49 protein-coding genes and 1 pseudogene (2 of these 50 cut by a window edge) are annotated in these 57,671 nt (G+C 57.1%); 25 read left to right on the top strand and 25 right to left on the bottom strand.

Annotation, left to right across the window (positions count from 1 at the left end; genetic code table 11):
* From GC165_02085 to GC165_02100, 4 genes are all read left to right on the top strand, one after another.
* Positions 1–538, top strand: the end of a protein-coding gene (locus tag GC165_02085; protein MBI1331647.1) for a hypothetical protein. Its footprint begins 590 nt before the window's first position; the window shows 538 of its 1,128 coding nt (coding positions 591–1,128); the start codon falls outside the window, past its left edge; it ends in the stop codon at positions 536–538.
* 196 nt (positions 539–734) lie between these two features.
* Positions 735–1,484 (top strand): DNRLRE domain-containing protein, encoded by a 750-nt coding sequence (locus tag GC165_02090; GenBank protein MBI1331648.1) that lies wholly within the window; start codon positions 735–737, stop codon positions 1,482–1,484.
* A gap of 42 nt (positions 1,485–1,526) precedes the next feature.
* Positions 1,527–2,330 carry a helix-turn-helix domain-containing protein gene (locus GC165_02095; GenBank protein MBI1331649.1) on the top strand — a complete coding sequence of 268 codons (804 nt, stop codon included), beginning with the start codon at positions 1,527–1,529 and terminating at the stop codon, positions 2,328–2,330.
* A 9-nt stretch (positions 2,331–2,339) separates the two neighbouring features.
* Complete coding sequence (locus tag GC165_02100) at positions 2,340–3,128, top strand: PhzF family phenazine biosynthesis isomerase (GenBank protein ID MBI1331650.1); 789 nt, start codon at positions 2,340–2,342, stop codon at positions 3,126–3,128.
* A 1-nt stretch (position 3,129) separates the two neighbouring features.
* On the opposite strand, the gene GC165_02105 is transcribed toward GC165_02100, so the two are convergent.
* Complete coding sequence (locus GC165_02105; protein ID MBI1331651.1) at positions 3,130–4,512, bottom strand: hypothetical protein; 1,383 nt, start codon at positions 4,510–4,512, stop codon at positions 3,130–3,132.
* 336 nt (positions 4,513–4,848) lie between these two features.
* On the opposite strand from GC165_02105, the gene GC165_02110 reads away from it, so the two are divergent.
* From GC165_02110 to GC165_02125, 4 genes are read left to right on the top strand one after another with little or no spacing between them, the layout of a single operon-like run.
* Positions 4,849–5,907 (top strand): hypothetical protein, encoded by a 1,059-nt coding sequence (locus tag GC165_02110; GenBank protein ID MBI1331652.1) that lies wholly within the window; start codon positions 4,849–4,851, stop codon positions 5,905–5,907.
* The gene (locus GC165_02115; protein MBI1331653.1) at positions 5,850–6,398 is read left to right on the top strand and encodes a Rieske 2Fe-2S domain-containing protein; all 549 of its coding nucleotides are present in this window, start codon (positions 5,850–5,852) and stop codon (positions 6,396–6,398) included. The genes GC165_02110 and GC165_02115 overlap by 58 nt, the downstream gene beginning before the upstream one ends.
* The gene (locus tag GC165_02120; protein MBI1331654.1) at positions 6,395–7,474 is read left to right on the top strand and encodes a cytochrome bc complex cytochrome b subunit; all 1,080 of its coding nucleotides are present in this window, start codon (positions 6,395–6,397) and stop codon (positions 7,472–7,474) included. The genes GC165_02115 and GC165_02120 overlap by 4 nt, the downstream gene beginning before the upstream one ends.
* A gap of 12 nt (positions 7,475–7,486) precedes the next feature.
* Positions 7,487–8,884 (top strand): hypothetical protein, encoded by a 1,398-nt coding sequence (locus GC165_02125; GenBank protein MBI1331655.1) that lies wholly within the window; start codon positions 7,487–7,489, stop codon positions 8,882–8,884.
* 39 nt (positions 8,885–8,923) lie between these two features.
* Here the strand turns inward: GC165_02125 and GC165_02130 are convergent, their stop codons facing one another.
* From GC165_02130 to GC165_02140, 3 genes are read right to left on the bottom strand one after another with little or no spacing between them, the layout of a single operon-like run.
* Positions 8,924–9,175: a hypothetical protein gene (locus GC165_02130; protein ID MBI1331656.1), complete on the bottom strand. Its 252-nt coding sequence runs from the start codon at positions 9,173–9,175 to the stop codon at positions 8,924–8,926.
* 8 nt (positions 9,176–9,183) lie between these two features.
* A complete protein-coding gene (locus GC165_02135; GenBank protein ID MBI1331657.1) occupies positions 9,184–10,164 on the bottom strand; it encodes a prepilin-type N-terminal cleavage/methylation domain-containing protein in 981 nt (326 codons plus the stop codon).
* A 15-nt stretch (positions 10,165–10,179) separates the two neighbouring features.
* Positions 10,180–11,352 carry a GntR family transcriptional regulator gene (locus GC165_02140; protein MBI1331658.1) on the bottom strand — a complete coding sequence of 391 codons (1,173 nt, stop codon included), beginning with the start codon at positions 11,350–11,352 and terminating at the stop codon, positions 10,180–10,182.
* A 344-nt stretch (positions 11,353–11,696) separates the two neighbouring features.
* On the opposite strand from GC165_02140, the gene GC165_02145 reads away from it, so the two are divergent.
* Positions 11,697–12,881 carry a hypothetical protein gene (locus GC165_02145; protein MBI1331659.1) on the top strand — a complete coding sequence of 395 codons (1,185 nt, stop codon included), beginning with the start codon at positions 11,697–11,699 and terminating at the stop codon, positions 12,879–12,881.
* A 5-nt stretch (positions 12,882–12,886) separates the two neighbouring features.
* Here the strand turns inward: GC165_02145 and GC165_02150 are convergent, their stop codons facing one another.
* From GC165_02150 to GC165_02165, 4 genes are all read right to left on the bottom strand, one after another.
* Positions 12,887–13,375: a DUF4375 domain-containing protein gene (locus GC165_02150; GenBank protein ID MBI1331660.1), complete on the bottom strand. Its 489-nt coding sequence runs from the start codon at positions 13,373–13,375 to the stop codon at positions 12,887–12,889.
* Positions 13,376–13,428: 53 nt separating this feature from the next.
* Complete coding sequence (locus GC165_02155; GenBank protein ID MBI1331661.1) at positions 13,429–14,685, bottom strand: aminotransferase class V-fold PLP-dependent enzyme; 1,257 nt, start codon at positions 14,683–14,685, stop codon at positions 13,429–13,431.
* A gap of 4 nt (positions 14,686–14,689) precedes the next feature.
* Positions 14,690–16,861: a hypothetical protein gene (locus GC165_02160; protein ID MBI1331662.1), complete on the bottom strand. Its 2,172-nt coding sequence runs from the start codon at positions 16,859–16,861 to the stop codon at positions 14,690–14,692.
* 394 nt (positions 16,862–17,255) lie between these two features.
* Positions 17,256–19,652, bottom strand: coding sequence for a protein kinase (locus GC165_02165; GenBank protein ID MBI1331663.1), 2,397 nt, complete (start codon positions 19,650–19,652; stop codon positions 17,256–17,258).
* A gap of 504 nt (positions 19,653–20,156) precedes the next feature.
* Between GC165_02165 and GC165_02170 the strand changes: the two genes are divergently transcribed.
* Positions 20,157–21,167, top strand: coding sequence for an esterase family protein (locus GC165_02170; GenBank protein MBI1331664.1), 1,011 nt, complete (start codon positions 20,157–20,159; stop codon positions 21,165–21,167).
* A 154-nt stretch (positions 21,168–21,321) separates the two neighbouring features.
* The gene (locus GC165_02175) at positions 21,322–21,783 is read left to right on the top strand and encodes a hypothetical protein (GenBank protein MBI1331665.1); all 462 of its coding nucleotides are present in this window, start codon (positions 21,322–21,324) and stop codon (positions 21,781–21,783) included.
* A 3-nt stretch (positions 21,784–21,786) separates the two neighbouring features.
* Here GC165_02175 and GC165_02180 read toward each other — a convergent pair whose 3' ends face one another.
* The 3 genes from GC165_02180 to GC165_02190 all read right to left on the bottom strand — a co-directional run bounded on the left by GC165_02180 (position 21,787) and on the right by GC165_02190 (position 24,505).
* Positions 21,787–22,290, bottom strand: coding sequence for a hypothetical protein (locus GC165_02180; GenBank protein MBI1331666.1), 504 nt, complete (start codon positions 22,288–22,290; stop codon positions 21,787–21,789).
* A 139-nt stretch (positions 22,291–22,429) separates the two neighbouring features.
* Positions 22,430–23,833 carry a GHKL domain-containing protein gene (locus tag GC165_02185; GenBank protein ID MBI1331667.1) on the bottom strand — a complete coding sequence of 468 codons (1,404 nt, stop codon included), beginning with the start codon at positions 23,831–23,833 and terminating at the stop codon, positions 22,430–22,432.
* 6 nt (positions 23,834–23,839) lie between these two features.
* Complete coding sequence (locus GC165_02190) at positions 23,840–24,505, bottom strand: response regulator (GenBank protein ID MBI1331668.1); 666 nt, start codon at positions 24,503–24,505, stop codon at positions 23,840–23,842.
* A 156-nt stretch (positions 24,506–24,661) separates the two neighbouring features.
* On the opposite strand from GC165_02190, the gene GC165_02195 reads away from it, so the two are divergent.
* The gene (locus GC165_02195) at positions 24,662–25,570 is read left to right on the top strand and encodes a PEP-CTERM sorting domain-containing protein (protein MBI1331669.1); all 909 of its coding nucleotides are present in this window, start codon (positions 24,662–24,664) and stop codon (positions 25,568–25,570) included.
* 69 nt (positions 25,571–25,639) lie between these two features.
* Here GC165_02195 and GC165_02200 read toward each other — a convergent pair whose 3' ends face one another.
* The 3 genes from GC165_02200 to GC165_02210 form a co-directional block, all read right to left on the bottom strand.
* On the bottom strand, positions 25,640–27,481 hold the full coding sequence (locus GC165_02200) for a hypothetical protein (protein MBI1331670.1): 1,842 nt from the start codon (positions 27,479–27,481) through the stop codon (positions 25,640–25,642).
* A 94-nt stretch (positions 27,482–27,575) separates the two neighbouring features.
* On the bottom strand, positions 27,576–29,468 hold the full coding sequence (locus GC165_02205) for an EAL domain-containing protein (GenBank protein ID MBI1331671.1): 1,893 nt from the start codon (positions 29,466–29,468) through the stop codon (positions 27,576–27,578).
* Positions 29,465–30,610, bottom strand: a complete 1,146-nt coding sequence (locus tag GC165_02210) for a hypothetical protein (protein MBI1331672.1) — start codon at positions 30,608–30,610, stop codon at positions 29,465–29,467. Before GC165_02210 ends, GC165_02205 begins: the two co-directional genes overlap by 4 nt.
* A 160-nt stretch (positions 30,611–30,770) precedes the next feature.
* Between GC165_02210 and GC165_02215 the strand changes: the two genes are divergently transcribed.
* The 4 genes from GC165_02215 to GC165_02230 are packed head-to-tail and all read left to right on the top strand — an operon-like array spanning position 30,771 to position 34,715.
* Entirely contained in the window at positions 30,771–31,142 is a 372-nt protein-coding gene (locus tag GC165_02215) for a hypothetical protein (protein MBI1331673.1), read from the top strand.
* Positions 31,139–31,831, top strand: coding sequence for a hypothetical protein (locus tag GC165_02220; GenBank protein ID MBI1331674.1), 693 nt, complete (start codon positions 31,139–31,141; stop codon positions 31,829–31,831). Before GC165_02215 ends, GC165_02220 begins: the two co-directional genes overlap by 4 nt.
* A 9-nt stretch (positions 31,832–31,840) precedes the next feature.
* On the top strand, positions 31,841–33,454 hold the full coding sequence (locus GC165_02225; protein ID MBI1331675.1) for a DUF3500 domain-containing protein: 1,614 nt from the start codon (positions 31,841–31,843) through the stop codon (positions 33,452–33,454).
* Entirely contained in the window at positions 33,435–34,715 is a 1,281-nt protein-coding gene (locus GC165_02230) for a HupE/UreJ family protein (protein MBI1331676.1), read from the top strand. Before GC165_02225 ends, GC165_02230 begins: the two co-directional genes overlap by 20 nt.
* Here GC165_02230 and GC165_02235 read toward each other — a convergent pair.
* Complete coding sequence (locus GC165_02235) at positions 34,712–36,277, bottom strand: HAMP domain-containing protein (GenBank protein ID MBI1331677.1); 1,566 nt, start codon at positions 36,275–36,277, stop codon at positions 34,712–34,714. The two genes, GC165_02230 and GC165_02235, sit on opposite strands and share 4 nt — an antisense overlap.
* The gene (locus GC165_02240; GenBank protein ID MBI1331678.1) at positions 36,264–36,941 is read right to left on the bottom strand and encodes a response regulator; all 678 of its coding nucleotides are present in this window, start codon (positions 36,939–36,941) and stop codon (positions 36,264–36,266) included. The genes GC165_02235 and GC165_02240 overlap by 14 nt, the downstream gene beginning before the upstream one ends.
* Before the next feature lie 139 nt (positions 36,942–37,080).
* Between GC165_02240 and GC165_02245 the strand changes: the two genes are divergently transcribed.
* From GC165_02245 to GC165_02260, 4 genes are all read left to right on the top strand, one after another.
* A complete protein-coding gene (locus tag GC165_02245) occupies positions 37,081–37,458 on the top strand; it encodes a hypothetical protein (protein ID MBI1331679.1) in 378 nt (125 codons plus the stop codon).
* A 226-nt stretch (positions 37,459–37,684) separates the two neighbouring features.
* On the top strand, positions 37,685–37,891 hold the full coding sequence (locus GC165_02250; GenBank protein ID MBI1331680.1) for a YHS domain-containing protein: 207 nt from the start codon (positions 37,685–37,687) through the stop codon (positions 37,889–37,891).
* 22 nt (positions 37,892–37,913) lie between these two features.
* On the top strand, positions 37,914–39,659 hold the full coding sequence (locus GC165_02255) for an HlyD family efflux transporter periplasmic adaptor subunit (GenBank protein ID MBI1331681.1): 1,746 nt from the start codon (positions 37,914–37,916) through the stop codon (positions 39,657–39,659).
* Positions 39,656–42,907 carry an AcrB/AcrD/AcrF family protein gene (locus tag GC165_02260; GenBank protein ID MBI1331682.1) on the top strand — a complete coding sequence of 1,084 codons (3,252 nt, stop codon included), beginning with the start codon at positions 39,656–39,658 and terminating at the stop codon, positions 42,905–42,907. Before GC165_02255 ends, GC165_02260 begins: the two co-directional genes overlap by 4 nt.
* Before the next feature lies 1 nt (position 42,908).
* On the opposite strand, the gene tsaA is transcribed toward GC165_02260, so the two are convergent.
* From tsaA to GC165_02275, 3 genes are all read right to left on the bottom strand, one after another.
* Complete coding sequence (gene tsaA / locus GC165_02265; GenBank protein ID MBI1331683.1) at positions 42,909–43,766, bottom strand: tRNA (N6-threonylcarbamoyladenosine(37)-N6)-methyltransferase TrmO; 858 nt, start codon at positions 43,764–43,766, stop codon at positions 42,909–42,911.
* Entirely contained in the window at positions 43,714–46,662 is a 2,949-nt protein-coding gene (locus tag GC165_02270) for a tetratricopeptide repeat protein (protein MBI1331684.1), read from the bottom strand. The genes tsaA and GC165_02270 overlap by 53 nt, the downstream gene beginning before the upstream one ends.
* 139 nt (positions 46,663–46,801) lie before the next feature.
* Positions 46,802–48,028: a PEP-CTERM sorting domain-containing protein gene (locus tag GC165_02275; protein ID MBI1331685.1), complete on the bottom strand. Its 1,227-nt coding sequence runs from the start codon at positions 48,026–48,028 to the stop codon at positions 46,802–46,804.
* A gap of 161 nt (positions 48,029–48,189) precedes the next feature.
* On the opposite strand from GC165_02275, the gene GC165_02280 reads away from it, so the two are divergent.
* Positions 48,190–49,143 carry a DUF3500 domain-containing protein gene (locus GC165_02280; protein ID MBI1331686.1) on the top strand — a complete coding sequence of 318 codons (954 nt, stop codon included), beginning with the start codon at positions 48,190–48,192 and terminating at the stop codon, positions 49,141–49,143.
* A gap of 172 nt (positions 49,144–49,315) precedes the next feature.
* Positions 49,316–50,029, top strand: a complete 714-nt coding sequence (locus GC165_02285; GenBank protein ID MBI1331687.1) for a lysozyme — start codon at positions 49,316–49,318, stop codon at positions 50,027–50,029.
* Between the two features lie 149 nt (positions 50,030–50,178).
* Here GC165_02285 and GC165_02290 read toward each other — a convergent pair.
* Positions 50,179–50,511, bottom strand: a pseudogene (locus GC165_02290) (hypothetical protein).
* 100 nt (positions 50,512–50,611) lie between these two features.
* Here GC165_02290 and GC165_02295 point away from each other — a divergent pair.
* Positions 50,612–50,929 carry a hypothetical protein gene (locus GC165_02295; protein MBI1331688.1) on the top strand — a complete coding sequence of 106 codons (318 nt, stop codon included), beginning with the start codon at positions 50,612–50,614 and terminating at the stop codon, positions 50,927–50,929.
* Between the two features lie 80 nt (positions 50,930–51,009).
* On the opposite strand, the gene GC165_02300 is transcribed toward GC165_02295, so the two are convergent.
* Positions 51,010–52,638: a hypothetical protein gene (locus tag GC165_02300; protein MBI1331689.1), complete on the bottom strand. Its 1,629-nt coding sequence runs from the start codon at positions 52,636–52,638 to the stop codon at positions 51,010–51,012.
* A gap of 145 nt (positions 52,639–52,783) precedes the next feature.
* Here GC165_02300 and GC165_02305 point away from each other — a divergent pair, with 145 nt between their 5' ends.
* Positions 52,784–53,236, top strand: a complete 453-nt coding sequence (locus tag GC165_02305; protein ID MBI1331690.1) for a hypothetical protein — start codon at positions 52,784–52,786, stop codon at positions 53,234–53,236.
* Here the strand turns inward: GC165_02305 and GC165_02310 are convergent.
* From GC165_02310 to GC165_02320, 3 genes are all read right to left on the bottom strand, one after another.
* The gene (locus GC165_02310; GenBank protein MBI1331691.1) at positions 53,219–54,001 is read right to left on the bottom strand and encodes a hypothetical protein; all 783 of its coding nucleotides are present in this window, start codon (positions 53,999–54,001) and stop codon (positions 53,219–53,221) included. The genes GC165_02305 and GC165_02310 overlap by 18 nt on opposite strands.
* A gap of 152 nt (positions 54,002–54,153) precedes the next feature.
* Positions 54,154–55,203 carry an exo-alpha-sialidase gene (locus GC165_02315; protein ID MBI1331692.1) on the bottom strand — a complete coding sequence of 350 codons (1,050 nt, stop codon included), beginning with the start codon at positions 55,201–55,203 and terminating at the stop codon, positions 54,154–54,156.
* A 32-nt stretch (positions 55,204–55,235) separates the two neighbouring features.
* Positions 55,236–56,057, bottom strand: a complete 822-nt coding sequence (locus GC165_02320; GenBank protein ID MBI1331693.1) for a hypothetical protein — start codon at positions 56,055–56,057, stop codon at positions 55,236–55,238.
* A gap of 117 nt (positions 56,058–56,174) precedes the next feature.
* Between GC165_02320 and GC165_02325 the strand changes: the two genes are divergently transcribed.
* Positions 56,175–57,509: a M20/M25/M40 family metallo-hydrolase gene (locus GC165_02325; protein MBI1331694.1), complete on the top strand. Its 1,335-nt coding sequence runs from the start codon at positions 56,175–56,177 to the stop codon at positions 57,507–57,509.
* On the opposite strand, the gene GC165_02330 is transcribed toward GC165_02325, so the two are convergent.
* On the bottom strand, positions 57,510–57,671 hold the final stretch of the coding sequence (locus GC165_02330) for a glycosidase (protein MBI1331695.1). Its footprint extends 846 nt past the window's final position; 162 of the gene's 1,008 nt are visible here — the last part of the coding sequence; the start codon falls outside the window, past its right edge; the stop codon is at positions 57,510–57,512.

The following is a 57,671-nucleotide window of genomic DNA, read 5'->3' on the forward strand; positions in this document are numbered from 1 at the left end:
GAGTCATCCGCTGGATATGCTTCGCTGGTACCTCGGTCCGATCAAAACTGTGCAGGCGATCGGCACGATCTCGGCGTTGGGCCGCGAGGTCGGATTGAAGACGCCCGACGTCTATTCGGTCCAGGTCCACTCCCAAGATGGCCGTATCGGTCGAGCCTTTGGTCACTATGGGCTCATCGAGCTTCCCAGCGCTCGAAATGCCATCGAACTCATGCTGTACGGATCGAAGGGCACCAGTTTGGCTCAGTACCACGATATGCGGCTCAAGCGCACCGGTGAAGGGGGGCACGAGATCACCGAGGACTGGCTTTACCTGGAACGCGGATACTACTTTAATAACGAGGTGCACGGCATGCACTACGGAGAATTCGCTCGACTGGCGGACACGTTTGCCCGTGCGATCCTGAAAGAGGAGCCGGCCTCGCCCGAACTGCACGAGGGTATCGACGTAGTGCTGCTGATGGAGGCCGCACGGCGATCAGCTCGTGACAATCGCCCCGTCGAGATTGCAGAACTCCGATCCGAAATCGGCCTTTAGCCTTCGGCGTCGCCAACAGTAGACCGAGCGGGCGAGAGCGATAACGCCTCAAGGTAAAGGAGTCTGCCCAGAACGGTCATGACGGTGAGGACCTAGGTACCCATTAAGGATTCGTTTGTTCTGTGGGCGATCTTCACCATATGTCGTACCTGCTCACCATCCCCACGATTTCGCCACCTCCTCTCTATTAGATTGAATGGGTTGCTCGATTTTTACTAATCAGCATCTGTTTTTGGAGATATTCATGAAGCTCAGACTCAAGCTAGCTGTTATTTCGGGGAGTGTTTGGATGGCCGCCGCCGCTCACGCGGTGGTGCTCACGCCGATCGCCGATACTCGTATTCTGTCGTACAACGCGAACAACAATTTCGGAAGCGATGTCATCACGTCCACTTACAACAACGGAACTGACAACAATCAGCGTGCACTGTATCTCTTCGACTACAGTTCGCTGGCTGGCCAAACCGTGATCTCGGCAAAACTGCAACTGTATGGGTTCCCATTCTTTGGCAGCACGGCTTCGACCTCAACTTACGTCTATCGACCTACCGCACCGTGGAGCGAGCTCCAAACGACCTGGAACCAGTCCGTCACAGGCACGCCTTGGGCTCATCCGGGCGGAGACTTTGTCGGTACGACCGGCATGCAGGAACTGGACCCGTACTTTACGCTCACAGGAGCCCAGCACGGAACTGGAGGCAATCCCGATCTCTACGAATTCGATGTGACGTCGCTGGTCGCCGGTCAGGTGGATGGCACGTGGGACAATGACGGCATCCTCCTATCGGGCGCGGTCGGAAACCAACTCTCCTTCTACACGCTGGATTACAACAACACGAACTGGCTTCCGAGAATGGTGCTCGAGACCTCGACGGTTCCCGAGCCATCCGTGATTTTGACCGTCGTTGGGCTTTCGGCTTGCCTGTTGAGGCGACGAAAGAAGTAGGACGATTTGGCCTGTCGGCGGACGGAAGTTTAGAATAGAGTCGTGAAGCAGTTCTTTATGTACCTGGATGAAGAGCCCACTTTCGGGCCGCTAACTGGGTTTGGACTGACGAAACCAGAGATCGAATGGATTCAAGCTCCAGGTTGGTATCTGCTCGCCGTCGTCGCGCACGATGGCATTCTGACCGTCGGCGGAGAAACCGTCCCCTTCAAGGCTGGTTCAGCGCTCATTGCCGAGCCGTCGAGTCGATGTCGAATCGAAAAGACCAGCTATGAAGGCAATTTGACTCACTTTTGGTTGAATTTTCTTCCCCAGAAGTCGGGCGATCACCGTGTGGCCCTCCCACGGGTGGCCGACCTTGGCAACCGCCACGACTTCTGGGACGCTTTGATTCGTCAGGGGATGGACTTGATGCCGTTTACAAAGAAGCGTCTCCATTCGGTTGGCTGGGATCTTCTCTGGTCGATCAGCCGCAATGCGGCCGAGGTGCGCAAAAGCGCGTATGTCGAGGCGGCCGAGCGATTCGTCAACCAGAACATCGCCTTGCACCTGACGGTCGCTCAAGTGGCCGATTCGATCCAGATTTCCCATAACCACCTCATTCGGCTGTTCCGTGACGAGCTTGGCGTGACGCCCAGCGAATTCATTCGCTCGCAGCGACTGCGTGAGGCGTGTCAACTGCTGATGTCTACCAGCTTGCCCATCAAAGAGGTGGGCCAAAAGGTCGGCTACCCCGACCCTAAACACTTCCACCGTGTCATGACGGCGACGCTGGGATCGGGACCCGCGGAAATCCGTCGCAACCGCAAGGTTGCGCTTATCCACACCGAAGCGCTCGTTAGGTAGCCTTTCGATGTGGCTTGTCCGATCTATGTCGTCGATGCGTTCGCGAGCGCCCCGTTCAAGGGGAACCCGGCAGCCGTGTGCTTTCTCAACGAGCCAGTCGACAGCGAATGGATGCAGAACGTCGCCGCCGAAATGAAGCATGCGGAGACGGCTTTTCTTTGGCCGACAGAGGGCGGCTGGAGCCTGCGGTGGTTCACACCGACGGTCGAAGTGGCCCTTTGCGGGCATGCGACGCTTGCGTCGGCCCATGCGCTATGGTCAACGGGTCGCCTGGCACTGGATGCCGACGCCGTCTTCCATACCGTGTACTCGGGCGAACTCACCTGCCGTCGCCAAGGAGATGCGATCACGATGGATTTCCCCGCCAAGCCGGTCGAGCAGGCGTCCGCGCCGCATGGCTTGGAAGAGGCGCTTGGTGTTCCGTTCGAATCGGTCGGACTGAATGGCATGGACTACCTTGTGAAGGTCGGGAGTGAGTCGTTGGTGCGGACATCGACCCCCAACCATGCGATGCTCTCCCAGCTTCCCGTTCGAGGTGTAATCATCACCGCCGAAGGGAAAGATTACGACTTTATTTCTCGCTTCTATGCGCCCGGTAGTGGCGTACCCGAAGACTCGGTGACTGGCTCGGCGCACTGCGCCCTCGGACCATTTTGGGCGGAGCGGCTGGGCAAGACCGTCTTTCGAGCCTATCAGGCATCGCCGCGAGGCGGCGAAATCGGGGTAGAAGTCCACGGCGATCGGGTTCGGCTGTCCGGAACGGCTCTGACCGTGCTGTCCGGCGAACTATTGGTTTAGGTCAGGGCTGGGCGGCCACGCATCCTTGGAAGTCGGTTTTGGTGAACGTCGTTTGGGCGCACGAGAAGTTGGCCCACGATCTTCCGCCGGCCGATGGGCCAGTCGCCTGGACCTTGAAGTACCTCGCATAGTCCTTGAAGATCGTCCCTCTGGTCGGACCTTGAGAACGGATGGTCTGTGCGAGCGTCTGCAAGGTCGCCGCCGTGTAGCCCTTCGTATGGTAAATGGTATTGAAATCGTACTCTGACGTCCAAGTCGGTGCAGTCTGCGTGAGGTCCGCGTAATAGCTCACGATGTCCTGCACGTCGCCAGAAGTCGGGTCGAACTGCATGATGGAATACCCCGGGTTGTTGCCCTGAATCGGGCTGATCGACGGGGTGTTGCGCATGGCCACAGCAGGCGATCCATCGGCGGCAGGCAGGACACGAAAGTCATCCATGTGCGTGTGTCCGTAGAACGAGGTTGCGATTGATCCCGCGTACTGCTGGACGAGCGAAACGAAGTCGTCTTCGAACGATTGATGCCAGTTCAGGTCCTTCCCCCACGGATCCAAACCCGGACCGATGTGCATGACGAAGCTCACTTTGCGGCCCGCAGCCGCTTCGCTCTTCATCACGCCCTTCAGCCAGGTCATTTGATCCTGACCGGGCTTCTTCGTGTAAGGGTCTGACTTGTCGTCCGGGTCTTGGTACTTGTGCGACCAAAGCACGGTGTTGAGGACAGCAAAATCCTGATTGGCAACCACGGGATTCTTGATGAGGTAGTAACCGCCTTCGGCGAAGGTTTTGGTTGCGGTTGGGTCGGACGACACCGTATCGGTCACGCTGCCAAGCTCGGAGAAGAAGGGACTGTTGGGCACCATCTGGTAGTCCCAAATTGGCGAATCGTTGTTGCCAAGCGCCAAGATAACCGGCACGCCGAACGCCTTCTGCATCTCCATCACCACGAATTGAGCGGATTTGGCTGCGAAGTCGGGGAATTGGGCATCGGTTCCGCCCGCCCCCTGAAACTGCGGCTTGAAGGTGTGGCAAAGGATGTCACCGGTGAAGATCACGAGGCTAAACGGCTTGTTCTGCGCCGCCGACTGGAAGGAAGCCGTCATCAGTGCGTAGTTGGAATCTGAGCCGTACGATGACCACGGCTGGCTCGCCGTCGGCTGGAGAATGGTTTCCCATTGGTCCACCTTTGCTTTGATCAACTGCTGAAGGAGGCTTGGGTCAGCGACCGGATTGAAGTGAACATCGGAGATGAGGAGGGCACGCTGCGCCGCCGGTTTGGTTGGCGCTGACGGCATCGAAACGAGGCCCCTCGGCTCCTGCTTTGCGCAACCCAACGCCACGCATAAAATGATAAAGGGTGATAGAAGTCTGATCAAACGTGGCATCGAAGCATTATAACACGCTTGCGGATGAGGCGATTTTGAGCGAAGCTAGGCTTAACAAATGGAAGTGAAAGCCGCCTTTTGATAGGGCGCAAAACGCCCTGTATCCATAGAGAGACGTCGTCGATACGAGGTGATTCAAGCCTGTCCTAGGTTTCCACGACGAGCCATTTGATGAGGGCTAAAAGACCGTCATTCGAACCTATTACAAGCTTGATCGCGAGCTTGATATCGCCTATGGGGAGATTAATAGACTGACGGCATTGGGATTTCTCAAGAACGAGGTTTATGCAATTTCCGAATGTAGACCCTATACCAGTACCTGCCCCGGTATGGCTGATGAAGGCACTCAGTTTAGTCACGCTTTCCCTGCACTTCGTTGCCGTCATGCTTTTGGTGGGAAGTCTGGGAGCGGCGATCTGGTTTAACTTCGTTGGACACCGCAGCAACGATGCCGACCGCCTTACGGCGAGTCAGATTCTTGCGAATCGCTTGCCAACTACGATGACCTTTCTCATCAATCTTGGCGTGCCGCCACTGCTGTTTGCTCAGGTCTTATACGGGCGAGCCCTTTACACCAGCAGTGTTCTCATCGCAGTGAGTTGGATTTCGGTCATCTTTCTGCTCATTCTCGCCTACTGGCTGATCTACAAGATGCAGGATGCTATCCGCAATCAGAAGCCGGCGTGGTGGATTGGTCTGCTCTCGCTTTTGGTCGTGATGGGCATCGGTCGCATCTACTCCCTGAACATGACTCTGATGCTGAAGCCTGAGGTTTGGCCGCAGATGTACGCGGCAAACCCGCAAGGGCTCGGAACACCCCCCATCGATCCCACGATTACCCCGCGCTGGATGTTCGTGATGATGGGTGGCTTCATCGTCGGAGGACTCTGGCTAATGCTTCTTGCAAATATGACGCACCTTGCCGACGGCGTGCGATCCGCGCTCAAGAAGACGGGTGCCATCATGCCGCTCATCGGCGCGATCCCACAGATATTCTTTGCCTACCGAACCTACTCGCTTCAAGACCCGGCGGTCCAGAACAGCCTCTCCACCACTCCGATCCATCGAATCAGTACGCTGGTTTACCTCGCGGCGGTCGTCGTGGTTGCCTTGCTCTGCCTCCGGCAACTCACGGCTGGTCCAAGCCGGGGACTTGCCATCACCGGCATCGTGTTCGCCTTCCTCAGTTCGGTAGCGACCGTTGTCTATCGCGATGGAATGCGAGATTACATCCTTTCGTCCAAGGGCTTTAACGTTTGGGATCGCCAGGAGGCTTCCAACTGGAGCGTCATCATCCTCTTTCTCCTTCTCTTCGTCGCAATGCTCGGCATCGTCGGATGGCTTCTTTCCGTCGTGAAGCGAGCAACGCCCCCAGAGGAGCAAATCGCACTATGAACGAAGAAATCAATCAACCTCATTCCGAACCCCTAGACGAGGAAAACGAGGGGTTCACGCGCCGCGGATTCGTCAAAGTCGCGATCGGCGGAGTCTGCGCGGCCTACGGCGTTGCCGTTGGCTACCCGATCTACCGCTACCTAAACTCACCGGTCGAAAAAGCCGAAGCAGCTGCAGCGGTGAAGGAAGTCAACCTGAAGGACGCCGACAAGCTCCCCAAAGGGACGGCTCTGGTCTTTAAGTTCGGCACGCATCCGTCGCTCCTCATCCACCACGACGACGACACATGGGTCGCGCTCGATGCCGTCTGCACGCACTTGGGTTGTACGGTGCAGTACAACCCGCAACAAAAGCAGATCGTCTGCGCATGTCATGGCGGCGTCTATGATGCGAAGACGGGTGAGAACATCAGTGGGCCTCCGCCTAAGCCTCTCACCAAGTACGTCGTCAATGTCCAGGCCGGTAGCGTTACCGTGTCGAGGAGCGCATGAAGATTCCCGCTAAGCTGACCGACTTCATGGTCGACCGGCTCGGCCTGGATGAAATCTTCGCCTTCGCAAAAAAGAAGACGGTTCCGGTCCACAAGCACACCTTTTGGTACTACTGGGGTGGCATCACCCTATTCGCCTTCATCATCCAGGTCTTGACTGGCGTCCTCCTTCTTATCTATTACCGGCCTGGGCCGGACGCCTACGAGTCGGTTCGGCAGATCACTTACGACATCCATTTCGGGTGGCTGATTCGATCCACCCACAACTGGGCGGCCAACATCTTCCTGCTCTCCGCGTTCATTCACATGTTCTCGGTCTACTTCATGAAGGCGTACCGACAGCCCCGCGAGTTTGGATGGTGGAGCGGGGTTCTGCTCCTGATCGTCGGATTAGTCTTCGGGTTCAGCGGCTATCTGTTGCCGATGGACGACCTGTCCTATTTCGCCACCAAGATCGGTCTCGAGATTCCGAACTCGATTCCCGTCATCGGTCCGACCATCGCCAACCTCTTCCGAGGCGGCGTCGAGGTCACCGAGTACACCGTCCAACGGTTCTTCGCCCTTCACGCGGTCATCCTTCCGCTGGTATTCCTACCCCTGCTGATGTTCCACTTGTATCTGGTTCAAAAGCACGGAATGGCCGTACCGGAAGCCGAAGAAGAAGTCCCGGTCGAAAAGCGAAAGACGATGCCGTTCTTCCCCAACTTCATGGCGAAGGATTTGGCGATGTGGCTGATCACCCTCAACGTCATTGCGATTCTCGCTGCGCTCTTTCCGTGGCAGCTCGGACCGCAGGCCGATGCTCTCAAGCCTGCGCCGGCCGGCATCCATCCCGAGTGGTACTTCATGGCTCAATTCCAGATCATGAAGGTCATGGGCAATGTGGTTCGGGGCTTTGCCGGAGAGGCTCTGGGTATGACTCTCTTCACGCTTGGAATCCTCCTTTGGTTCATCGTCCCCCTGTTCGATATGAACAAGCAGAGCGGACGCCGGGCCAAGATTGCCACCTACTTTGGCCTGCTCGCCCTCGGCGTGGTCCTGATTTTCACCATCTGGGGGTATGCCGCCGTCGCATAGCGGAGCAACACTATGAACTATCCAGTCTGGCAAGTAAATGGAATCGGCAGTGCGTGGGTGATCGGAGCGATCTCGATCTTTCACGTGCTCATCGCCTGGTTCGCGGTCGGAGGCGGGCTCTACCTGCCCTTGGCCGAAAGCAAAGCTCTGAGAAAGGGTCGGCGCGACTGGCTGCCGATCATCGAAGAGCATTCGAAGTTCTTCCTGCGCATCACCAGCGTGTTCGGTGCCATCACCGGCGTCGGCATCTGGTTCGCCATCGGTTTGGTTCACCCCGAAGGAACCAGCACGCTCATCCACAATTTTGTGTTTGGGTGGGCGATCGAGTGGGTCTTCTTCGTGGTCGAGCTCGCGGCGGCGGCAGTGTACTACTACACCTGGCACCGAATTTCGGACGAGCTGCACATCAAGGTTGGCTACCTCTATGCCGCCTCGTCCTTCCTCACGCTTGTAATCATCAACGGCATCCTCACGTTCATGCTGACGCCGGGCCAAGCTTGGCTCAGTGTGGCCGGTACCGGGCAAGAAGCCTCCAAGTTCTGGTTCGCGTTCTTTAACCCGACCTACTTCTCGGGCCTGGTCATGCGTTTCCTCGCGTGCCTATCTCTGGCCGGTATCTGGGCCTTGGTAACTGCTTCGCGTAATCAGGTGCCTGAACTGCAGGAAGCCAAGGAGCAGATCGTTAAGTGGAGTTCGCGCTGGCTCCTGCCGATGTTCGTGCTGATGCCGCTTGTCATGATCTGGTTCCTTTATGAGGTTCCGGCCGAGAACAAGGCCCTCATTCAGCTTGGAATGAACACCATCAGCACCGGCATGTTCACCCAGGTTACGCGCATCGCGATGCTGACGATTATCACGACGCTGACTATCGCCGGGGTGGTGTACTTCTTCGCCTACAATGGGGCGAAGGAGTTCAGCTTTGGCCACGCGGTCGCGGTATTGGCGCTAGCGGCGGTCGCCACCGCTTCTACCGAATACGCCCGCGAAACCCTGCGCAAACCGTATGTGATCGGCGACTTTATGTACTCCAACGGGGTGCGCAAGAGCCAGGTCGAAGGCTTCAACCAAAACGGATACTTGACATCGTCGATGTGGAAGCCTGCTGAGGGTGACCACCTCGCCACGGGGAAGGCGATGTTCGCCGGGCAGTGCATGAGTTGCCACACCGAGAACGGCTATCGGTCGATCCGGCGACTGCTCGGTGAACGGGACAACAAGGCGATCTCTTCGCTCCTGAAGGTTCTGCACGACCATAAGCCAGACAGCCCGTATATCAAGTTCATGCCGCCGTTGGTTGGCCACTCGGGCGAGATCGATGACCTGGGACTCTACCTCGGGTCGATATCCAAGAACCCAGCTACGGTCGCGACCGCGAAGCGCATTGCGCTTCAACTATCGGCGAGCCGATAGACGAAGGCGGTAGCCCCCAGGGGGATGGGGGCACCGTCGCTAGTGGGTCGCGGGCTGGCTCGGCGGTTGGCCGGTATTCAGTCCGTGTTTCATTTGACCGGCGCCTTTGGGGGGACCGCCAGCCGGGGCGCCGCCGGACGGGCTACTGCCCGGAGCGCCAAGTCCTTTGCTCATCACCTGGCCGATCTCCTTTTCCTCCTTGGGAGAGACCTGGCCTGATCCACATCCGACCAGGACCAGTGAGCCTACAATCGCAAGCGCAGTCAGCCAGCGCGCTGCGGCAGTTGGCATCGGGGCGATTACGCGCCTCCCTGTGGCCAGAAGGCCTTGATGGCTCGCTTACCGCTGCCGATGTCGATGGTGGTTCCCATCAACTGTCGCCAAGGCGTCGCCTTCACGTGACCGTCGGTTCCCGCCCAGATCGTCATGCCAGTCGGCAACTGCGTGGCCGCGCCGCTGGGGAACGGGAAGTAGCCAACCGAAGGACCGTCGTTTGCCGTCTTGCGGGCCATGGGGCCGCAGATCATGTAGCTGGAGCCGTAGGTGTTGTAGCTGGGATCGCCCCAATACAGGTCGAAGTTATCTGGATTGTCGTTGGCATCCAGATAGTCGCCGTAGCCAGGGTTCATCTGCCACATGAAGTCGTAGGTTCCCGATTGAGCGATCATGACCTGTGCGGATGGATCGGCGACGGCGGTGGTGGACATCGAAGGTTGTCCGCCGTCCTTATAACCCTGGGCGGCCCAGTTCCAGTTTTCGGCACCGGGGTTCGGGTTGCCGACGCCGCCGATTCCGTCGTAGTACCATCGTGCGCCGCCCGTCATGGCCGCGCCAAGCGGGTGGGTGCCGAAAGTCCAGTCGTCGGGCGACGTGCTCCAAGAGGTCGCAATGCGTTGCGGCGGCATGCCCCAAAGGCCGTAGAGCGCCCACGCCACACCAGCGTTATCGTTGGTGAGGCTGTCGGTTGTGATCGGTCCGGTCGGGTCGATCAGCAGACCCCAGCTCTTCATGTACGGCTGACATAGGTAGGTGAAGGGATAGCCGCGCCAACCGGTGTCGAAACTGACGGTTGGAGAGAAGTAGTCGTCGTTGTCGCCAGCGTACATGATCTGGCCGAGAGAGAGTTGCTTGGCCCCACTAATTGCGACCGCTCCCTTTGCTGCCCGCTTAGCTTGGGCAAAAACTGGGAAGAGGATCGCGGCCAAAATGGCGATGATGGCGATCACCACGAGTAGTTCGATGAGTGTGAAAGCCGATTGATTCTTTCGATGAGTATTCATTTGGGTCACCTTTGACTAAGTCGTGGAGTCGAGCTTCTGGGAGCCTCCTTCCACGGATGGACGATTCTGCTTGGGGGCACCGGTCGATGATCCAAGCGAGATAGGTGCGTCGAGTAAATAGTGTCGATGGAGGAGGCCAGCCTTGCCGGTCGCACGTTCGTGAACCAGGGTCGCGGCGATGCGTCCCATGCGCTCGAAGTCTTGCCGCATGGTCGTGAGGTAGCCGCCGCCGGGAACCCAGCGCAAGAGGCCGTCGAATCCTACGACCGAAATGTCGTCGGGAACTTGGTACCCCTTGCGACCCAAAATGTCGTGGACCAAAAGACCAAGGGTGTCGTTGATGCAGAAGATCGCCGTGGGGGGATCGGGCAGGCCAAGGAGGGCGTCGAGGGTCGCCGAACAGCTTTCGTCGGCGTCGTAGGTCGCACGCTGGATATAGTCGTCGCGAACCTCAATGCCGTTATCGAGAAGGCCGCGGCAGTAGCCCTCTTCGCGCTCGGCCACGCTGGAGGCGGGGTCGATGTTGCTGATCATGCCGATCTTGCGGTGGCCGAGGTTGACCAAGTGCTGAACCGCCTGGGTGGCGGAATAAGCGTTGTTCGTCGCCACATAATCCATGTCGAACCCGACCGGCGGCATGCGATCGACGAAGACGATCGGCACTCGTTTGGCCTGAAGCTTTTCCAGTGAGGGCAGATTTCGCTCGCCGCCCAAGTACCAAACGATCACGCCAAGCGTGGCAGGGTCATCGGCCATCGATTCAAGAAAGTCGCGCTCCGAGTCGAGGATCGAGTTCCAGTCTTCGCCCGCCCCGCTGGCGACGATGACTTGGGTGAGTGGGCCGAGGTTGGTGGCTTGGATGCCTTTGAGGATCGAGGCTGCGGCAAAGTGCCCCGAGTAGGGCCAGAGCCAGACGCCGAGGTTACGCGCTCCCGAAGCAGGAAGGCGGCTGAGGTGTTGAACCACGGGGCGGTGCCCCTTTCGCTGGAGGACTAAGCCGAGGTTGCCAAGCTCCTGCATGGCGCTTCGGATGATGCCGCGGCTCACTTGGAATTCGGCCGAAAGCTCGCGCTCGGAGGGCAACGCGCGCCCGGCGGCGAGTTCGCCGCATCGGATTCGGGCCTCTAAAGTCTTGACGACTCCAGTAGCCAAGGTTCCGACTTCCGCTTTGTTTGTGTCCTCGTTCATCGTCCTCGCCAACTGAATCACAGTTGTCCAAATCGGACCAAGTAGTACCAAACATCCTATCACAGTTACTGGGTACTTCGATAATGAAAAATTGTCAATTCTTAGTAATTTCTCACATCAGATACCCGCGAACGGGTGACTATTTTGGTCCTCGTGTTGAACCGAAGGTTTCTTTGGTTATAGATTTGGTCAAAAACCTATAATTCAATTCGGTCTTTTGGTCCGTTTTGGAAAACTTGCGGTCTGACCGATCGTTCTTTGGTCCGGCAGGACTTGGTACTTGGGAGAAAATCTTTTGGGCGAGCAGAAGCTTGCGCGATCCACGTATGATGCTCATAAGGCTCATGATCACCGGACTGATTTTCTGCCTCGCCACCAGGCCCCAACCGCAAATCGACGCCACAAGCTTGGTCGGCAAAGTGCTGTGCGGGTACCAAGGCTGGTTTCGCACGCCGGGTGATCCAACCGGATCGGGCTGGTTCCATTGGAGCAAAAGCCGCAAGGACCTGGACCCTTCGACCCTGAACGTCGAGCTTTGGCCCGACATGAGCGAGTATCCCGACAAAACGCTCTTTCCGGCGGGTTCGCTCAAGTACAAGGACGGCACCCAGGCCAAGCTTTTCAGTTCGGCGTACCCGGAGGTGGTCGACCTGCACTTTCGATGGATGCGGCAGTACGGCATCGACGGCGTCATGGTCCAGCGCTTCCTCGGCGGGCTCGATGGCGGTGAAGGCTCGGAACGAGAGGCGCGGGTCCTCCGCTACGCCCGGGATGCGGCAAACCGCACGGGACGGACGTTCGCCGTCGAGTACGACATGAGCGGGACGCCGCCGGACAAAGCCATCGACCAGATGAAGAAGGATTGGCGCTACCTCGTCGATACGATGCACATCACCGACGACCCGCGCTACCTGCACCACAAGGGCAAGCCGGTGCTGGAAATCTTTGGCTTCTTCACCGACCGCTTATCGGGCAAGGACGCCAACGCCATCATCGACGCCTTCGACACCCACGACAAGTACGCCGTCTCGCTCGTCGGTGCAGGGCAGTGGTGGTGGCGCAAAGAGACCGACCCCGAGTGGAGCCGGGCTTTTCGGCGATTCGTGGCCTATAGTCCGTGGGATGTGGGCAACACTGGCCGCAAAGATGGCCACATGATTGCGCCGTTCGCTCGTTGGCCCGAAGATATGGTGGAGGCCAAGAAGACGGGGATGCTGCTCTTTCCCGTCATCTACCCCGGCTTTTCTTGGGATAACCTCACGCGTAAACCGGCGGGTTCGACCATCATCCCTCGCCGGGACGGCGCGTTCTTCAACGAACAGTTTCGGGCCGCCGCCGATCTTGGTGTCGGTCAGGCCTTCATTGCCATGTTCGACGAGGTTGACGAAGGCACGGCCATCTTCAAAGTGTCCAACGATCCGCCGCCGAACGCCCACTTTGTTACCCTCGACGGTTTGCCGTCAGACACTTATCTCAAGCTCGCGGGGGAAGGCACGAAGTTGATCCACGAAGTCGCAGACCGGCATTGACCAGACTAATATCCAGCTTCGAGGAGATCCCAGTATTCGTCGGCATGGTCACGGATATGCTTGGCGCACGCAACCTCGACGAGGGTGGGACCTTTTGAATTGGTGCCATTGACTTCAAAGTAGTCTATGTTGAGGTTGTCCAGGCAAGACTTATCTCCCAGCAGTTGTAGGATGCGGTCATCAATGGGTACAAGATCACTTTCCAGCCTTACCGGCTGAACACTATCTGGAAACAAATTGAGAGTTTGCTGAACGACGTCGGCTAACTGGTTCAAGCCTAGCTGTTGGAGGTGATGGATGTGTTCCCTTGCGCTGAAAATACCGTTCGAATAGTATTGGAAAAAGCCGCCGTTGCAAATCTCCCCATCGGCGTAGAGGACGAACCCAATCATGTTATCTTCGGGAATCTCACTGAAGACCCCAATCAGGTCCACATCGGATCCCGATTCAAGGAGGCGATCCCATTCAGCTCGGCTAAGCATGGAGGAAATCATATCCCAGCCTAACTGATCGAATTGTGAAAAAGACAAAAAGAATCGCTGGACAACTAGATGGAAGATTCGGCGAGAGTCTTCAGTGCCGATGTCAATCGGTCGACTTCGCTGAGGCTGGTGAAGAGATTTGGCGAAATGCGAATGCCATCGACGCCAGCGCGAACCGCCGTCGTGACGTGAATCTTATGGTCTCGCATGAGTCGACCCGCAAGATCGGCGCTGTCCTTGCCCTCGATACGAAGCGTCAGAAATGGCATACACACCGCCGGGTCGAGACTGTTGAGGATCTGAATCTTCTTCGATCCTTCGAACCCGGCCGCGATTTTCTTGCGCAAGTATTGCAAGCGCCCTGCCTTCGCTTTCCGGCCAATTCGGTGGTGCAAGTCGATGGACTCGCGAAGCGCCAAGAACGGCGCCGTCGGATGGGTGCCGATCTGCCGAAACTTGTCCATGTTGCCCTGCAGGTCTTCGGTAGCCGGATGCAACGGCCATACGAGGGGAATCCATGGTTCTTTGATCACAAGGATGCCGGTGCCAACCGGCCCCATCATCCATTTGTGTAGGCACGCGGCAAACATCGACGACGGAGCGTGCTTTTCGACCAGACCGATGGACTGAGATCCATCGAGGAGGATGGGAACGCCTCGCTTGGCAAGCTCGGCTTCGATGGCGGCGACGGGCAATCGCTGTCCGAGCAGATAGGTGACTTCGGAGAGGACGACGAGCTTGGTTTTCGACGTCACCTGCCCCAAGACCCGCTTGACCACCTCGTCATCCGACAGAACTTTGCCTTCGAAGTCCGCCGTTCGCACCACCGTCTTCTCTCGGCGGGCGCGTTGCTCGGCGGCCGTAAACGACCGTGGGTACTCCTCGCTGGGCAGGACGATGTCGTCTCCAGCGGTCATCGGAACCCCGGAAATGACCGTGTGCAGACCGTAGGTTGCGTTCGGCACGAGCGCAATTTCCGTGTTCTTACAGCCGACGATCTCGGCGAGGTCGTGGCGGATCGGCTCTAGTTCATGGTCCTGCTGTCGCCAAATCACATAGCTGGGATCGGAGGCCGTGCGCCGACTCTCGCGGACCATCGCTTCTTCCACCGCCATTGGCGGGGGATTGATGCCGACGTGATTGAACACCGTCAGTGTGGGGTGAATGTAAAAGGCCGAGCGCAGAGCCGACCAATACGCCTCGTCTTCTGGGTCGGGGTCGCTTTCGCGGGTCAGGCTTGCCAAAATGCGAAGGGTATCGTCGCGAAAGGCGACGATACCCGCAAGGCTTCCCATCAAATCCCGACGCGAAAGCCCGCCCATGAACCTATTTTGGCTTGTCCACTTTATTCTGAATCGCGATGCTGATCGTTATTTTTCCTGAGAATTGGTCTTGCTCTCCAAATTTGAAAGGAATGGTTGTTACGCCATAAAAACCGGTTCCTTCTTCGCCAGGTAATTGTGCGCCTGGTTTCAGAGTGATCTTAAGACCAGAATCCATGTAGCTCTTGTCAATATGACAGTTGTCCAATAGCTCTACTGGAATCTGACCTGGCTTCGAGGGCTTGCCCTTCGTCCTTTGCTCGGTGTGAGTGGCATTCAGGATTGCGTTGACAACAAAAATTCCGTTCTCATTTTCACCCTTGAGCTTTTTGATGACCATGTTGAAGTACTTGCCCTCCGGCGTACTGCTTGGGAAATCGAATTCATTGTTACCTGCATCGGTTTCATGAATCTGGAATCGATCGACAAGACAGTCAGAGTTGTCAATATAGCTCGTGCCACTATCCCGAACTGTATAACGAACGTGGCCCGGTCCCTTCAACTGGAAGTACCGATCACCACCGAGCGCCTGCTGCTGCTTGAGAAGCGCCTCCATTTGCTTGCGCTGGGCCTCAGGCAGGTTTTTGATGCCGTCAAGAACCTGCTGCGGAACCTCACCCACCGGATCATTGATGTCCATCACCATGTCCGTAACGTCGAGGACCCGGTCGATATGCTGAGCGAGGTTTCGATCGCGACTAAAGAAGTTGCCATCGCCCTTAACGGTCACCGTGATGTGGCCAATCGACTGAGCTTGCTTCCAATCTCGGACTCGCACATTGACGGTTTCGCTTCCAAACCACTTCATCCGGTAAAGGGTTTCCATAACCGGCGAAATCCAACCAGACGTTCCGCCGCTAATGCCGATTGCGCCCGTCACCGCGTCGATAACGTCTTGCTTCATGTCGGTTGCTTTCGCCTGAGGGGTGACCTTGACTGAGATAGATTTCTCATAAGCCTTCACCGTCTTGGGATCGAGGGCTTTCTGCTGGGCCGTGCCTTCCAAAATGCCCTTAGCGACACCGTTCGAGTCGGTCTTGACCTTGCTCATGTCTCCCTGTCCCGAAGCCCACTGGACCTTGTGATTGTTAAAGTCGTAATACTTACCGTCGCCGCTAATCTCCCAGGATGTTTCGATTCCAGCAAGTCCGCCGGATTTCGGCATATCCACGTCCAACCCCGCCATCGCAACCGTCGCCCGGTTCTCCTTCATCCAATCGGTGACCTTTGAACCATCAATGAAGATTCTCGCAGTCAAGGTCTTTTTCTCGCCGGCCGAGGTGTCTTTGGTCCGGACCAAAAGATTGTTCTCGCCTTCGACTTTCAACTCAGTTTTGAGGAAGGTATACGTGAGAATAAACTTGGAGATGGACGAGATCGAGTTGGCCTTGTCCATCGGCTTGGCTAGCTTTTCGCCAATCTTGGATTCCACCAGCTTGTTGATGAGACCGGTGATGCCTCCCACCCAACCGTCTTCCGCCCAACCGGCATCGTCAGCATAAGGAGAATAATTCGAGGCGAATAGATTCAGACCCGCAGGAGAGCTCTTTTTGATCGCCGTCGCAATCTCTTGTGTGACAATGCGAGTAAGGATAAGCGACTGAATCGGGTCTAACTTGGCGCTGTCGCCAAAATTCATATCGTCGAAGTTCTCGTGGTTTTGGGCGAGATCGGTCAAAAATCCCGAGACCGCCTGATTCATATAGCGGTTGGGGTTCGGGTCGCCCGGCTTCAATACTTCTTGACGAGCTACAGGGTCATAAATCAAGAAGGACTTTATGTCCGTACCACAGCTGTCATTGTAGCCACCCTGTTTCAACTGGTAGTCCATGGACGCAACGAAGTTGCCCAGGGTCATTCCCTGACCTCGATTATATAAATCGATGAATCCGCGAATCTCGTAATCCGTGACCGCCAGATGCAGATCATTGTCGGTCCCGATCGGCTTGGCGACCAGCGTATGGTCTTCTTTTCGGATGGTGAAACCGCAAATCTGAAGGGCCTCGGTGAGGAGAGCCGGAGTGCCTTGCTTTGCCGCCAGAAGCTGAGCGATTTCCTGGAGCCGAGCGGCCGAAGCGATATCCGAAAAGAGGGCCGGAGCCGCCATCGACGATCCTGCAAGGAGTAGCAAGCCGAGGCCAAACCCCACGCGCGAAAAAACCCGTGAAAGAATCATGAGAACTTCGGATGCTAGCACAGCGATTTTGAAAATATCAACGGAGTCCTAGGTTCTTAATGGTGGATATTTGGGAATATTCGTTGTCGAATGAAGCGATAAGAAAGGTCTTCAGGTCAGTTAGTGCCGTCCGCATGGTCAAAAATAGCCATGCATTCCCTTCTGCAACTGGAATGCCACAAAACGTCTTAGCAGAAGGAAAACTGAACGCAGCGGCAGGAGCAAATGGCCAGGTAAAACGCCCTGGATCAACGTATTATCTGTCTAAATCGCCAACGAAGCTAAAGGACTACCATCGAAGCCAAACTCTCGACCTACCTCTGGACCGAGTCTCAAAGAAAAGGGAAGCTCAAGATATGATGGCAAAGCGCACACATGTTTGCTGAGCATCGCGTCACTTAACTTGCGTGTTCAAATCGGTGCCCTTTAAAATCTGCAAAATGCCGTCACCAATATCATTTCGATGCTCAATTCTAAACGACGGCCCAAGTGCCTTTCCTACTCTCGGGCTAACGAAAAAGCGAACGCGCTTTGACAGCAACTCATAGCCTTCTTGTAAGTGACGGATCGTTTCCGAGAGATACTCTACCTCAACCGCCTCGCCACGATCTACCCGAATATATGCCTTTCCCCCAAAATCGTTTTCCCTCCTCGGGACATCCAATAAAATGTCATCAACTCCAAAACTTTCATGTTCCTTAATATTAGCAATACAAAGTATTAAGTGCAAAAGTTTCTCTCGTACCTCCTTCTCACCTGAGTCGCTTAAGTTTCGACATTTTTCGTAAATTTCAAAATCTCTCTCCTCTCCCGCAGAAGGATGTATTGTATAAAGTCTTTGGTAAAGGTGGTTTCGATCTTCGATCAATCCTGAAAGTACTGACGGTTTTCCAAAATGTGTCATATATTTTTGGTCTAGATATCGAATAGCTTCGTAGTCACTTCTCCACATCGTATCAGTTAAGTATTCGTGGAAAGAGCGCCTGCCATCCGAGTAAAGGTCCTTTACTACGCTGAGAACCATGGCCATAAGTGCCCGGTTTGTATGATGCCAATACACGGAACGGAAAAGCCAATATCTCGTAAATATCACACTTTCCACGGCTTGTAACGCTCTTTCATCAAAAGCGAGATGCAGTCGACCTTGGTTGATTCGCTCGATTGACGCAGCTTTTAGAAGTGCAACAACATCAATGCCATTTCCATAGGCAACACCCGTAAACAATGAGTCCAATTTAAGATAGGACAATTTATCGATATCGACTCCTGAATTGACAATTGAATTAATAATCTGATCCACCGCATCGTGCTCGGCGCATTGTTCGTAATGCTTTCCGAAAACGATCTGCTCGAACCTCTTTGAATCCAATCCTAGATCGTCAAGGATCATATTCACCGACGCCGACTTTGCTGCCATCTCTCCAGTCGCCTGCCCATCGCAGAAAAGCTCCAAGACGTCTAGACCCTTAAGTTGTTGAATCCCACTTTCCTGAAAAATATGAAGAAACGGAAAATGATTGATATCGTGAAACAAAATACACGCTAGTAGCTGCTCTGTTGATCTGCCATCGAAATGTAGACGAAATGTCGGACAAGAGTAGAGCTGCTCTACAAGCTGCCTTCCAAGCTCATATGCGTACAGGACATGAACTGACCGTTTATAGTCCGCCCCTGGATAAATATACGGAAGCAAGCAGAGTTGATTAACGTAATTTAGACGTCGAAAACTCCTGCATTCAATGCCCCGTTTGAGATTTTCGGTAACTGGCACCGCAATGCCGGTAGGTAGCATTATAGTCTTCTCGGCTGCAGAGGGGCTTATGAGTTCTTGAATGCCAAATGTTGTAAAGTGATTTGGCCTGAGCCTCTCAATCCTCGGCAGAAGGGAAGTGGTCGATAATTTGCTGACCAACTTCCAATCTGTTAATGTATGTATTAGCTCACCAATGTAATTGTTTTCGCGTATACGAAATGTCTTCTTTAGCGTGGGGGCAAGTTCGGCTAATAATTTTCCAAATTGGTAAAGATCGAGACCAGGGAAGATGGCCTGAAAAAGCTCTTCACGGGTCCCGCCTACTTCTTTGATGTGCTTGAGTCTATGATTTGTGGATATGGACTTTGGAAATAAATCCCAATCGCCAAGCAATCTTGTCATTTCGTTTTTATCAACTTCTTCAAAGTCGAAATTCTTGCTAAGGCCGAAGTCCACAAGAATGGGCTGACTGTCAGATGATCTTATTAGTAGGTTGGCTGCTTTGATATCTAGGTGCATCCGTTTGCGCACGTTATGCATATATTGAAGCGCCTCAGCGATAGAGACTAGAATATTTGCGCAGTCTTCGTCGCCCAGCTTATTTTGTGCGAAATATTCATTGATTGGCAGTCCTTCAACGAAATCAGTAACCAGTGCGGGCAACTTCGATATAGCTGAAGCTTGAATTTTCTTCTTCTGCTTTTGGGTGAGATCGATTTCTCCCTTTTCTCGAACTGCGACGATGTTTTTATGATGCAGGCTTGATAGAATTTCAAATTCTCGAAGTTGAAAAGGTATAGTTTCGTTTACCGCTTCGTCGGCTATCGTTGTAAACAATTTTGCCTGGTAGAAGGGAAAGAATATTTTCAAGGCATAACTCTGCTCGTTATGCGTGACTTTGTAGACTTCTCCTGACCCACCTCGGTTTATATATTCAATGACTTTATATGAAATATTGTTCAGGCGTACGGAATCGCCCTGATTGAATATTTGTCCTTCTTGAACTGTGGAATTAAGTTGCACGATACTATTATGCACTTAATGCAGCGAATTTGCGACGACTCGAAATTTGGTTTTTACCGTTGATAGGTGTCGCGACGCAGGCTATGGTCGCGTTATTGCCTTAATATTTGTTCGGGTCTATTGAAGTGGTCTATGTTAAGGTAAAGCATCTAAGGTTGGCTCTAGTGGCATTCTCTGTATTTCGCCGAGTCTGGGTAGTCACCGGAGCGCTTAGGTTTGTATGTCGTTGGGCGATTTGCTGCTTGTATTTGGTATCTCTGTTCGGTGTTGGAGTTCGTTGCCTTTTTTTTTGTTGCTCCTACCTGAGTATGTTGTTTGTAGGTTGGGCAGGTGCTGAGCTTTGAATTACAGGGTCTTTGGCATGATCTCCCTAGAGTGTGTATGCAGGAAGGAAGATTTCATCGTGAGACCGTTGCCTTACAGATTCTGGACGTTGTTTGGTAACTGTTGGCTTGGCGCGGATAGTGGTCTTCCGAAGAATGACAAACTGTACGAACTAGGTAAGGTGAAAACAGTGCAATGAAGCGTTTTCTTCCCTACATCGTCACGGGGGCGCTGTCGGCCACGGCGGCTCTTTCGATTTCCTACTATCAGCAGAAACCCAACCCGGATTCGCAGTATCGACCTAATCCCGACGCGCTGGTTCACGATGGGGTTCCGAAAGGCGAAGTACGTGGCCCATTCGTGGTCCAGAGCCTCGGCTACCCGGGAACGCAGAAGACGTATTGGGTGTACGTGCCCGCACAATACGACCCCAAGGTTCCGACCGCGCTGATGGTGCTTCAGGATGGTCAAGCAATGAAGCAGGAAAACGGACAGATTCGAGCCCAAACGGTGTTCGACAACCTCATCTATCGACGTGAAATTCCCGTCATGATCGGCGTGTTCATCAACCCTGGACGAACGCCTGAGCAAAAGGAACCATCACCCGAAAACGGCTGGGGAGACGGATTCACCAACCGGGGTGTCGAGTACAACGCGCTCGACGACAAGTACGCGCGCGACATCGTCGATGGGCTGATTCCTCAGCTAAAGAAGGATTACAACATCTCCGACGACCCGAATATGCGCGGAATCGGCGGCTCAAGCTCGGGCGCGATTGCCGCCTTCACGGTGGCGTGGGAACGACCGAACGCCTTCCGCAAAGTCCTTAGCATTGTGGGAAGCTTCACCAACATTCGCGGTGGCGACGCCTATCCCGATATCATCCGCAAGAGCAAGAAGAAGCCGATTCGCGTGTTCCTCTGCGACGGTCGGAACGACCTCCGCGGGGTCCGCAACGGCAAATACGATCCTCGCTGGGATTGGTTCTTGCAGAACAACCGCATGAAGGACGCGCTGACGGAGAAGGGGTACGACCTGAACTATACGTGGGGCATGAACAACCATGGCCAAGCGTTCGGCGGGCAAATCTTCCCCGACATGATGCGTTGGCTATGGCGCGACGGACCGGTCTCCACCGACCCGAACGACATGGTCGAGCGGAGCTTCCGAGGGGCCGCTGCTGGATTGGATAAGGAAGGTAACTAGGATCGTTTCAACGTTTTTGGCCCTCATCTGCACGGTAGCCCAGCTTAAGCCTGGTGTATTCGAACACACGACTTCGCCGTCCAAAAGGTGGGCCATTGGATACGCCCATGACCCCCATCAAAAGGATGACGAGTACGCCGCAATTAACACCCTAGTGGACTTGAAAACCCACAAGCCGGTCTTGACGCTGAACTCGTTCAACGGATTCCCGGGCCAAAATCACGGCGGAATATTCGTTGCTTATTCCCAGAAGGAATCCATGGGTGTGGCGATGCAAGCGGGAAAATGGGAGCCGAGAGCCTTGGCGATTTTCTCTCCGTCCAAGCGCCTTCAATTCAACCTCCTGCCGACGATCAACAAGGACATGGCGGCCTACGCCAAGAAGCATGTGAAGAACGCCGACAAGTTCGCGTTCGATGTTTTAGGGGCCAAGTTTAGTGGGGGAAAATTACTAGTCTCGGCAATTGGCCAAATTCCGAAAGACGAGGACGCGCCGGTTATCTATGCCGAATTGAAGTATCCCACTCACTTGAGTGGGGGCAAGATTCGATTGAAAAATCCGACGATGAAGCCGCTCAGTGAATCGACCGCCTGGTCTTGGCCCGAAATCAAATAGCGGCTAGGCGTCGTGGTCTTCGTCCGCCTCTGGAGCAGGATATGTCCGAACCGGAATCCATGGGCGAGGATAAGGCGGCAATTCGCTCGGCGGCATAGGGTCATCAGGGAAATCCGCCAAGTGTCTCGCGCGAGATTCATCGTCAGCGTAGTATCGGAGCCATATTTGGATATCATCCTCCGAAAACGCGCCAATTGCAGACCAATGCGTCCCGGCATTCACATCACCGGCAAAGCAAACGGTCGGCTCGCCGCAATACTCTAGCAGAGCGTCGTATAACTCGCGATCCGTCAAATGGTCGACGTCCTCAACGAAGACTCGCAGCTCCTCCAAGGACCAAATCAAGTCGGTCAGAGCGCGATGGAGATCGGCATCGGCAACCTCGGACGATGGCTTTGGCGCAAGTCCGCGCAAGCTTAGCTCGCGACCTAACGTCGTCTCCTCCTCGCCGCTGAAAAAGCGATCCAACTTTCGGAGATACTCCAAGTCTGGGTCGTCTGGCTCCATGACAAAATCCTAACCATTCCACTTTGCGATTGTCAGGAGAATCTTGATTTTCCTAGCACGGACCGAGCAAATGGTGTCTCGCGAACTTTGGCGAAAGCCCGAGTAGTCACGCCACCCTTACGGCGAAGTTAAACCTAGCCTACTTGGTGGGAATGACGACTCGGAACGTGGTCCATTCTTCGTCCGAAGCCGCCGTGATGGTGCCGTGATGTTGCTCAACGATTGCTTTGGCGATCGCCAAGCCAAGACCCGACCCGCCGGTATGGCGGGCTCGCGCCGAATCGAGGCGCCGAAACCGCTCAAAGATGGCCTCGGCTTCGGTCGGTGAGAGCGGAGGCCCATCATTCGCAATTTCCAGGATGGCCGAATCGGATTCTTGCCATACCTTCACGGTGATCCGGGAGTTTGCGTGGCTGAGCGAGTTTTGCAAGAGGTTGTCGACGACCTGGCGAATGCGCAGAGGGTCCAGATTGATCACAAGCTGCTCGGCGAGAGAGGTTTGTACCTGAAGGGCTCCAATTTGCGAGGCGGGAATGGCATGGATGGCGTCGCAAACGATAGCTCCAATATCAACGGGCTTTTTGTCCATGGTCAGCACGCTCAAGTCGGAACGAGCCAGTAGCAACAAGTCATCGACGAGAGATCCCATTCGTTTGACTTCGCCTCGCGAAACCTCCAGGGCATTTACATAGTCTTTAGCCTCGCGCTCGTATCGAAGGGTGACATCGATCGTTCCCAGGGTATTCGAGATCGGAGTTCGCAACTCGTGAGAGGCGTCGGCCAGGAATTGCCGCTGTCCATCGATGATCGTCTGACGCTCGGCCAGTAGCTCTGATGTTTTTTTCAGCAGCGAGTTGAAGGACTTAGCGACTCCTTTGACTTCGCGATAGGGAGCCCTAAGCTCTTCTTCGTGGTCGTATTTCGTCGGATCGGCTAACTCCGCTTGTTCGGCGAGCCGAACGAGGGGCTGCGCGATCGAACGTCCGACCGCCGATGCTACACCGATCGCGACCATGGTTCCCAGAATAGTCATCGAAAAGATGATCAAACCGATTCGAGAGAGCCCTTCGGCCAAGATGTTGGACGGTACGCCGACCACGCCGACAGCCGCGACCCCTCCTGGACCGTGAAAAGGATAGAACACAGCCCGTATCGGACGCCCATCTAACTGAATGTCCCTCATGAGCGGTGCGCCCTTCCAGGCATCGTCTTCATAAACTTTTGCGAGCGAAGGAATCTGGTCGATACGAACATTGGAGGTCTTAGCGACAATCCGATCTTGTTGGTCAACGATCCAGACAAACTTTTCGTATCCAGGTACGCCCTTGATCGAAAGAGCTTGCGGCACCGGCTCGTGGACGTGAATACGGTCGGTATCCGTGGCAGATCCAATTTCGGTGCGTGCAAGCTGAAGGAGCGAATTGTCTAGTCTGGCCGACTCCGTGGCTTTGAAAACGGCGAAAACGGCGATCCCGGAGACCACCATAATTCCGGCGGTTACAGCACCAAACGTGATCGTGATTCGACGGTGCAGGTTAGCCAATATTCATCACGCTCCAAAGATGTAGCCCGATCCGCGGATGGTTCGCAGATAGTCTGGATTGCGGCCCAGCTTGTCACGGAGGTAGCGAACGTAAACTTCGATCACGTTGGAATCAGGCTCTTGTCCCGACTCCCAGACGTGATCCCAAAGCCGAGAGCGTGTGATGAGTTCGCCTGAATGGAGGGCAAAGTATTCGAGGAGTTGATACTCTCGCGCAGTCAACACGACTTCTTGCCCTTCCCGATAGACTCGATGCGAGCGCAGGTCGATTTCTAGATCGCCGAAACGAAGGAGAGAATTCCCGGTCTGAGTGAGGCTCCGGCGCAGAATGGCTCGAATACGGGCGAGGAGTTCCTCAAAATCGTAGGGTTTGGTCAGGTAGTCGTCCCCGCCGAGGTTGAGCCCGTTGATCCGGTCGGCCGTATCGTCCCGCGCGGTCAGAAAGATGATGGGTGTAGCGTTCCCGCTTGTTCTCCACTGGCGACATAACTCGAACCCGTCGATGCCAGGCACCATCACGTCCAGGAGGACGAGATCATAGTCGTAGGCGTGGATGAGGCCGTCAGCCTCGTGACCGCTACGGGCGACATCGACCGCATAGCCTTCTTCGCGCAGACCACGTTGAAGAAACGCGATGGCTGGCGCCTCATCTTCGACGACGAGAATCTTCATCTTCCATAGTTTATGAGGCACCGATGAGAGCCAAATGAGAAGTCGCTGAACCAGTGTAGAGAGATTCTATGACACTAAAGTGGCGTCTCATTTTCCTCTCATCTTGGCTTTGATAACGTGAGGTCGTTCGAACCAACGAACGCAATTGAGGACAAAATGAAACTGCTTTATCGAGCGCTGGCCACCGTCCCGCTTCTCTCGTTTTCGGCATATGCGCTCGCCATCGACATCACGACCACTAACTCACCGAGCGACCTTGCCGACAAGTTATTTTCCAACGTCGCAGGCGGGGTGACGATTATGGGGTCGGCCTATACGGGTTCCGATGTGGCAGCGGGAACCTACCGAAATCTGTCGTTTGCACCCCTCTCCTATATATCGTCGGGAATCCTCTTAACCACGGGCGATGCTCAGATTGCCAAAGGTCCGAATGATCAAGACTTTGCCGGAATCGACAACGGTGGTGGCAGCGAAACGTTCGTCAACTACGACGGAAACGGGACCAACGCCGTCCTGAACGATGTCGCCAAATTGAGCATCACATTCTCAAGCGATTCGCGTCAGAGTCTTTCCTTCGATTTCTCGTTTGGATCGGAAGAGTACTTCGAGTGGGTGAATTCGGATTACAACGACACCTTCCTTACGTTCATCGACTCGAATCCAATCACCCTATCTCGAGATCTTAACAACAATCCGATCACCGTCAACAACCAATTCTTTCGTGTTGACAATCGCCCGCAAGGGTGGGGTGAATTCGACGTGTTGGGCAACTACAGTCATTGCAACGGCACGGCATCAGGCATTAGCGAGCTTCAATACGACGGCTTTACTCCTGTTCTGAAGACCACATTCACTGTCGATCCGGGAGTTCACACGCTAACATTCGTGATTGGCGACGCTGGCGACAACATCTACGACAGCGGAGTGTTCATTTCCCGAGCCCTCTCGTCGAGTGGTGATGACGACGGAACGGGCGAAGATCCGGCGCCAGAGCCTTCATCGTTCCTGGGCCTCGGTGTCGCGCTTTGGGGATTTCAGCGTCTTCGCCGACGCCCTACCACGTAGTTTCAAAACGCAAAAATAGTATCCCAAACCCTATTTTGGCCCCGGTTCGCCGGGGCAATTTTTGGGGTTTCAAGCCAACTGATAGTCGATCGATTGGAGCTTTCGGTACTCGTTCCAGTTGAGGATCACCCGTCCGCCCTGTCGCGGGTCGATCGACTGGAGGCCGACCCCCTGCTGGATCCATCCCATATGGACAAATTGCTCGGGGTAGGTCGAAGCCATGCCGAGGAAACGGCCCTCCGGCTTCACTTCGCCGACCACCCAGCCTTCGCCGAGCATGGCTTCCAGCACTTCGATCCCTCGCCGGACCGTCCCTTCAGGGTCGAGCCGCAGACCTCGCTTGACCGCCTCAAAGGCGTAGCGCTCAAGCAGAAGCTCAAGATCGGACTCGACCTGGAGAGCCGCATACATGGCACCGTAGGAGAGCATATCGGGCAAGACCAGCGAGCCGCGCTTGAGACACGGAATCTTATAAACACGTCCCTCTTGGTAGGTCGCGAGAATAATCTTCTCGGCTCCCTCGGTGTTCAGTCGGAACGAGTTATACTTCTCGACTTCCCACTTGGGGTAGCTTCCCGTCATCGAGCGAATGTTGTACTTGACGGCCGAGATGGTGAAGGTCCCGGTCCCCGGCACGCCGAGGCTATCGCCCGCAAAACCGCCTGAGCCCATCCACACGAAGGCGTCTTCCGGCCGAAGCTGAATTCCGGCCGAGTCGGCAATTACGGCGCAGTACTCCTTCAACTCAGTGAAGTGGCCGTTCATCGAGTACCAATAATCGGCAAAGCGGATATGATCGCGGATTCGTCGCGACTGGACGTCGCTGTAGGATTGCTTGAGCCAATTCGCGTCAAGTTCGCCGCGCTCGATCTCCAAAATAGTGTAGGCGAGGTTTCGGGCTCCGGTCTGCGCGAGGGTCAATCCCGCCGAGAGGATCGGGTCGGCAAAGCCAGCCGCATCGCCGGCTAGGAACCAGTTTTCGCCGTACAAACGCTCAGAAACAAAGCTCCAGTCCTTGGTGGTTTCAAACTTGCCCTCGCGAGACGCGTTGGCCACCAGTTTCGATACCGTTGGTTCGGAGGTCAGGGCCTCCATGTACAGCTCTTCCGGGGTCTTGCCGCTCTTCTTCTGATATTCGGCTGGCATGACCAAGCCGATCGAAGTCCGCGTCGGACCGAGAGGAATGAACCAAATCCAACCCCAATCTAGGCTGAGGACCAAAATCTGCGTACCGCCGATTCCAATGCGTGTGGCCCATTCAGTGTTCTGCCAGTAGTCCCACGCGGCGATATTGCGGAGCTCGGTCGGTGCGTCGATTTCGACTCCCATTTTTCGGCGCAGAAGTCCCGAATTCCCCGAGGCATCCACATACCACTTGGCTTGCACGAGGCTCTCGCCGTTTAGTGGTGTCCGCCGGTCATCCGACCCTTCCACCAATTCGAGCCCGTTGATCCGATCGCCTTCGTGGAGAATATTGACGACGCGGACTCCTTCGTAAACCTGACATCCGGCCTCCCGGGCGTGATCGAGCAGGATTTTGTCGTACTTGGACCGATCAACCTGGAAAGCGGTTTGGGCGCGTTGGCCGGTGTATTGAGCCGGGCGGGGAATGTCTTGGAAGCTATCGACCTTCAAGAAGTCGAGCGCCCAAAGGTCCTTGGAACTTCCCCAGCGGTACAACCCACCGATCTTCACCGGAAAATCCGCGGCTTCGACCTTGTCCCAAACACCCATTTCGTCCAGAACAGGCATTAGGTGAGGGAGTTGGCTTTCGCCGATGTGGTCGCGCGGAAACACCTCACGCTCAAACAGCGCTATCGAGAGATTAGGATCATACTTCCGAAGAAGTGTGCCGAGGGTACTTGCCGCTGGACCCCCACCAATAATCGCCACGTCGCACGAGATGGCCATTGCGCATCATTGTAACAAATATCTCCCTATTAGAAAAGGGTCGGATTCTTATACAATTCTTCTCTCGCCAAACGGGACCGTCTACCTTCGATCATTAGGCGATCTGACGAGCCTTAGGTTGAGAGAGGAAAGTCGTCATCGCTTCCGACGTCATCGGTCGGCCGAAGTAGTAACCCTGTGCAAATTCGCACCCTGCCTTCCGCAAGGATTCGAACTGGCTGGCCGACTCGACCCCTTCGGCGATGGTTCTCAGGTTCAACTTGTGGGCCAACCCAACAATCATCTCCAAAACCGGGCTGTCCCCTTCGGGTGCGACACCCTGGATGAATGACTTGTCGATCTTGAGAATATCGACCGGCAGGTCCTGCAGGTAGCCGAGGGAAGAGTAGCCGGTTCCAAAATCGTCGATTGCAAGCTGAACGCCGAGTCCACGAAGACCTTCGAGGCGGCTAGCCAAAATCTTTCCGCCGGTCAGCATCATGGTTTCCGTGATCTCCAGCACAAGAGAGTCTGCCGGGAAACCGGTCTTGATCAACACCGTCGCCACCTCCTCAATGAAGGTATTGCTCCGAAGCTGAAGCGCCGATAGGTTTACGCACGTCTTGAGGTCTTGGGCACCCGGAATGTTGTCCTGCCACCAGCGACCCTGACGACACGCCTGATGAAGCACCCAGAGACCGATAGGGAAGATCAACCCTGACTCTTCGGCCAAAGGAATGAATTCCAGCGGCGGAATAAGGCCGAGTTGCGGGTGATTCCATCGCAAAAGTGCCTCGATGCCATGCACCGACCCATCCTGTGCCGAGATAGTTGGGTGGTAATGCAGAATAAGCTGACCCGCCCCGAGAGCACGCGCCAAATCCGCTTCCAATTCCATCCGAGCGTGCGTGTCGGAACCCATATCCGAGTCATAGAGTTCGACGCATCCTTTGCCCTGGCTCTTGGCCGCATACATGGCTGCGTCGGCATTTCGCACGAGGTCGTCAAATGAGGTGATGGTTGCGTCTGAGATCGCGACGCCGATGCTTGCCCCGACGAACGCGCCGTTCTTACCAATTGGCACCTTGGCCAACAGTCGATCCAGCATGGTTTCGCCCAGAACCATGACTTCCTCGGTACTCGGGCAGTTCTCGATCAAAATGGCAAATTCGTCACCACCGAGGCGCGCCACCGTATCAACTTTCCGTACCGAGGCGGTCAGCCTCTCGGCCACCGTCTTTAGCAACGTGTCGCCCGCCTCGTGGCCTAGGCTATCGTTGATATTCTTAAAGTTGTCGAGGTCGATGAAAAGAATCGCGATCGGCTTCTTTTCGCGATCAGATCGAGCAAGGGCGTGGCAAACGCGATCGTGGAACAGCGCGCGGTTGGCAAGGCCGGTGAGAGGGTCGTGGAAGGCTTGGTGCCGAAGCTGCTCTTCCAGCTTCCGCCGCTCAGAAATATCACGAAAAACCACCACTGCGCCGTGAGGAATGCCGTCCCAAATGACCGGATTGACTACGTAGGAAACAGGAAGCATCCGCCCGTCCCGGCAATGGAAGCATCCATCCTCCTCGCGAACCGTCTGCCCGGTGCGAATGATCTCTTGGAACGACACAATGTCACGACCGGTCTGAAGCTTCTTCAGCACTTCGCCATCGGCGAGTTCCTCGCTGGTCCAGCCCAGCAGCCGTTCTGCCGCCGGGTTCATGAGCAAAAGTCGCCCCTGATCGTCGAGCACGCACAGACCGTCGCCCAACGACTGAAGAATGACGTGAAGCTGGTCCCGCTCGCGAGTTCGCGTGTTGTGCAGGTCTTGCATCTCCGTCGAAGAAACGGTGAGCGATCGTTCCAGCAAATAGCGGTCCTGGTCGGCCTGAAAATAGGCGCCGTTAACCGCTTTCAGAAACGACTTCCAGCGGTCCTCCAGGTTCTCAGCCTGGTTTTCCAGCCCGAATCGTCGAATCTGACGGGTCAGAATTGGATGGATGTCGGCGTCAATAAAGTTCAAGCCGCGTCCTCCCAAACGTGGGTGACGGTAAAGGTCTGGTTGTGTAGCACGTTGGCCGAACCGCCCGGGCTTGCGCCAATTTCGCCGTACGAGTAGAAGCCGACCTGTGCCGATCCTTCGGGTAGCTCAAGAAAGGATGCCTCCACCTCTTCCTCGGTTCGTTCGGCAAGTACGAGTCGGCGTCCGACGCAACTGACTGCAATGGAAAGCACCGGCCCTTCCGGTTGGTCGGGCAAAGCTGCTTGGCTGGCCAGTCCAGCGCCATCGATGAGTCGCTCAGGGTTGGCCCGCATCAACTGAGCAAACGCGCCCTCTGGCACATCGCCCGCAAAGGTCAGCGACATTTCGTCTTCGTCGATGGCGAGGATCGTACGCACCAGGCCGTCTTCGTATCCGTTGCCCGAACGAATCGAGAGCGGAAACAGCAGGCCTGCGGCTGGGAGATTCTTGGCAAACTCGCCGAGGTACTCCCTGTACAACGTCAACGCCGGCTTGCCATCTAGTTCGAAGAGGACGTTGTCCTTGGATCGGGTGATCTGCCGCTCGATCCCAAAAATGTCCCATCCGCCCCGCGACGACCGTCCGATATGCACCGCATCGCCGTAAAGTCCGACCGCGACCACGCCGTTCTCGACCGGCTTTCCGTCGATCATCGACCAGGTCTTCTGGAACCGGTCGCCATCTCCGGCTAATCCGCCGGTGACGGATGTTCCTACCGGTAACCCACTCGTCAGTCCCTGAACCAAAGCGCTGCCGTTAACGTGGAGCCCATCGGAGAACACGAGAACCCCCCTAATGTCAGGAGCGTTGAGGGTAGCCGACAACCGTTCGCCACACAGAAGCGAATCCTTGGCGTCGGAAATCGAGGCGAAGGCCGTGCGAACCTGAGTTTGATCGAAGCGAATAGCGGCAACCGAAAGACTTTGATCCGTCAGGCGTTCATTGTGGATTTCGCCCGACGTCGAACAGCCGACGATCTGAGAAGTAGGGTAGGCGTGACGTAGCTCGGCAAAGATGTTTTCCGAGTTGGCCAATTCAGGCGAAAAGAAGACGAAAACGACCGTCTGATCTGAGTCGATCGCCGGAAATTCGGCGACTGACCAGCCGTCGTTACTCGAATACCAAAACCTCTCTAGCCTCATTGCCAATCACTCATCGATTTGTCGAAGTATTTTCCCTTTTCCATATCCCGAGGGAAACTCGCAGTCGAATCTACTAGCTGTCCCCCAAAGAAGCCTCTGCCCGGCAAAATCAGGCTCGAAAAACGCGTTCACGACTTTTTCATTTCGAAAACCTACTCTGATGGCTATGCAAAGCATCTTGCATCGTCGTCGGTCAGCTCTCGCCCTGTTCCTCGTCCTCGTGGGATGCGGCGGCGGAGCGGCAGCCCTCGGCCCCACCATCACAACCCAGCCCTCTTCGACGACCGTGGTCGAAGGCAGTACGGCGACCTTCACCGTCGTTGCATCGGGCTCTAGCCTCACTTACCAGTGGTACAAGGGCAGCGCGCTCGTCTCGGGCGCCACCGCGTCCTCGTACTCGATCTCGAACGCGTCGTCTTCCGACGAAGGGAGCTACTACGTCGTCGTCTCGAACGCGGCGGGATCAACCACCAGCCAGACCGTTACCCTCACGGTCACGACCTCCGGTGATGCCTCCATCACCGTCAAATGAACCCCATGAAATCCCCCATCAAACTCTCCTATCTGCTTGCCGTTGCCTCCTTCGTGGCGGGTTGCGGTGGAACGTCGTCGCAGGCCTCGGCCATTGGTGCGGCGACGCTTTCGATTACCTGGCCCGACCAAAGCCGTTTGATTCCGGTCGCCGCCAATAGCATCACCGTAGCGTTTCTTAACGGATCGACGACGGTCGCCAGCCAAACTGTGGCTCGGCCTTCGAGCGGAAACCAATCCACATTGAGTTTCACCGGCTTACCCGCGACTTCCTTGACGTTAACTGCCAAGGCCTATCCCACAACAGATGGCACGGGCACGGCTCAGGCCAGCGCGAGCCAGGCTATCACCATCGTATCCGGTTCGACGACGTCGGCCACCCTGACGATGGCGTCGACGATCTCGACCCTATCGGTTTCACCGACATCACTCTCGCTTTCTGCTGGCAACACCGGAACTCTGACTCTCTCGGCCAAGGACTCTTCGGGCGCTACGGTCATCACTTCGGATTCGACCATGACGTGGACCTCGTCCGACACGTCGGTCGCTACCGTCTCTTCGTCCGGCGTCGTGACTGCGGTGGCCGGAGGCTCGGCGACCATCTCCGTGACGGATTCCGAGTCTGGCAAGTCGGCTTCGGCTTCGGTCGCGGTCACCTCGACTGGGGGCGCGACGGTCACCGTTAAGTAAGGAACCACCATGAAACACAATCCCCTCGTTCGAATCTTGTTTGGCGTATTCGTGGCCCTGCTCCTCACCCTACAGCTCTGCTCCTGCGGAGGGGGCTCGAAGGCATCGGGAGCAGCGAGCCTCTCGATCACTTGGCCCGACCAAAGCCGGTTGATTCCGGTTGCAGCCAATAGCATCACGGTGGCGTTCCTCAACGGCTCGACGACCGTCGCCAGCCAAACCGTGGCACGCCCGTCGAGCGGCAACCAAAGCACGGTCAGCTTTTCGAGCCTTCCGGCAACGTCCCTGACCCTAACGGCCAAAGCGTTTCCATCTACCGACGGTTCTGGAACGGCCCAGGCGAGTGCGAGCCAATCGGTGACGATCACGGCCGACTCGACGACCTCTGTCACCCTCACGATGGCGTCCACGATTTCGACTTTGTCGCTCAGCCCAACCTCGCCAAGCGTGGCTGCCGGCAGTTCGGCGACTCTGACTCTGAGCGCGAAGGATTCTTCCGGCGCGACGGTCATCACGTCGGATTCGACGATGACTTGGACTTCATCCAATACGTCGGTGGCAACCGTAGCCGCTGGCGGCGTCGTGACCGGCGTCGCAGCAGGCACATCGACCATCACCGTAACCGACTCTGAATCGGGCAAGTCTGCGTCGGTGACCGCCACGGTCACGTCAAGTGGAACGACCATCGTTGACCTCGCCAATGCCTACATCAGTTCGCTGAGTTCGACCCAGCAAGCGGCGGTTGTCGTGTCTGCCTCGGCCACGAACGCGGCTAAGTGGTCAAACCTTCCGGCCACCCCTGCCTCCGACGGCACCAATACCTTACGGAACGGCGTTTCGTATTCGTCGCTGACTACCGCGCAAAAGACGGCGTTCATCAACCTCGTCCAGGCGGCTATCGGCACGAACGGCTACGATCAGTGGACGCAAATCCGAGCTTCGGACAACTACCTCGGTGCTTCGCGAAGTGGCTACAGCGGCGACTACCAGTACGTGGCATTTGTCGGGACCCCTTCGACGAGTGGGAACTGGCTGCTGCAGATTGGTGGTCACCACAACGCCCATAACTACTACTACACCGGCAACACACTAGATACCACGACCCCGTACTTCCTTGGTGTCGAGCCTCAGACCTTCACCTACAACTCAACGTCCTACACTCCTCTTCTCGCCCAGCGAAATGGAATGTATAACCTCGTCAATTCGCTGACATCCACGCAGTTGACCTCGGCGAAGCTCACCAGCAGTTTCTCGGACGTCTACCTCGGCCCCGGAAAAGACGCTCGCTCGAACTTCCCGACCGGCACCAGCGGACGTGGCATTCTCGCCTCGAGCCTGACGAGCACTCAGCAGACTCTGCTTAAGACGGCCATCGCGGCGTGGGTCGATACCAGCGCCGAGGCCTCGACGTACCAGTCGCTGTATGAGTCGGAGTTGGCATCCACCTACGTAGCCTATTCGGGCACGACGACCTTCAACAGCCAGGGAGACTATGTTCGGATCGACGGACCTCATGTCTGGATCGAGTTCGTCTGCCAAAACGGCGTCGTGTTCTCGGGCATTCACTTCCACACCGTGTGGAGAGATCGGGTGACGGATTACAATGCGGACTTCGGGTTCTAAACCGCTGGGACGGCTCCTCGCCGTCCTTGGCTTCATGCTGGCGGCAACGCTGGCATGGAGCCACCCCATGCCGAAGACGGCCGTCATGCTGAAGTTTCGCAACGACCGCATTGACGCCGAACTTCTGCTTCCGGTTGTCGAACTGAAGTTGGGATGGGATAAACCCCTTCCCGACGACGCCGAGCACACGGTCAGCGAATATGGTCTGGAACTCAAGAGCTATGTCGCTGACCATATTTGCCCGGTCGCACCGGACGGCGAGCCGTGGTCGGTGGTCGTGCATTCTGTGACTCCGGTCCCCGACACTTTCCCCGACGTGCGAGTCGATCTGTCGATGATCCCGCCTAAGGGGCAACCCGTCGATCGATTGACGTTCAACTACGACGTCATCTTCCACCACCTCATCACTCATGAGGCGATCATATCGGTTGTCGGCGATTGGCGCAATGGGCTAATTTCCGACAAACCGGTTGTGCTGGCCACCATGTGGGACCGAACGAGGTCAATCGAAATCGACCGCTCTGGTGGGAGTTGGTTTCGGGGCTTTGCGGCGACGTTCCGACTCGGCATGAGGCATATCGCCGAAGGCACCGATCACTTACTCTTTCTACTTGCGCTTCTGCTTCCTGCGCCGCTGGCCCTGGGAACAAAGAAATGGGGTGAGTTCGTGGGTGCCAAAGTCGCGATTCGAAAGATCGTCAAAGTCGTTTCTGCGTTCACCGTCGGCCACTCGATCACGCTTCTTTTTGGCGCGCTGCAGTGGGTCCGCGTGCCCGAAGCTCCGATTGAGGCCGCCATTGCGTTGTCCATCTTTGTTTCGGCGATCCACGCGTTCGTGCCCGTTTTTCGAGGGCGAGAAATGTTCGTTGCCGGCGGTTTCGGCCTTGTGCATGGGCTAGCGTTTGCGGCCACGTTGAACGGGTTTGGATTCGACGCCCTGACGCTCGTAACGAGCATCTTCAGCTTCAACTTGGGGATCGAGACGTTCCAGCTCTTCGTGATTGGCCTTGCGATGCCGATTGTCATTCTCTTGGCTCGGACCCGGTTCTACCGTTTCTTCCGCGGCGTTGGTGCGACGGCAACGGCGATTGCATCCGCGACGTGGTTCGGAGAGAGAGCCTTTGGTTGGTCGAATCCGGTGAGTCCGGTTGTCGAGCGCGCTGCGGCTCATGCGACGTGGGTTCTAGTTTCACTCCTGGTCGTCGCGGTGGCCGCCAATCTTTTTGAGCGGTCGCACCGCAGCGCCCTCGAACCGGCCTAACCCTTGGGTAGAGTGACCTTGATCCGGGTTCCTCTGCCCACTTCGCTTTCGACTCCGATTGCGCCGTGGTGAGCACGGACGATTGCCTCGCAAATCGCCAGTCCCAGTCCGCTGCCGCCGGTCTCCGAGCTTCTCGATTCATCGATGCGATAGAACCGTTCGAACAAGTGGGGCAGATGGCTTGCGGCGATGCCCTTCCCTCGATCAACGACTTCGATCACGACAGTTTCGCGATCTTCTCGAACGAAAACTTCAACGGGCGTTTTGCTCTCCGAATGCACGAGGGCGTTACCAACAAGATTGATCACAACGCGCCCAATCTGCTCGGCTTGTCCGTTGGCGAAAATGGGAGATTGGGGCACGTTCAGTTCCACTCGATCCTTTGCGTTCGGGACCGACCGGATCGCTTCGGTCACCGCCTCGCACAGATCAAAAGATGCGGGCGCTTCATTGAGTTTTCCGGCATCGGCCCGCGCAAGAAGCAGCAGATCGCGAACGATGGAGGTCATTTGATCGGCGGCAAAGTCGATATCGCTCACTAGGGTTCGGTGGTCGTCGGAGAGGTTATCGCCGAGCATAATTCCCGTGTTGGCCTTCACGATCGTCAGTGGGGTCTTCAGTTCGTGCGAGGCGTCGGCGGTAAAGCGGCGCTGCTGCTCCACGGTGCGCCGTAGCGCGTCGGCCGTGTCGGTCTGCTGGCGATAAAGCGACTCCAATCGTCCCAGCATCCGGTTCAATGTCTCCGCCAACGAGGCAAATTCGTCTCGACCCAAGACCGCCAGACGCTCGCCAAAGCCCATCCCTTCGATGCGAACCGCGTCTTGGTTAAGTTGACCAAGCGGCTGAAGGAATTTCGAGACTAACACCAGGGTCGCAAGCCCACCAAGGAGGATGCCAACCGGAATGCCCACCACGATCAAGAGCCATCGGAGGTTCTGCAAGGCCGCCAGAGCCGAGCCGATGGGCGCGGCAACCTGCACAACCTCGTTGATCTTCCCCTGCCTGTAGGTCGGTGCGCTATAGACTCGGACGGGCTCGCCGTTGCGCAAGACGGTTGTGAATCCCGGTTTCCCTTTGGCCGCCATCTCAAAGCCGATGGGATCGTAAACGTCATTCTTGTGCTCTTCGAACGAGGCAACGGCGAAGTTGATCGGTGCGGCCCACTCCTCGTTGGACTTCGAGTGGGAGGTCAGCATCTGATCGGGAGGCCCGCTGTTGCCTGAAGAACCGTTCTTGCCTGGTGGCCCTCCATTGGGCGGACCATCGCTAGCGAATGGTCCACCGTCATCGGGTGGCGGGCCGTCGAAAGAGGGTCCCTTATCGTTGGATTGTCTTGGTGATGAGGAATTGCCCGGCCCGCGACCATCGGGCGGCAGAACCGACGAAGCAAAATGGGCTCCGCGCCGCTTCAGGTCATTCTCGATATTACTGAGCAGGGCGTGACGGAAGAGTTGGTCGGCGACGATCCCGAACGCTAGCAGAAGCGCCATGATGACGAGCATCGATGTCGCCAAAAGGCGAACCCGCACCGAATGCAGGCGGCTTCGGTCAGAGGTCATCATCCACTCGCATCACGTAACCATAGCCCACGACCGTATGGATGAGAGGCTTCTCGAACCCTGCGTCAACCTTCTGCCTCAGCTTTCGGATGAAGGCGTCGACAATGTTCGACGAACCCAGGTCATTTCCCCAAATCCGCGAAGTGATCACATCTCGCGTCAGTGTGCGACCTTCGTTGACTGCTAACGCTTCGAGCAAGTCGTACTCGCGCGGCGTTAAAGCGATGACCTGCCCAGCTCGATCCACAGTGCGCGTTGTCCGGTCTATCGAGAGATCACCGACGGTCAGTAACGATCCCTTTTGAATTTTGTCGCGCCGGTACAAAGCCTCGATTCGGGCCAAAAGCTCTGCGTTATTGAATGGCTTTGGCAGGTAGTCGTCCGCGCCAAGCTTCAACCCCTTGATGCGATGCTCGACCTCTCCCATCGCGCTCAGCATCAGCACGGGCAGATTGACGCGTTGGGACCTTAGGTCCGAGACGATCTGAAATCCGCTCTTGCCCGGAAGCATCACGTCCAGCAACATCAAATCGAACGATTCGGCCCGTGCCATCTCGTACGCCTCGATGCCATGCGCCGCCCACGAAACCACATGCCCAGCATCGGTGAGGATGCGAGTAAGAGCCGACGCCAACCGCTTTTCGTCTTCCACGACGAGGATCTTCATGGACGTTTGCGCGCATGTTACCACCGACCGATGACGGACGTCTGGCATTCGGCTCCCGGACTTGAAACACGTTCATCTGGCGTTCATTTGCGTACTTTCCAGGAACTTTTGCCGATGGCTTGCCATAATACAGAACTAGATGGTCAAATTGGCCAAGCTGACGCGCGTGATCCTGGCGGTTTTGGTGGTCCTCACCCAAACCGGGCTTGTTCGCGTTTGCGTGAGTGCCTGCCAGACGGCCATGAAGCCCGGCATGTCCTGCTGCAAAGTGGACGCCAACGGGCATTCGAAGTGCAAGTGCCCCAAGGCAGTGAGCCGAGATACGTCGGCTCAGGCGATCGTCGCCAAGACTGATCTGCCTACCGCCCAACCGCTGGTCGCCGTGCTTCCTTCCCTCGTCGATTGGTCCTGCCCGACTCTTGGGCTCAAGCCAACCGAGGTCGTTGACCACAATCATGGTCCGCCTGATGACCCGCCGATTTTCTGTCGGCTCGGTCGCGCGCCTCCAGTCTGCTGACATCTCTCTGAAGATCGTCGGCCCGCTCGCACCTGCGAGCCTTGACTGGAATACAACCATGAAAAACATCAAACTCATTTCGCTTTCGTCGTTCGGCCTCGTTGCCGCTATCGCCCTTTCCCTCGCCGGTTGCTCGTCTTCGTCCGAGCCTGCGGCGAACTCCTCGGCCACGACTGCGGCTTCCACAACGCCGGATCCTAAGCCTGCCGCCAAGCCAGAAGGCGACATGAAGGCTACGCCTGTCGCTTTCACCAACGACAAGGGAGAACTTCTGTGCCCAGTCAACGGCGATGTCGTTGCCTCGCCCGATAAGGCCGCTGGATTCCAAGATTACGAAGGCAAGCGCTACTACTTCTGCTGTGCCGGATGCCCGGATAAGTTCAAGGCGGACCCGGCCAAGTACGCCGACGGCAAGGCTCTGAAGAAACTCTAAGCCCAAAACTGCGAGCAGAAGCATGAAACAGGTTCTTGGTTTCGTGAAGAAGCAGTGGTTTAGCCTGCTTCTTCTCTTGGGCGTCGGTATCGGCGTCTCGTGGGTTGTCCATCACCTTCGGCCACCCGGCGCGATGAGCGTCGTCGAAGCGCAGGGCATGGACATGACCGCGATGCGCGCGCCGCTTGGCGCGTTCCCCGTCGAGATGGATAAGGTTGCCAGCCGCCTTGTGGGTGGAAGCTCGGTCTATCCGGCGACGGTGCAGGCGCTGAACGACGAGGATGTCACGGCCCGTGTGGCTGGCCTCGTCGTCGACTTGAAGGTGTACCCGGGTGACAAAGTTCAGCCGGGACAGCTTTTGGGGCGCATCGATGCGAAGGAACTCCAGCAGAAGAGCGCGGCAGGATCGCTCGCCGCAACCGCAGCGAACCTCCAGGCTCGCGCGGCGCAATCGATGGTGAGCCAAGAAACCGCCTCGGTGGCCCGCGTCAAGGCCGAAGCCAAGACCGCCGCTGCCAAGATCGAAGAAGCCAAGGCCCTGCTTCGCTCGTCCCAATCGCGCCTGGAAGAAGCCAAGAGCGCGGTGGTGAAGAGCGAAGCCGACATCGTCGAGAGCCAGGCCAACCTGACATACGCCGAAGCCAACGTAAAGCGCAATCAGCCGCTCCTCGATGGCGGAGCGATCTCCCGCCGCGAACTGGAACAATCCGTTCGAGATCGCGATGCTGCGCAGTCGCGCGTCGATGCCGCCAAGGCTGCCAACCGGCAAGCCAAGGCCGCCGTCTCGACCGCGACGGATTCGGTTCATGCCGCCGAGGCGGCGGTTGCAACCGCCCAATCCGATGCTCAGGCCGCCAACGTGGCCGTCAGCGAGGCCAATGCCAAGCTGGAGACGGCCCGCCAACAGGCCACCGCGCAAGGCGCAAGCGCTTCGGCCACCGCCGCCGACGCTCAGGCTTCTCAGGACATCGCCTCGTACACCGAGCTTCGGGCTCTGTCGCGTGGCGTCGTCTCGGAGCGCGTCGTCAGCCCCGGCACGCCGGTCCAAGCCGGACAGGTCATTCTCCGACTCAAATCAGACGCTAAACTGCGCGTCCAGGCCGACCTGCCTCAGGCGCTCGCCGGTCAGGTGCGCGTCGGTTCGCCCGCCCGAATTCGGGTCAACGGAAAGGTCTTGGAGACCAAGATTTCGAGCGTGTTCCCGTTCGTCGAGGGCAACTCAAGAACCTTCCGCGTCGAAGCGTTGGTCGATAACCCTCGCAACGGACTGGACGTCGGAAGCTACGCAGAACTCGAAGTCTTCACCCACGACCAGACGCAGGGTCTTGCCGTCCAGAACGAGGCGATCAAGACCGCCAGCGATGGCACTCACTACGTGTGGCTCATCAAAGAGGGCGCGCCGATCCCGGATAAGGAGCGGGAGTACACCTGCACCATGCACCCCGAGGTCTCGCACAAAGGGCCGGGTAAATGCCCGATCTGCGACATGCCTTTGGTGCCACGCGACGCCCGGGGAAGCCTGACGGTTGAGCGCCAGCCGGTTGAAATCGGCGTGAAGGATAACTCCTACACCCAAATCGTCTCGGGTCTGAAAGCAGGTGACGAAGTCACGACCCATGGCGACGCCGAATTGTTCCCCAAAGCCGCTGTGAGATCGGCCGCTGAAGCCGCCGAACCAACCGAAAAGGAATCTGAAAAGGAGCCCGCAAAGCCCGAACCGGCCATGCCGGAAGATAAGAAATCCATGCCGCCCATGGAGGGTATGTGAACCAATCCAAGGGTGGGGTCGTTCGTTGGTCGGTGGACCATCCGTACGCGGTGGTGGCCCTCTTCATGGCCATCATCGTTCTCGGATGGATTTCCATCACCCATCTGATGCCGCGCCGGTTCATGCCCTACGTCGAATCTCCGCTGATCGGCATTGTCACCGAGGCTCCCGGCCTTTCGTCCGAGGAAATGGAGACCTATTTCAGCTCGCCTATCGAGCAGAAGATGGTTTCGATCCAGGACGTCCGCTACATCCGCTCTGTCAGTCAGGACGGATTCAGCATGGTCGTGCTTGAGTTTCCCTATGGCCACAATATGCAGCGGGCGTACACCGACGTCCAAGCCATGATGGAGGTCGCCAAGGGTGAACTCCCCGCCGAAGATTCCAACCGAACCCCCAGTTTCATCGTCAAAGTCGATCCTCTTAATTTGCCCGTCCTCACATACGCCCTGACCGGTGACGAGAAAATGGGCTGGACCAAGGCCCGCCTGCGCGACCTCGCCGACAACCAAATCCTCAACCGCTTTAAGGCCGCCAACCACAACGTCTACACCGTCACCACGTTCGGTGGGCATCGTCGCCAGGTTCAAATCCTCGCCGATCCCGTCAAGCTGAAGAGCCTCGGCCTCTCCACTCTCGACATTAAGAATACGATCGACCAATACAATGTTGCCCGCCCCGCAGGGCGCATCACTCAGACCGGCTCTGAACCCATTCTTCGCGTCGATACGCTCGCCAAAAACGCCGACACCATCGCTCACTATCCGCTGAAAGCCGATGGAACGCGCGTGGTCACCATCGGTGACGTCGCCAAGGTCACCGATACCGAGGTCGAAGAGCGTTCTGGTTACCGATTTATGAACAATGGCATGGCGAAAGACGCCTTGGCCATCCAAATTCTGCAAAACCCCGACGCCTCCTCGCCCATCACGATCGACGCGGCCGAGAAAGTCGCCCGCCAACTCGAAAAGGACTACCCCGGCATCAAGCTAGAGGTCGCCTACAACAACGCCAGCTTCGTCGATATCCTCTTCGAGAACATGACCCACGAGCTGATCACCGCCGTGGTCCTCACGGGCCTGTTTGTCCTGCTTTTCCTCGGCGAATGGCGCGGAACCCTTATCGCCCTCACCGCGATCCCGACCTCGATGGCGATGACGTTGCTATTCATGGCCGCGTTCGGCTTTAGCCTGAATTCTTCGACCCTCATTGGCCTGCTCATCTCCATCGGGCGCCTTGTGGACGATGCGATTATCGACATCCACGCCGTCGAGCGGCATATGCGGATGGGCAAAGACGTGCGCACCGCTACCATCGACGGCATCACCGAAGTCCGAAAGTCGGTTCTTGCTGGCACCATCGTCTTGGTTGTCGCCCTTATCCCGCTTCTGGTCTCGGGTGGCATCACGCAGCTCATGTTCGTCGGTCTCTGCTGGCCGATCATTTTCGGCGTGGCCTTCAGCTATGTCGTTTCGATGACTCTGACCTCGGTTCTCTGCTCGCGCTTCCTGCGGCATCCTGACGAGCGACGGGTCACCTGGTTTAGCCGCCTCATCCTCACCCCGTTCGATAACGGTCTGCACCGACTCGAAAAGGGTTACGAAAACCTGATCCGCTGGTTCTTGCACCACCGGTTCGCCAACATGGTCCGCGTCCTTGTCACCGTCATGATCGGCTTCGGGTTCTACTATTTCATCGGGAGCGAGATGATGCCTCTTGCCGACGTCGGTCAAGCCTCGGCCCAGCTCGAAATGCAGCCGGGCACCAGCTTTTCCGCCACCAAAGCCGCCGTCCGCCAGCTTGAAACCATCATGAAGGAAGAAGGGGCCGATAAGGGCTGGATCAAGAAGGCGAGTCTCGAAATCGGCAACGAATCGGGTCCCGGCATGCCCCAAGATGTGGCCTACACCGGCTATGGAGTGCGCATGGTCAACGGCGCTTCCGGCATGCTGACCTTTTCCGACAAAGACACCGGGCGCCCCGACGTCTGGCGTATTGTCGATCGAATTCAGAGTCGTGCAATGGCCGAGATTCCAGGCATCCGACGGCTGCAGATCAAGGAAATGGGTAGCGACGTCATGGCGACGTCCCTCGCGCCTGTCGCGTTGGTGCTCTATGGCGACGACCTCAATCAACTCTCCCACCTGGGCGAGGAAGTTCTGGACATCGCCAAAAAGGAAGTCGTCGACCCGCGCACCAAAAAGCCCGACATCGCCCAACCGTTCCTCACGTGGGAGATGACCAAGCCGACCTACACGCTGGTGGTCGACGAAGACAAGGCCGCAGCTCACGGGCTCTCGCCCGCGATGATCTCGCAACAGGCTTACTATGCTCTGCAAGGCGGCCTCACCGAGTCGTTCTATCGCCTACCCAACCGCCGACCGATCTCAATCCAGGTCCGCTATCAAGAGGATGCCCGCAATGACATGAGTCGGCTCGACGAGATGTATGTGACCGGCATGAAGGGCGAGCAGATTCCCTTGCGCGAACTTGTCAGGTTTGAACAGCGCAAGGCCCCGACCCTGATCGAGCACGACCAACTGCGGCGCGCCCTCAACTTCGGCGGCTACTACCGAAAGGAAGGTCGGCCCAGCATGGACGTGACCATGGACCTCCAAATGAAGGCCCAAGCGAAGCTGAACTGGCCCCAAGGCTACGGGATCGAGGCGCGCGGCGACATGACCCAGATGATGGACTCGTTCCGTATCCTTCTCAGTGGTCTTGCCATCGCCCTCGTGCTGATGTACTTCATCCTCGTGGCCCAATTCAACGGCTTCCTCCAGCCTTTGCAGATGATGTTCAGTCTGCCGCTGGAGCTTTCCGGTGTGTTCTTCATGTTATGGCTGATGCACCAGGCATTCAGTACCGTGTCGATCATGGGCGTCATCATCCTGAGCGGCATGGACATCGTGACGGCGATCCTCATGATCGACCTGATCTTGGAGTACCGAAAGTCCGGTGTGCCGAGGAATAAAGCGGTCATTCAGGCCAGCCCGCAACGGCTCCGCCCGATCCTGATGACGACGATCATCACCGTTTCGGTCATGGCCCTGATCGGCTTCCATCCCAAGTCCGGTCTGGATGCCTATCAGCCGATGGGAACCGTCATCGTCGGTGGACTCATCGCGGGAACGATCCTATCGCTGATCGATATTCCGATCATGCACACGCTAGTGGATGATCTGATCCGATGGTTGAAGGTGCGAGTTCTGCGTCAAGATCCCAATTCGCTGGAGCCGATCGAATAAGTTAGTCGGTCGGACTCCAGACCCGAGAAAATTCGAGTTGGGCATCGCGGTCGGGAATCTTTTCAAACCCGTCCGCGACCAGCGAGGTATCCGAGTACCCCTTGCCGATCGCTTCGATCACGACCTCCTGGTTGTGTACCCGAAAGAACAGTCGCCACGGCCCGCACGCCATGCGCCGCCGCCCATCCTTCAGTTGCAAAATGCGTCGGGTGCGGTGCGGGCTTGGGTCCACCGAGAGCAGTTCGAACGCTCGCTCGGAAAAGTCGATTCCTCTTGCCTCCAGCCAAGCTAGCTGGGCCGTGGCCGGCTCGACGACGGATATCGAGTAACGCGGTGCCGCCGCGAGATCGGCTTCCATTGCATCGATCCAACCCATTCGGCTCTCGGGAAAGGCGTCGATGGTGCGAATGTACGGCTTGATGTCGAGGATCGGCGTGCCATCGACCAGATCGAGCGGGCCAACCGTCAGGGTCAGGCCATCGACTCCGAGCAGTTGAACGCAGGTCAGGCCAATAGGATTGGGCCGATGCGGCGCCCGCGTGGCGAACACGCCTCGCCGCACGGCCGCTCCCCGCGGCGGAATCACGCGAGGCCGCCATGTCTGGTTGCGATGGAACCACCAAACCAGCCAAATCCGCTCGAACCCAGCGAGGTCTTGCAAGGCAAGATCGAACTTGTGCCCTTTCAATAGCTCGATTCGGTTCACCTCGCCCGATTCCGAATTCGGCTGGTGTGGCGCGTCGAACTTTAGGGCCATGCCCGTTCGCACGTAGCCGATCGGTTCGCAGGTCAGGCGGTCCACGCTTTCATTGAAGCACAACCGACCGCGTCGCCGCGATGCCGATCTGGGCAATCTCATGCGCGGTTCGGATCGAAGCATCGGTCATGAGCGCTTCGATCTGGTCGCCCGCCACCTGGTCCCGAACCACTTGGCACGTCCGCCGATACTCCTCCTCATCCGATGGGCTCATCGGCGCGCCCAGCCGCTTGGCCAGCGTCGCTTCCATCGCCATCATCCGCGCGGCATCGTCGATGCGGCCATCCGACAGGAAGACCGAAACCAGACCGGCGATGCACGACTGCACGCCCAGAATGTCGCCCATCTCGTCGAAGATCGTGAGGGCGCGGCAGATCAACTCCAGCGGTTCCACGTCCTCGCCCTCCAGCGAGAGAATCTTCGCCAGGTTCGTGCTGGCACGAGCCACGCCCGCCCACTGCCCAAAGCCGTCATAAATGCGCAGGCTCTCTCGCGCATAGTGCGCCGCCAGGGCCAATCGGCCCTGGAAGCGGGCCCAAATGCTGAGGTTGGAGTACGCCTTGGCGATACCGTCATAGTTCTGCAATTCGGTCTCGATGCGGAGCGATTCATCGAAGTGCCGCTTAGCGTCCTCGTACTCCTCCAACTCCGAGAGCGCAAAGGCGAGGTACAAGTGGGCCAGCGAACTGCCCGTGGTATCGCCGCTTGCATCGGAAATCGCGAGGCTTTCCTCAAGGAAATCCTTGGCTGGGAGTTGCTGATTCCGGCGAATCGACACCGCCCCAAGACCCAGCAGGCTGGACGCGATGCGCCGCTGGTCGCCCACCGTGCGACCCAAGTCGAGCGACTTCGAGAAACCGGTTTCGGCGGCTTCCAGCGCGGTCCGCAAAAGCTCCACCTGTCCGAGCAACTGGTACGCGGACGCCAGCTTTTCCGGCTGAACTCGGCCTTCGGCCGCCGCCACCAACGACTGCAAGCGATCGCGATGCCGGTCAAAAACGCCGTGCGTCTGCCAAAACCAACCGAGATCGACGGCGAGGTCGAGCGCCTCGTCGAACCGCTCGTGAGCCTCCAACCACTCCAGCGCCGCGATGAGGTTCGGCGTTTCTGACCGAAGTCGGAGGCTCGCCACTGCTCGCTTCGGCCCTTGTGCGTCGTGCGCCGCTTGCTTGGCAAGGCGGGCATAGTACTCGGCGTGGCGTTCTCCAAGTGATTCGATATCGCCAACTACCGATTGCTCCATGCTGAACCGCCGAACCAGGTCCAGCATCTCAAATCGCGTCGGTTGGGTTTGCGCCGCTGGCTGGGTGGACCAGATGAGGGCGCGCGCCATCAGACTTCGCAGGATCGCGGGCAAGCCGTCTTCGCGCAACACGTCTTCCGCCGCATCCAGCGTCCACCCGCCCCGGAAAACCGACAACCGACTCAGTGCCCGCTTGGTCGGTTCCGAAAGCATCGCAAAGCAGTGGTTGAGCGCGGCGTGGATCGACTGGTGGCGACTTGGCACGTCCGACGCGTGTCCAGACAGCGTCTCCAATCGCTCGGAAACCTCTTGCAGAAGGTCGTAAACTGAACTCGTCTGAGTCCGTGCCGCCGCAATCTCGATCGCCAGCGGAAAGCCCTCCAGTCGTCGACACAAAACGGCTAGCATCTCGGCCTCGCCCTCGGTGGGCTGGTAGTTCGGCACAATCGACCGAATCCGGTCGAGAAGCATCTGGAAACTGGGGTTGCCCAGCAGTTCTCGCAAGTCGGCAGTATTCGGCGGCACCGGAAGCGGGGCAAGGGCATGGACGACCTCGCCGTTCAGCCCAAGGCTCACCTGCGAGGTGGTCAGAACCTGGACGTTCGGACACTGATTGAGAATCTGCCGAACGACTTCGACTCCCGTCTCCACAAAGTGCTCGAAGTTATCGAGGATCAGGAGCGTGCTGGACGCATACGAAAGACGCTGAACCAACGACTGAGCCGGTCCCGGTTCAATTTCGGTCTGGATCACCTCCGCGAGGTTTTCATCGGGGTCGTGGGGAGCCAACTGCACATAGCAGACCTCGGCAAAACGAGGAGCCGCGTCGAGGCCAACCTGGATGGCCAAACGGGTCTTGCCAACCCCCGGTAAACCCAAAATCGTGATTAATCGCGACCGGTCGGACAGCAGTCCGCGAATCGCGTCCAGCGAGTCTTCGCGGCCATAAAACCGGGAAATCGGGCTTGGAACGTTGTGGTTAGAACTAGCTTCGGCATGCGTCACCGCCATCGTCGGAATGCTTTCGTGAGTCAGATCCTCCACCACCGCCAACATTTCCCGGCTTGGCGCAAGGCCTGATTGCTTTGCCATCTCGGCGTATTCCGCCATGTGCCGCCGGATGCCGCCGGTATTACCCGTCAGCCCGTACAGCTTCATCAGCCGGATATGGTGTTCCTCGACGTGCGGCTCCAGCCGGACGAGTTTGCGCTGCCACTCGATCGACTCGTCGAGGTCGTTGTTTTGTTCATCCATGGTGGTCAGCTCTTTCAGCGCCCGCACGTACTTTTCCGCCAACACCAACCGCTCGACACGCACCCACGTGTCGTTCATGCCCTTCAGCAGTTCGTCCGAATACAACCCTTCGGCTTCGACCAATCGCGCTCGCCGGTCGCCGGGAGACCCAGATTCGTCCAGAACCAAAGTCAGGAACCGCTCGACATCGACGTCGACCAGGTCCCGCTCGATGGCCACGCAGTTTCGGTCGGTCGTCAGCAAGTCTCGCTCGCCAAACTCCTTTCGAATCCATGCGATCGCCTGATTCAGACTCGCCCGCGCCGCCACCCGATCCGATTGCGGCCAGAACAGATCGGCAATCACTTCGCGGTACATAAATCGACCCGAATTCAGAGCCAGGTACGCGAAGAGTTGCGCCGTTTTCTGCGTCTGAAAGGCGTCGATTCTGCGCTCGGGAGACTCGGCGGACAACCCGCCGAACAGCTTGACCTTCCATCGTTTCGTCTGGTCTGCGCTCATGGAAAATGCCGATCCCGGTACCGACGCAGTATACGCCGTGCCCGGCCGTCGAACTTTGCCATGAAGAGCATTGTCAGTCTGCGGAAAAAAAGGCCCCCGCCTCCGCAGTAAGGGAGCGGGAGCCAATGTACATGGGGGTTTATTGGTTTTTTCGTTTACGAGAAATCAGGGCCAGAGCGCCAAGGCCGAGTACTGCGAAGCTGGCAGGTTCGGGAACCGGAACCATCGCGTAAGCGTGGGTTGCTCCGTTATGCACACCCGTGCCAACGATCACTCCGGAATCGCTGATGCCCATCGCCGATGACGACGTGTTCGTCAGCAGGTCCCATCCATTGCTGTTGACCAGCAGGTCCGCAAGTCGGTACGTGTTGGTGCCATCGTATAGGAACGGAATCGCAAAGGCCGAGGAGGCCGTTCCGACCACCCATCCGCTGTCGTTGACGCCCCGGGCCGAACCCTGGCTTGTACCGGTCGGGAGAGCGATGGCGCTCATGCCGCCGCCTGCCGTCCAGACGAACGGAAGCGAGTTCGCGCCACCATTCAGCGAGCTCGAACCAACCACGTAGCCCGCGTTGCTCACGTCGAACGCGATGGCGCTGTTGTGGCCGAAGCTGGTGAGCGAACCAAGCGACGAAGTCGTGCCCGTGCTCATGTCGTAAACCAAGCCGACGGTGACGGCGGCGTTGTTCGGGTCCCAGCCTTCGCCCACGACCAAACCGGAGTCGTTGACGCCAAACGCGGTGACAAAGTAGCTACCGTTGCTGGTGGTCGCCGTGATGAACGATCCGGTTCCGCCTTGGTAGATGACCGCTCGCTGGTTGGTACCGCTGTTGGCCGATCCAACCGCGACTTTGTTGTTGTTGACGTCGTTGGCATCGCCGAGGGTCTGGCCCGACGGAAGCCCGAGTTGCGTGGCCACGCCGTTCTCCCACATAACCGGCAATCGGCTCGAACCGAACGAGGTCGTTGCGCCCACGCCGACGACCGTTCCGCTATCGTTCACACCGTTTCCAACGCAGTAGTTACGGACTGGCGAGGCAAGATTCGAAAGACCAGAGAGGCCCCCGCCCTGGGTCCAAGTGTAAGCCTGGGTTTTGCCGGTGCCGAACGAACGTCCGGTTGCGATGCCGCTGGCCGAAATTCGAAAGCCTTGGGAGGCAGAGTCGGTCGAGTTAACGACTCCGAGGTCGACGATAGTGTACTGAGGTTGATCAGCGACAGCGGTGGCGCCTACGGACAGAACCGCGAGGCCAAGCAGACCCTTCGCGGAATTCATGGTAATCGATTTCATATCTTCTCCTTTGCCAGAGCCCCACCGCTGACTGCTGCGTCGCTCTGATGTTGGGCTGAGCCCCCAAACTGTCATCCAGTGTAGAGAGGAGAACTCTAAAAAGACTCAAAAATGCCCTGGTAGAAATGCGGGAACAAATTTTCTTGCGATTTTTCTCTGCCGACCAGGTTGCTCTGGGTTAATCTGGCGACATGAGAGCATTGGCGTTTGGAGTGGGGGCCGCGGGGCTGGCCGTGATGGTCGCAGCGATCCAACGTTCCGAGTCACCGGTCGATCGATTTCTGAAGTCGCTGACCGCCGATCAGCGGGCTCAGGCGATGAAGTCCTTCGATGATCCGTATCGGACCAATTGGCGATTCGTCCCGGCCTCGCGTGAAGGTATTCACCTAAAGGATCTCACCCCCGACCAAGCAAAGCTCGCCGCCGATCTGCTCCACTCATCCCTCAGCGACGCGGGCTATAAGAGGGTCGAGACGATCAAGGGCTTAGAGAACGTGCTCAAGGAAATGGAGGGCGGAAACCCTGGTCGCGATCAAGGACTCTACACCTTCACCTTCTTCGGTTCGCCGTCGCTAACTGCGCCTTGGGGCTGGCGGTACGAGGGTCACCATGTTTCACTGAACTTCACCTACAAGGGCGGTCGTTTGGTGTCATCCACTCCACAGTTCTTCGGCGCGAACCCGGCCGAAGTCATGTCGGGACCCCAAAAGGGTACGCGCGCGTTGCCCAAAGAGCAAGACCTTGCGTTCGCTTTGCTGGGCTCGCTCAACACCAGTCAGCTTTCCGACGCCCTGATCGCCACCAGTGCGCCTGGCGAAATCGTGACAAGCAACGCCCGCAAGGTTTCGATTCAAGAAGACAAGGGGCTGCACTACGCCGACCTCGATGCCAAGCAGAAACAAGCGCTGTTGAACCTGGTGAAGGTCTACACCGAAAGCCAAACCGGTGAGGAAGCCAAGCGGCGCTGGAACCGCGTCGAACCAAACACGATCGTGTTCGCGTGGATGGGCTCGACCAAACCCGGCAAGGGCCACTACTACCGAATCCAAGGGTCGAAGTTTCTCATCGAATACGATAACACGCAGAACGACGCAAACCACATCCACTCGGTCTGGCGCGACTTCGACGGCGATTTCGGCGAAGACGTCCTCGCGGACCACTACGCCGAGTGGCATCACTCGCCTAACTAGATGTCACGGTTCGGTACGCATTAGCTTGCAACAAAGCAACTCAGGTCGCGACGAACGCAGGGCTGTAAGCCCGTCTTAGTCCTAGCCCAGGTCGGAGTTTCGAATAAACGAAGCCCTATTCATCAGCCAAGGCAAAATACCCATGGATCATTTTCCAGAAAGGAATGGTTGAATGGATCAACCGATGAAACGGCGAATCCTCTTTGGCCTGTTCCTGGCATTCGCTGGAATCGCCGCCGCGACGGCTTTCTACCTCGAAGGCTGGTGGATTCCCAACTATCCCTCCGAACGTGATTATCCCGTCCGGGGCATCGACGTGTCACACCACCAAGGAGTGATCAATTGGAACGCCATACCCAAATCGGTGCAATTCGCTTACATCAAGGCGACCGAAGGTACCGATTACGTCGATCCGAACTTCACCTCAAATTGGAAAGGCAGTGCATTGGTCAACATCCGCCACGGCGCCTACCACTTCTATAGGCTCGATAAGCCTGGCATGAAGCAAGCGGAAAACTTTCTCAGGTCGGTTCCCAAGGTACCCAATGCGCTTCCACCGGTCATCGACCTCGAACTGGGTGGAAACGCTTCCAAACTTCCCGCCCCCGACGACTTTCAGCGCGAGCTTCGAACGTTCATTGAGACCATTAAAACCAGGTATGGCACCGAGCCGATGATCTACACCGAGCCAACCTTCGAATCCACCTTGCTCCGAGGCTTCCCCATTGTTAGAAGGTGGAAACCCTCCTTCTTCTTGCCCTTAAAACACGATGACCAATGGCAGGTCTGGCAGTACTCCGAAAGAACTCGCGTAAAGGGAATAAGTGCGACTGTCGATGCAGATGTCTTCAACGGTTCGCAACAAGAGTTCGATGCCTGGCACTGACAAAAGAAGCCGCTTTGTTCTTCTTCATTTCGTTTTCAGGTCCGACCTGTACGCTAAAGACAACATCCCACAGCCGGTGGCTTGGGAGGTAACGCGATGAAGATCAAATGTATCACGCTCGGTATGTTGGCAATAGCGCTGACATCTCTTTCGATGGCGCAGGGTGGCCCTCCAGGCGGCGGCCCTCCAGGTGGTTTCCAAGGCGGTCCCGGCGGACCGATGGGAATGAGGGGCGGCCCCGGCGGCAGCGAAATCGGCCTGCTCACTCGACAAGACGTTCAAGATGACCTGCAGTTGACGGCTGAACAGAAAACCAAGGTCGCGGCTCTGGCTAAGAAGTATATGGGCCAGCGCGGCGGCCCTGGTGGCGGAGGACCCGGCGGCGGTGGTCCTGGCGGCTTTGGCGGACCTCCTCCCGGAGGCGGCGGCCAAGGTGGCCCTCCAGGCGGTGGTGGCGGAGGTGATTTCGATCCCGACGAAATGCGAGCCCAGATGGAAAAACGACAGGCCGAAGAAAAGAAAGCCGTTGCCGAAATCCTGACTGACGCGCAAGAGAAGCGACTCGCCGAAATCAAGGTTCAGATGCAGGGCAACCAGGCCGTCATGGACCCCGAGGTTCAGAAGAAGCTCGGCATCACCGACGATCAGAAGGACCAGATTCAGGTCGCCATGGATGACGTCCGCGAGAACATGCCGCGGCCGGATTTCAGCAGCGGCGAGCGACCCGACCCGCAGCAGATGCAGGCGCAGATGAAGAAAATGCAGGCCCAAATGGACGAAGCCATCGGCAAAGTCCTTACCGCCGACCAAAAGGCGAAGCTGAAGGCCCTGGGCGGAAAGCCTTTCAAAAGAGTTGACCCGAAGCCTGGACAGGGCCGACCGGGTGGAGGAGGTGGCTAAAGAGTAAAACCGTCGTTCGCTTCAATAAATCCTAAGAGAGAAAGAGGATGGTCCATCGGCCATCCTCTTTCTTTTTGCTCCTACCGGACGGGCCGAATCTTCAGTGCTCGCAGGTTAATCGGGTGCCAGCCATCTGCGATGGCATGCACCGAAATCACGGCTTTGCCGTGCTCCTTCACTTCGATCCGTCGCAACTGCACCCGTTCGTACTTCTTGTAGTCCCCGGTGTTCGGCGCAGTGTAGGTCACCTGCTGGTCGCCGTACCCAACGCTGAACTTTGCCCCGCCCACCGAAGCGACCTCGGTCGAAACGGTGTAGATGCCAGGCTTGTCGATCACAAACGTCCACTCCAACCAGTCGGAAGGGTTCGTCCAAAATCCAAAGTTCTCTTGGTGAGCGTCGCCCTCCACCTGAAGCTCAGAGCCATGAATCTCGGCATCGCCTGGAACCAAGTCCAGGGTTCCGTCGATGTTCTGCATCACCTGTGGCTGAACCACCTGCAACTGGTCGCGAACCTTCAGAACGACGGTCGTCGAATACGGGTTCTGTGGCTCGTCGGGAACCTGAATTTCGACATTCTGCCCGACGTTCGTCGCCTTTAATCGAGTCCCGCCCACTAGCATCGAAGCCGATGTCACCGGGTTCAACAAGCCCGGAACCACGAGCTTTCCGTCCTTAGGCCAATCAAAAACGTGCAGGTACAGGGTTGCGCCCCGCCGATCGGCAACCTTGGTGCATCGACCCCACGCCAGCCGCTTAAACGGGCTGGCCGTTGTGGCGTAGATCGCCTTGCTGTTGTCCTTCATCCAGTCGCCGATGGTCTTCAACCGCTCGATGGACGCCGACGGGAATTGCCCCAGGCTGGTCGGTCCGACGTTCAGCAGGTAGTTTCCACCCTTCGAAGCGATATCGACCAGGTTGCGAATCAAGGTTTCCGACGACTTCCAGTTGTCGTCGTAGCTCTTATAGCCCCAAGTGTCGTTCATCGTCATGCACGTCTCCCAGTCGCGTCCCGGGTAGCCGGTCGCCGGGATGTACTGCTCCGGCGTTTCGGTATCGCCCTTGTAGCCGCCCCCTAGTCGGTTGTTGTAGATGATGCCTGGCTGAAGCTTGAGCAGAGGCAGAAGCTCGTCGGCGTACTCCTTGGTCATGCCAACCGGCGTATCCCACCAAAGGCACGAGACCTTACCGTAATTGGTCAGAATCTCGCGAACTTGCGGCACCGCTACGTTCTTGATGTACTCGCCCATGTCGCCATCTTGCCCTTTGTCCCAATGTCCACCTGCCGCCGCGCCGCCGGGATGGTTCCAGTCCTGGGCTTGCGAATAGTAGAAGCCCAGGCGCATGCCGTACTTTTTGCACGCCGCCGCCAACTCGGCCAGCGGGTCACGTTTGAAGGGCGTTGCGTCGAAGATATTCCAGTCCGAGACTTTCGAGTGGAACATCGCAAATCCGTCATGGTGCTTGGAGGTGATGACGATGTACTTCATCCCCGCATACTTGGCCGTCTTCACCCACTCATCGGCGTCGAAGTCGACCGGATTGAACTCTTTGGCGTAGGCTTGATACTCCTTCATCGGAATCTTGCCCGTGTTCATGATCCATTCGCCGATGCCACCGATTCGCTTCCCGTTATAGGTACCGGCGGGGACCGAGTAAACACCCCAATGGATGAACATGCCGAACCGCGCCTCGCGGAACCATTTCATCCGGGCATCGCGCTGGGCGGGCGTCTCGCCCGCATAAGGATCTGAACTAACCCCTTGCGCGAAAGTTGACGAAAGCAATGCAAAAGTTAACAGCGGTGTCACAACCCCACCCTACCTCGTAAAATTACCGAGGTATACCAACGCGGTGAATAATCCGTATTTGATTCACGGCCTTACGGTGGGGCCGATAACGGTTCGCCGCTTAGTCGAGGCGATCGGTGTGGAGCAGGCGGATGTGCTCGCCGACCCCGAGCGCTTCACCCTCCGCGAAGCCGTCGCCCACCTGGCTGATTGGGAGAAAATCGACCTCGATCGCATCCGGCAGGCCATCGCCCAGCCCGGCTCGACTCTGCAGCCTTACGACGAAAGCCAACGCGCGATCGACGAAAACTACGCCGAAGCTGATATCCTTTCCCATCTCGACCTTTACGCCAGCCGCCGCGCCGAGACCATCGCCTTCCTCCAATCGCTCACGGAGGACCAGTGGAAAGCCGTCGCCTTTCATCCCGAAAAAGGGAGCCTCACGGTGTACGACCAAGCCAACCTGATCCTCGGTCACGACACTTACCATGTCGAGCACCTAACTCAGTTTCTTTAGGGTGCCCGCTTCCATCGCGCCTGCCGCCTGCAAGGCTAACAACAGGGCTGCCGCAACGACGGTCGCGCCAAGGTGATACATGCCCGAGGCGCTTGGTACGATCAAAGGCTCGAGGGCCAGGGCTACAAAATAGGTCGCCAAAGCAACCGAATTCTCACGGTAGGCGAAAACGAAGACGGCCGCGAGGGCGATCACATGACCATTCACTAAGCTCATGAGCGATAAGGGCGAAAGACGAAAAACCGCTCCTCCCATTAGCACCGCAACCAAGGCGGCAGGCAAGGACTGAAGCATCAGGATTTGGGCAAATCCTCGGCCTCGATTCGGCTGGCTGCCCACCAAAACGCAAACGGCCCCCACAACCAGGGAGATCGCTATCATGACCAGTGCGTCAGACGTTTGCGACTGGCCCATTCGCGCGAACACGGCGGCCACTCGAGGGCTGTCATGAGAGTGCTGGACTCGACTAGCGACAAACACCATGACAATCGGAATCATGCCGACGACAAGCGATGGCCCCGGAGACTTTCCTTTGATCGATTCCCCAATCCTTCGCCACGTCAGACCGTCACTCCAAAAAAATGGAATCAGGGCCGTAACTCCAATGATCATCAACTCGATCAGGCCAATGTTGAGAGCCCAGAACGAGGATCGATATTCCGATATTGGGACCGCCTGCCAGACGATGATCGGGCTGAAAATCGCGATCAGGGTGACAAATACGAGTAGCCAAGACTGCTTCCGGATTGTCAGGCTATCGTCCACAAGGCCATTGTAACACCCTTGCGGTGGAGGGGGCACAGACCCTTTGGGAGTGCGAAAACCTGTTTTCGCTTTGGTCTGCGAAGCCTGCTTCGCCGAGGGATGAGGGGTGTTCTTTTGAATCTGGAAGCGGAGATGCTCAGGGTTCAAAAAACCTAAAGCCGAACCGCCCGAATCCCGTCGTTGTTCCATGCGGCAATCACCACACGATGATTCGGCGAAGAAACAACCACCGGGTCTGTGCCCTTGGCATCCAAAACGGTCGGCTTACCCTTCGGCGCCAAGCTCAAAATGCCTCCCTTACCGACCCAAACCGTGTATAGCCCGCTAGGACCCCAGGCGCCCCAGGGCTGTCGTCCATCGCCGATCAAAGCCTCCTTACCCTTCGGCAGGCAGGAAAAAACCTGATCCTTGCGCCGCCAAACCGTGTCCACACCGCCACTGCTGTCCGGCACCACCATCCCGCCATCCATCGGACAAGCGTCGAGTTGCCAACTCTCGCCTCCCAACTTGATCGGAGCCGGAATGTCGTAGCTCGAACCCAGGGTCGAGGTCAAATACATGTCTCGATTGCCGTCCAGCGAGTTACGAAACATGACCCAGAGCTTGCCGCTAGAGTCGTAGGCCAGCGACGGGTGACAACATTCGCAGATCGATCCGCCCGGAGATTGGTACACCAGCCGATTCCGGCTCCAGGTCTCGCCATGATCCTTGGAGGTCGATAAGTACAGCTTCGTACCCTTTGAGCGCAAATCCAGCCAGGCGCAAGCCAGAGTTCCATCGGGGCCAACCGCCATCGCGTGCAGGCCCTCTCGCGCGGCCCCTGCCACATCGTCTACCCTCGTCGGCATCGACCAAGTGATCCCGCCGTCGTCCGAACGAAACGCCACCAAGTCGCCATCCTGACCACCGCCCTGTCGACCGTAAACCGCTGAAATCGTGATGTGATCGCCGTACGCGGCGATGCGTGGTCCACGCCTCATTCCAAGCGAAAGTCGGCCATCGTTCGCAACCAGGATCGGGCGTGAAAACGTGGTGCCACGATTGGTCGAGTAGGCGCAGTAGATGGCATCTCCCCGCCCAAAAACGGCAAAGACGTGGCCGTTGTCCTCCACCGCAAGTTGAACCTCCCGAAAGTTCGGATCGGTGGCGATCGAGACCACTTTGACCTTCTGAAAAGCGAGGATGGCTAACAGGGTCGTCATGCCTCAGTATAGTCCGGGACGACGGAAGTAGGTTAGGAGCTAGCTGGCTCGGGCGATGTCTTGTTCTGGCTAGCCTCCGACTTCCATTGAAAGTACACCGCTCCTGCGATGACTGCCAAAGCAAGAGCCTCGGGAAGCAGAAACTCTTGAGTCGTCAAGTTAAAGAAGCGCTTAGCGTAAATCGACACAAGATAGAGGAAAAATGGTAGGAGAGACCGCGTCGAAAGCAGGATCATCGCGCAATTTGTCGCTAGGCTCAATGCTGATGCCTCAAGCAAAGTAATAAGTAATTGAAATTGGTCATCTGCGCCCGTATATGCGAACGTACCGTAAGCGGTGTGATAGTTCAAAGGAATTGACGAGATTACGGCTACCAAGATGAGAGTGACAATGGCTCTTGCCTTGCTACTCTGGCTCGCAATAGCGATCGGAACCATGAGAGCAAAAAGTGGAAACACAAAGTATAGGAATATCAGAAAAGGACTCTGCGTCATGGGGTGCCAAAGCGGTAGTTCAGGGTGGGAGCCCGAGCCGAATTGGTTGGCAACCATGATGAAGCCGATTGGCACCAAGCCAAACCAGGCGTAGCGCGTCGGCGTGCGGAGCTGAGAAAAGATGCGCTTGTATGTCAGGCCATGCCGCCAGACTAAAGGGAGGATCGCGGCAAGGATCGTAGGCACAAACTGGAGGTAGCTCAAGACGCCCATTAAGGCATCGTATTTTTCGGTCCGGCCCAAACTTCTGGCCATAACCGAAACGCCGATGTACCATAGACTCGAAATAGCGATGAGAATTCCCAGAGTAGCCGACTGCCTCCTCTCGTAATGCCCATCCGTCATCGCCTCTAAGTTCACAACGCTATTCTTACATAGCTTTCGGAGAATGGTGGGACACAAAATCCTTATCCATCGTTATATCGAGCGAATGACCGCTCTGTGCTCTGAATCCTGAATGATTGAGTAATCTAGGCCATGCTCTCGATCCTCGCCGTTGCCGCGATTCTCGCGCCCCAAGACGCTAACAAGACCGTCATCGACAGTCTGCGCAATAAGGGCCTTTCCGAACTCGGCGCATACTCGATGCTCGACGAGCTCACTTCCAAAATCGGCGCTCGAGTCAGCGGCTCGCCCGAGGCGGCCAGAGCTGTCATCTGGGTCGGCGATAAGCTGAAATCCATCGGCGCAACCAACGTCAGCCAGATCGCCTGCATGGTCCCCCATTGGACGCGTGGCAAAGGCGAATACGCCACCATGGCCGAACATTGGAAACTCTCGATCTGCTCACTGGGTGGCAGTGTTCCAACCCCCCACGCAGGCGTCGAAGGCGAAGTGGTCGAGGTTCACTCTCTCAAGGAAGCCGAAGCCCTCGGCGCAAAGGCGAAAGGCAAAATCGTTTTCTACAACCGAGGTTTCGATCCCACCCTCCCCAACACCTTCGCGGCCTATGGCGGCGCCGTCGACCAGCGAACCTCCGGCGCAACAGTCGCCGCCAAGAACGGAGCCGTTGCCGTCCTCGTCCGCTCGATGACTCTCGCCAAAGACGACGCTCCCCATACCGGTGCCATGCGCTACGGCGATGGACCCCAGATTCCCGCCGCCGCCCTTGGCATCCAATCCGCCGACAAACTGAGCGAAGCCATCAAGCACGGTCCGGTCAAAGTCAAGCTCGTCCTCAACTGCAAAACCCTCCCCGACGAGCCGTCCGCTAACGTGATCGGAGAGATCAAAGGCTCCCAATATCCCGACGAAGTCATCGCCATGGGCGGGCACCTCGATAGCTGGGACCTTGGGCGAGGCGCTCACGACGACGGCGCTGGTGTCACCCAAGCGATGGAAGCCCTACGCCTGATCAAGGAGCTTGGACTCAGGCCCAAGCGCACCATCCGTGTCGTGGCGTGGATGAACGAGGAGAACGGCGGTCGCGGCGCAAAGGCGTACGCCGACTACGCCGCCAAAGCGACCGAGAAGCACTTTGCCGCGATGGAATCCGACTCCGGTGGCTTCATGCCCCGCGCGTTCGGCGTCTCGGAAGACAAACTATCCAAGGTCGCCGACTGGCTCCCATATCTCAGCGACTTCGGAATCGAGCGATTCGTCGCCGGTGGTGGAGACGCCGACAATGGCCCGCTGGCCGCCGTTGGCGCTGTACTCTTCGCCCTCCACCCCGAGAACCAACGCTACTTCGACTACCACCACTCCCGTAACGACACCATCGACAAAGTGAACCCGCGCGAACTCGAAATGGGCGCTCTCTCGATGGCCTCCCTCGCGTGGCTCATCTCCGAAGACGGCGATCGGTTGAAGTAGTCAGTACATCGGCTTGGAATCGAGATGATCGGTGATCTCGGCTGGCTGTCCCGCCATGCCGACGTAGGTAGATCCATGCTCTTCGAGCCAATCGAAGAGGTCCGATATATGCGTCGTCGCAAGGGCGATGCAGGTGTCGGCTGCTCCATAGTACAGATTAAG

Source organism: Armatimonadota bacterium (assembly GCA_016125185.1).
In the GTDB taxonomy this organism is placed as follows: Bacteria; Armatimonadota; Fimbriimonadia; order Fimbriimonadales; family Fimbriimonadaceae; genus Fimbriimonas.

What these genes read in the sequence shown, in the direction of transcription:
- GC165_02090 (MBI1331648.1), top strand. Translation starts at nt 735, where the DNA reads ATGGGTTGCTCGATTTTTACTAATCAGCATCTGTTTTTGGAGATATTC.
- GC165_02105 (MBI1331651.1), bottom strand. Translation starts at nt 4,512, where the DNA reads ATGCCACGTTTGATCAGACTTCTATCACCCTTTATCATTTTATGCGTG.
- GC165_02110 (MBI1331652.1), top strand. Translation starts at nt 4,849, where the DNA reads ATGAAGGCACTCAGTTTAGTCACGCTTTCCCTGCACTTCGTTGCCGTC.
- GC165_02115 (MBI1331653.1), top strand. Translation starts at nt 5,850, where the DNA reads ATGGCTTCTTTCCGTCGTGAAGCGAGCAACGCCCCCAGAGGAGCAAAT.
- GC165_02120 (MBI1331654.1), top strand. Translation starts at nt 6,395, where the DNA reads ATGAAGATTCCCGCTAAGCTGACCGACTTCATGGTCGACCGGCTCGGC.
- GC165_02125 (MBI1331655.1), top strand. Translation starts at nt 7,487, where the DNA reads ATGAACTATCCAGTCTGGCAAGTAAATGGAATCGGCAGTGCGTGGGTG.
- GC165_02130 (MBI1331656.1), bottom strand. Translation starts at nt 9,175, where the DNA reads ATGCCAACTGCCGCAGCGCGCTGGCTGACTGCGCTTGCGATTGTAGGC.
- GC165_02135 (MBI1331657.1), bottom strand. Translation starts at nt 10,164, where the DNA reads ATGAATACTCATCGAAAGAATCAATCGGCTTTCACACTCATCGAACTA.
- GC165_02140 (MBI1331658.1), bottom strand. Translation starts at nt 11,352, where the DNA reads ATGAACGAGGACACAAACAAAGCGGAAGTCGGAACCTTGGCTACTGGA.
- GC165_02145 (MBI1331659.1), top strand. Translation starts at nt 11,697, where the DNA reads ATGATCACCGGACTGATTTTCTGCCTCGCCACCAGGCCCCAACCGCAA.
- GC165_02150 (MBI1331660.1), bottom strand. Translation starts at nt 13,375, where the DNA reads ATGATTTCCTCCATGCTTAGCCGAGCTGAATGGGATCGCCTCCTTGAA.
- GC165_02155 (MBI1331661.1), bottom strand. Translation starts at nt 14,685, where the DNA reads ATGGGCGGGCTTTCGCGTCGGGATTTGATGGGAAGCCTTGCGGGTATC.
- GC165_02160 (MBI1331662.1), bottom strand. Translation starts at nt 16,861, where the DNA reads ATGATTCTTTCACGGGTTTTTTCGCGCGTGGGGTTTGGCCTCGGCTTG.
- GC165_02170 (MBI1331664.1), top strand. Translation starts at nt 20,157, where the DNA reads ATGAAGCGTTTTCTTCCCTACATCGTCACGGGGGCGCTGTCGGCCACG.
- GC165_02180 (MBI1331666.1), bottom strand. Translation starts at nt 22,290, where the DNA reads ATGGAGCCAGACGACCCAGACTTGGAGTATCTCCGAAAGTTGGATCGC.
- GC165_02190 (MBI1331668.1), bottom strand. Translation starts at nt 24,505, where the DNA reads ATGAAGATTCTCGTCGTCGAAGATGAGGCGCCAGCCATCGCGTTTCTT.
- GC165_02195 (MBI1331669.1), top strand. Translation starts at nt 24,662, where the DNA reads ATGAAACTGCTTTATCGAGCGCTGGCCACCGTCCCGCTTCTCTCGTTT.
- GC165_02200 (MBI1331670.1), bottom strand. Translation starts at nt 27,481, where the DNA reads ATGGCCATCTCGTGCGACGTGGCGATTATTGGTGGGGGTCCAGCGGCA.
- GC165_02210 (MBI1331672.1), bottom strand. Translation starts at nt 30,610, where the DNA reads ATGAGGCTAGAGAGGTTTTGGTATTCGAGTAACGACGGCTGGTCAGTC.
- GC165_02215 (MBI1331673.1), top strand. Translation starts at nt 30,771, where the DNA reads ATGGCTATGCAAAGCATCTTGCATCGTCGTCGGTCAGCTCTCGCCCTG.
- GC165_02220 (MBI1331674.1), top strand. Translation starts at nt 31,139, where the DNA reads ATGAACCCCATGAAATCCCCCATCAAACTCTCCTATCTGCTTGCCGTT.
- GC165_02225 (MBI1331675.1), top strand. Translation starts at nt 31,841, where the DNA reads ATGAAACACAATCCCCTCGTTCGAATCTTGTTTGGCGTATTCGTGGCC.
- GC165_02230 (MBI1331676.1), top strand. Translation starts at nt 33,435, where the DNA reads ATGCGGACTTCGGGTTCTAAACCGCTGGGACGGCTCCTCGCCGTCCTT.
- GC165_02235 (MBI1331677.1), bottom strand. Translation starts at nt 36,277, where the DNA reads ATGATGACCTCTGACCGAAGCCGCCTGCATTCGGTGCGGGTTCGCCTT.
- GC165_02240 (MBI1331678.1), bottom strand. Translation starts at nt 36,941, where the DNA reads ATGAAGATCCTCGTCGTGGAAGACGAAAAGCGGTTGGCGTCGGCTCTT.
- GC165_02245 (MBI1331679.1), top strand. Translation starts at nt 37,081, where the DNA reads ATGGTCAAATTGGCCAAGCTGACGCGCGTGATCCTGGCGGTTTTGGTG.
- GC165_02250 (MBI1331680.1), top strand. Translation starts at nt 37,685, where the DNA reads ATGAAGGCTACGCCTGTCGCTTTCACCAACGACAAGGGAGAACTTCTG.
- GC165_02255 (MBI1331681.1), top strand. Translation starts at nt 37,914, where the DNA reads ATGAAACAGGTTCTTGGTTTCGTGAAGAAGCAGTGGTTTAGCCTGCTT.
- tsaA (MBI1331683.1), bottom strand. Translation starts at nt 43,766, where the DNA reads ATGAGATTGCCCAGATCGGCATCGCGGCGACGCGGTCGGTTGTGCTTC.
- GC165_02270 (MBI1331684.1), bottom strand. Translation starts at nt 46,662, where the DNA reads ATGAGCGCAGACCAGACGAAACGATGGAAGGTCAAGCTGTTCGGCGGG.
- GC165_02275 (MBI1331685.1), bottom strand. Translation starts at nt 48,028, where the DNA reads ATGACAGTTTGGGGGCTCAGCCCAACATCAGAGCGACGCAGCAGTCAG.
- GC165_02280 (MBI1331686.1), top strand. Translation starts at nt 48,190, where the DNA reads ATGGTCGCAGCGATCCAACGTTCCGAGTCACCGGTCGATCGATTTCTG.
- GC165_02285 (MBI1331687.1), top strand. Translation starts at nt 49,316, where the DNA reads ATGGATCAACCGATGAAACGGCGAATCCTCTTTGGCCTGTTCCTGGCA.
- GC165_02295 (MBI1331688.1), top strand. Translation starts at nt 50,612, where the DNA reads ATGCAGGGCAACCAGGCCGTCATGGACCCCGAGGTTCAGAAGAAGCTC.
- GC165_02300 (MBI1331689.1), bottom strand. Translation starts at nt 52,638, where the DNA reads ATGAAATGGTTCCGCGAGGCGCGGTTCGGCATGTTCATCCATTGGGGT.
- GC165_02315 (MBI1331692.1), bottom strand. Translation starts at nt 55,203, where the DNA reads ATGACGACCCTGTTAGCCATCCTCGCTTTTCAGAAGGTCAAAGTGGTC.
- GC165_02325 (MBI1331694.1), top strand. Translation starts at nt 56,175, where the DNA reads ATGCTCTCGATCCTCGCCGTTGCCGCGATTCTCGCGCCCCAAGACGCT.